The organism is Candidatus Dactylopiibacterium carminicum, from assembly GCF_014736495.1.
Classification (GTDB): domain Bacteria; phylum Pseudomonadota; class Gammaproteobacteria; order Burkholderiales; family Rhodocyclaceae; genus Uliginosibacterium; species Uliginosibacterium carminicum.
The window spans coordinates 1-55,985 of the sequence record NZ_MDUX01000017.1 but is presented as its reverse complement, the minus strand read 5'-3'; the positions used below and the strand labels follow the sequence as shown (position 1 = coordinate 55,985).

Here is a 55,985-nt window from a genome sequence, read left to right as displayed (position 1 = left end):
TGCACGCCGAGTGAGAGTGAAGGCTCCACCTCGGCCTGGGTGGCATTGTGCGGGATCGGGATGCGGGCCACGGTGTGGGCGCGGCCCGCGCAGCGCGTGCCGACGATGGGCAGCGGGCCGTCGAGGTAGGCCGTGGGCAGGCCCAGGAGATCCATGGCATCGCAGAGGACGGCGACGGGGATGTCTTGCAGCAGATCCAGCAGGGGATCTGCGGCAGCGGGGGTGTTCTGTTCGGACATGATGGGGTGTGTCTGCGTACTGAAGGGGGAAAGAGGAGTTATGACGCCGATCCAAGCCGGCCGCCAGGCGTGGTTCGCGCCAGGCTGCTTGCCAGCCAGGACAGCGCGCCGCACAGGCAGCCGTAGATCAGCATCATGACCAGGGAAACGGCGATGACGTTGTGGAAGGCGGTGGAGATGATCTGCCCGGTGCGCAGCAGCTCCTGATAGCCGATGGCATAGCCCAGTGCGGTGGCCTTGGCGATGCGTACCGCTTCGGCAAGCAATGCCGGGCGCATGTGGTGGAGCGCCTGCGGCAGCAATATCAGGCGCACGGCCTGGGAGCTCGTCATGCCCAGCGCGCGGGCCGCCTGCATCTGTCCGCGCGGGATCGCGTTGAGCCCGGCACGGATGATCTCGGCGCAGAGGGCGCCGTGATACAGCGTCAGCGCCACGATCAGCGGTCCCAGCGTCTGCAGCTGATCCAGTCCCAGCACCATTGCCGCTGTGTCGCCCAGGCCGTTCGCGAGCGTCACGCCTATCCGGTTGAAGGCCTCCGCGTAGGTGAAAAACACGAACAGCAGGATCAGCAGCGAGGGGATCGCGCGGAAGAGTTCCACCCACAGGCGCAGGGGCGTGCGCAGCCATCGCGGCCCGGCGCTACCCAGGGCGGCCAGCAGCAGGCCGGCGACGAAGGAGAGCAGAGTGCAGGCGATCAGGGCACGCAGGGTCGCGGCGAATCCGCGCCCGATCAGCCGCCAAAGCGCAGGTTCGAGAAACGGGGCCCAGAGCTCGCCACGCAGCTGGCCGGTCTGCGCCAGCGCGTGGATTCCCAGCCCCAGCAACAGCACGAGGCCGCAGCCGCAGACGATGTCCAGTCCGCGCAGGAATTTGCCGGTACGCGGCGTGGGCGCGTCAAAGAAAGGGCTGGCAGTCATCGCGTGAACGCCATGCGGGATTCCACGCAATGCATCAGGGCGGCGATGGCGAGGTTGAGGACGACGTAGCCCGAGGCGATACCGGCGAACAAGGTGAACACTTCGCCGGGGTTGTCGATCGTCAGGCGGTGCAGCTGGGCGGTGGCTTCCACCACGCCGAAGGAGCCTGCCAGCGCCGTGGCCTTGGCCAGTGAGATCAGGTTGTTGCCGATGGCCGGGATGGCGTTGGCGACCGCCTGGGGCAGCAACACGGTGCGCAGCATCGTGATCGCATCCATGCCCAGCGAGCGTGCGGCCTGCGACTGGCCGGGCGCGATGGTGTTGAAGCCCGAGCGCAGCGATTCACAGATGTAGCTTGCTTCGTACAGCGCGAGTGCCAGCGTGGCGTAGACGAAGAAGGACAGGCGCAGGCCCAGTTGCGGAAAGCCGAAGGTGATGAGAAAGAAGACCAGCACCACGGGCGTGTTGCACATCACCGCGACATAGCCGGCCGCCAGCCTGCGCAGGATGCCCACCGGGAGGAGGCTGGCGATGGCCAGCGCGGTGCCGGCCACCAGCGCCAGGCAGGCAGAGGCAAGAAACAGCAGCAGTGTGAGACGGAAGCCCGCCGCGATTTCCGCGAGGCTGGCAATCAGAAGCTGCATGGCGTCGTTTCCTGGGCCTGGCTGCTCAGCATTCGTCGCCCACGACCGGGGGTTTCTGCGGCGCCACGCCCAGCGGGGCGAAATGCTTGTCCCACAGGCGTTGCCATTCGCCGCTGCTGACGACTTCCTTCAGCGCGCCGGAAGTGAAGCGGCAGAAGGCGATGTCATCCTTCTTCAAGCCGATGCCCCAGCCTTCCGTGCGCATCGCCGGCACGTCGGCCGCCACCAGGTCCGGGTACTGCTTCACGAAGCCGAGGTTGTTGAGATCGTTGCCCATCTTGCCGTCGACGGTGCCGTTGACCACCTGCTGCGTGCAGGCGCTGACATCCTCGAAGGGGATGAAGATGCCTTCGTTCTGCTGGATGACCGGCACCGAGGTGCCCGTCGGCGTGGTGCAGATGCGCTTGCCCTTGATGTCCTCGGGGCGCTTGTACCTTTGCCGGTTCTCGCTGCGCACGTAGAGATAGGCGCGTGCATCCACGTAGGGGCCGGCCTGCCCCACCAGCGCGCGGCGCTTCGGGGTGATCACGTAGGCTCCGATCAGGATGTCCACCAGCCCCTGGTTGAGTGCGGTCTCGCGGCTGGCCGAGGGGACTTCCGTGAATCGCACCTTGGCCGCCGAAAGTCCGAGCCGGGCCGCCAGGGCGCGTGCGATATCGGCATCGAAACCTTCCACCGCGTTGGTCAGCGGGTTCAGCTGCACCACGCCGGGCAGATCCAGCCGGGCGCCGACGACAAGGCTGCCTCTTTTCTGGATCCGTTCCAGCGTGCCGCCGCCAGGTGCGGAGGGTTTGTCCTGTGCGTGGGTGGACAAGGGGCCGACCAGGCTGGCGGCCAGGATGACGCGTGCGATCGTGGACGCGCTTGTATTCATTTGGAATGACATTTCAGACTCTTCGGACGCTTCTGGTTGACGAGGGCAGGGCCTGGGCTCCGCACAAGGAAGCGTCATCGTAGAGCGAGTGTTGTATTCAAAAAACGATTTATGTTTGATAACAATATGTGGTTTCTGTATTTATCGATGAACTTGCCGAAGGCATACTCGCGCCTTTGCTCCGTGGCTTGCCGCGCCTGCTTTTCGCCTCTTCTGCCCTTCGCGAACGATGAAACGACCCTATCACTTCAAGATCGACGACATCGACGCCTTTGTCTGCACCGTGCGTCATGAGTCGGTGTCACGCGCGGCGACAGCCCTCGGTCTGCCCCAGCCGGCGGTGACCCGCCGCATCCAGGCGCTGGAAGAGAGCTTTGGCCTGCAGCTGCTCGATCGCAATACACGTCCGCCCCGGCTCACGCCGATGGGGCACCGCATCTACGAGCAATGCGTGCAGGTGCTGCGCGAGAGCGAGCAACTGATCTCGGTGGCCAATGCCGGCCTGCCCGCGGCGGATGTGTTCCGCCTGGGCTTGCCGCAGATGGTGGCCGAGGCTGTGGCGGTCGACCTGCTCGGTGCCCTGCGAGCGCGCTTTCCCGCCCTGTCGCCGCAGGTGCTCACAGGCTGGAGCCCCGGGCTGCTCGACATGGTCGAAGCCACGGACCTGGATGCCGCTGTGGTGGTGGCGCCGCCCACACAGCGTTTTGCCGAGGGGCTGCTGGCCGAGGCCTGCCATCGTTTCCGGCTGGTGGTCGTGGCCGCCCGCGATTTCCCGCTCGACGAGGCGCGGGGATGCCGGGTCGGGGATCTGGCGGATTGGCCCTGGGTGCTCAACCCCGACGGCTGCGGGCTGCGGCTGAGTCTGCAGCGGCTGTTCGAAGAGGCGGGCTTTCCGATCCGTGTGGTGTCGGACAGTTTCGGCACGGCCTTGCAACTGGCACTGGTGGCCAACGGCCTGGGGCTGGGATTCATGCCGCGCCCGCTGGTGGAGGCGAGCCCCTGCCGCGAGCGACTGCGTGTGATCGAGATCGCCGGCTTCGCCCCGGTGGCCGCGCTGTGGCTGGTGCGTGGCAAGGCTTCTCAGCGGCCGGCCGGATGGTTCGCGACCTGCAGGGAGTCTGTGCTGGCGGCATGGCCACGAGACGGGGCCGATGCGGTTTCGCCCTCACACGGATGAGGCGCTGGCGTGTTCTGTTCTGCAGGCTTGAGTACGAAGCCGCACGAGGCGTCGGTCCGGGCTCAGCGGATCCGGTGACGCTCGCCCAGCAGGGCCGCGCGGGTGACGGGGCGTTGCAGCTGCTCCAGCCACCATTGCAGGGCGCGCCCGGGTTCGGCCTGGCCGCGTTTGCGCCAGGCGTAGCTGGACTGGATCTGCTGTGTGGCACGCTCCAGCGGTTTGGCGACCAGGCGGCCGACGTCGATGTAATCCTGCGCCAGGCAGGTGGGCAGCAGACCCACACCCAGCCCGCGGATCTGGGCATCGAGCTTGGTCGGCATGTCGGCCACCGTCAGAACGTCCTGCCCGCTGAGCAGGCCGATGGTGAGCGGGCTGCCTTGCCGCACAGAGTCTGCGATCGCAACGGCGCGGTGCTGGCGGATGAGTTCGTCTGACAGCGGCTCCGCCGCCTGCGCCAGCGGATGGTGCGGCGCCACGGCAAAGACGAAATGCACCGTGCCCAATAGCTCGCGTTGCAGGCCGGTGGCGGTGTTGTTGTCCATCACCACGCCGATGGCGAGGTCCGCTTCTCCCGAGGTGAGCGTGGTCAGCGTGCCGGAGAGGGTTTCGGCGCGCAGCCGCAGGCGTGTCGGGGGGCTCAGGGCGAGGAAGCTGGCGCACAGCTCCATCACCGTGGCGCGATCGATGATGCTGTCGACGGTGATGGTGAGCTGGGGCTCCCAGCCCGTGGCCACGCGCTTGACGCGGTTGGCGATGGCGTCGACCTCTCCCAGCAGGCTGGCGCCGCCGCGCAGCAATTCGGTACCGGCCGGGGTCAGCCGGGCCTGGCGTGAGGAACGGTCGAAGAGCAGCACATCCAGCGCATCCTCGATCTGGCGCACGCGGTAGGTCAGCGCACTGGGCACCATGTCATTGGCGCGTGCGGCGGCGGCAAAGCTGCCGGTGTCGGCAATCGACTGCAGCAGTGCCAGCGAGGCCGGCGTGAGGACATCGCGGGGCGTGGGCATCAGCGGCTCCCGGGTTCAAGGATTTTGAATCCTGCCCTCGCCGCCCCTTTGCTGCAAGCCAGGGGCGCACAAGCACCCTCATGCTTGTCGCGACGTGACGGTGCAGCGCCCGAAAAGATACTTGTAACAAAAAGCCCCGCCGGCATGGCCGGCGGGGCTTGGCGAGGGGCGTTCAGGCTTGCTTGCGGGCGTCCACACTCCAGCCGCCGGCGCCGAAAGCCGCCAGGCCGAGCAGGCCGCCGATCACGGCGATGTTCTTGAAGAACAGCAGTTCGACCACCATCGCCTGTTGGGCCGGAGCAGCCCAATAGGCATGGAAGAAAATCGAGGCGGCCAGCGTGAACACCGCCAGCACCAGGGCGGCCAGGCGGGTCTGGAAGCCCACGATCAGGGCGATGCCGACGCCGATCTCGACGATGATCGCGAGCACTGCGCCGAGCTCGGGCAGCGGCAGACCGACCGAGGCGATGTAGCCGACGGTGCCGCCGAAGCCGGTGAGCTTGGCGAAGCCGGCGGGCACGAAGAGCACCGAGATGAGCAGGCGCGCGGCCAGCGAAAGGGCGTTCTGAAGCGATTGGGACATGATGTTTCCTCTGTACATGGGTGGGTGGGGTGATGCAGGGCCGTCGTCGGGCGTTTTGCCATCTCTTGGAACAACGCCGTCATTCCGGCTTGCGCCGGAATGACGCTGATCGAGCGCGATCGAGGTTCAAGAGCGCGGCATTGACCCTCAGGCGGCCAGGTCGAATACGAGTACTTCGGCGTCCTGGCCGTCAGTCAGTGCCAGGGCATTCTCTTCCGCCAGCAACAGGGCGTCGCCTGCCTGCAGGGGCTGCCCGTTGGCGGTGAGGGCGCCGCGGATCAGGAACACGTAGGCCTTGCGTGCAGGGTCCAGCGCGAGCTCCGCGCGTTCGCCTGCCGCGAACAATCCGGCATAGAGACTGGCATCCGCGTGGATGCGCACGGAATCCTGCGCGCCGTCCGGCGAGGCCACCAGGCGCAGGGCACCACGCTTCTGCTCGACAGGAATGGTCTTCTGCTCGTAGCCGGGGGCGATGCCGAACCGGTCGGGCTCGATCCAGATCTGCAGGAAATGCGTCTCTTGATTGTCGGCGTGGTTGAACTCGCTGTGCATCACGCCGCTGCCGGCGCTCATGCGCTGCACGTCACCGGGCGGGATGCTCTGCACGTTACCCATGCTGTCGCGGTGGGCCAGCTCGCCGCTGAGCACGTAGCTGACGATCTCCATGTCACGGTGGCCATGGCGGCCGAAGCCGGTGCCGGCGGCGATGCGGTCCTCGTTGATGACGCGCAGGTTGCCCCAGCCCATGTGCTCGGGGTCATGGTAGCCGGCGAAGGAGAATGAATGGTGGCTCTTCAGCCAGCCGTGATCGGCATAACCGCGGTCCTGGGATTTGCGCAAGGTGATCATGATGTTTCCTCCGTGTGGGGTGGAATTCATTCTCGGCCCCGACGCGGGCGGCAAGGTGCTGCCGGTTTGATGGCAGCGTTCAAGATTATTGAATGGAAGGCTGCCTGCCCTGGTTTCAGTGGGAAAACGCCACGGCCACGTCCACGCAACTGAGGAAATTGGCCAGCAGGGGTTTGGGCAGGCCGTCGCGGGTGACCAGATACATACTGTGGAAGGCGCCGGCATCCGCCAGCGGTACGTAGCGCACGCGATCCATGGCGATGCAGGCCATCGGGCTGGGCATCACGGTCACACCCAGGCCGGCCGCCACCAGGCCGATCTGCGTCACGGCCTCGGCGGCTTCCTGTTCCACCTTGGGCGAGAAGCCGGCCCAGTTGCAGAGCCTGCGCACCAGTACGCCGAGGTCCGCGCCGGCGTTCGCGGGATAGGAGATGAAGCGTTCGTCGGCGAACTGCGCCAGCGTGACCTGTTCGGCGTTGGCCAGGGGATGCCTGACCGGCATCGCCATCATCAGCGGGTCGTTGCTGAGGAGTGTCAGACGCAGGCCGTCGATCTTCCGGTCCGGTTCGTTGTAGCGCACGAAGCCGATATCCAGCTCGTTGTTGCGCAGGGAGTCGAACTGTTCGGGCGTGACCATCTCGCGCAGCTGCACTGTGACGTCCGGGCACTTCTTGCGGAACTCTCCGAGGATGCTCGGCAGCAGGGGCTTGAGCGGCAGTGAGGTGGTGTAGCCCACGCGCAGGTGGCCCAGCTCTCCTTTGGCCATGCGCCGTGCTTCGGTGCTGGCCGCCGCCGCGTCTTCCAGAACCCGGCGTGCGCGTTGCAGGAATATCTCGCCCGCTTCGGTGAGGCTCACGCTGCGGCGGCTGCGGATCAGCAATTGGGCGCCGACCTCTTCTTCCAGCGCCTGGATCTGCTGGCTGAGCGGCGGTTGTGCGATATGCAGGCGCTCGGCTGCGCGGCGGAAATGCAACTCTTCGGCGACGGCGACGAAGTATCGGAGATGACGGAGTTCCATTGAGACTGAAAAAGTATCAAAAGTGCCTGAAAAATATATTGGACCTATCTTTTTTGCGTGTCCAGAATCCTTATCAGATTCATCCCCTGGTTGTTTTTCATGGCTCTCAGTCCCGCTGCCGACGCAGCGACTTCTTCCAGCAAGCCGTCGTCCGCCTATCTCCAGTTCGGCACCGCCGGCTATCGCAAGGCCGCGCTCGGTACCTTCTTCGGTGGCTTCGCCACGTTTGCGATGTTGTACTGCCTGCAGCCGCTGATGCCGGAGCTGGCGCGCGAGTTTGGCCTGACGCCGTCGCAGGCCAGCGGGGCGATGTCGATGGCCACGGGCGGGCTGGCCCTGTGTCTGGTGCCCGTGAGCCTGATCGCCGATCGCTACAGCCGCAAACTGGCGATGGTGACCGCACTGGCCCTGGGGGGCGCGCTGACGGTGCTGGCAGCCTTCGCGACGGATTTCAAGGCGTTGCTGGTGATGCGCACCCTCTTCGGTCTGGCTCTGGCCGGCCTGCCAGCCGTGGCGATGGCTTATCTGTCGGAAGAGATCGCGCCTGAATCGCTGGGCCGTGCGATGGGGTTGTACATCGCAGGGAACGCCTCGGGTGGCATGAGCGGGCGCCTGATCGCGCCGCTGCTGGCGGATGCCGGCTCCTGGCGGGTTGCCACGGCAGTGCTGGGGCTGATGGGGATCGCTGCTGCACTGGCCGTGGCCCGCACCTTGCCCGCCTCGCGTCATTTCGTGCCGCGTCGCGCTTCGCTGGCGGCCATGAAGCAGCATGCCGCGCAGCATCTGCGCGATGCCGGCCTGCCTTGGCTGTTCGTTTGTGCCTTCCTGCTGATGGGCGCTTTCGTCAGCTATTACAACTACCTCGGCTTCCGCCTTTCCGCACCGCCGTTTTCCCTGCCGCTGTCGGTGCAGGGGCTGGTGTTCCTGCCCTACATCTTCGGCATGGTTGCATCGGCCTGGGCTGGGCGGCTGGCGGATCGCTTCGGCCGCCGTGAGGTGTTGTGGATGATGGTGTGCGTGATGACGGCAGGCCTGCTCGTCTCGCTTTCCGACAACGGCATGGTCCTGGGTCTGGGCACCATTCTCGTGACCTTCGGTTTCTTCGCCTCGCATTCGATCGCCAGCAGCTGGGTGGGGCGCCGGGCGCGGGAAAACCGCGCGCTCGCGTCGGCCCTGTATCTGTCGGCCTATTACCTGGGCTCCAGCGTGCTGGGCTGGACTACCGGCCTGGTCTGGCACATGGGCGCCTGGAGCAGCGTGGTCATCAATCTCGCGTTGGTGCTGGGCCTGTGCCTGCTGATCGCTTTTTACCTGCGCAGGCTTCCGCCGCTCAAATGATCGAGCTCCCTTCCAGAAATCTTCCAAGAAACCTCCGATGAAGCGTCCCCAATCCCCGAATACCCGATTGCTGCGTGCCGGCCGGCCGCACAAGGGCTGGGTCAATACTCCGGTCACCCGCGCCAGCAGCTACATCTTCGAAAACGTCGAGCACTGGCGCGATACGCGCAACCGCCGGGATGCCGAACGCATGCTGTCGTATGCAGCGCGTGGCACCGACAGCACCTATGCGCTCAAAGATGCGCTGGTGGAGCTTGAAGGTGGTTATCGCGCCAAGGTGTTCCCGACCGGTCAGGCTGCGATCGCCACGATCCTGCTGGGCTATCTGGGGCAGGGTGACCATGTGCTGATCACCGACGCGGTGTATGCGCCGGTGCGCCGTTTCTGTTCGCGCCAGCTCTCGCGCATGGGCGTCGAGCATGATTATTACCGTGCCGACGGCTGCGATCTTGCCGGACGCATCAAGCCGAATACCCGCCTGATCTATGTGGAGAGCCCTGGTTCGCTGGCCTACGAAATGGTGGATCTGCCGGCCATCGTCAGGCTCGCGCGTGCGCATGGCTGCCTCGTCGCCGTCGACAACACCTGGGGCTCGGGCCTGCTCTACCGGCCGCTGGCACTGGGGGCGGACATCTCCGTGATGGCGGCGACCAAGTATCTCGGCGGCCATTCCGACGTGATGCTGGGCACGGTGGTGACCAATCAGGCCGCCTGGCAGCCGATGGAGGAGGCCGCGGTCGATCTGGGGCAGACCGTCGGTGCCGACGATGCCTGGCTGACCTTGCGCGGCATGCGTTCGCTGGCGGTTCGCCTGGCAGCGCACGGGCAGAATGCGCTGACCGTCGCACGCTGGCTGCAATCCCGTCCGGAAGTGGCCTGCGTGCATTGTCCTGCCTTGCCGGACAGCCCTTCGCATGCACTGTGGCTGCGTGATTGCAGCGGTACCAATGGCCTGCTGACGGTCGAGTTCGCGCCGATGTTCGACGCGGCGGCGGCCATCCGTTTCATCAACGCCTTGCAGCTCTTCGGCGTGGGCGCCTCCTGGGGCGGCTACGAGAGCCTGGCGCTGCCGGTCGACATGCCGGGCGCGCGTACCGAAACCGACTGGAGCGGGCGTGGCGGCATGGCGCGTCTGCATATCGGGCTGGAGTCGCCCGAAGATCTGATTGCCGATATCGAGGCCGCGCTGCAGGCGCTGCGTGGCTGACCCTTTTTTCCGGACCCTCCCTCAACCCCTACGAAGTCAAGGAGCATCAAGATGGCTAAGCGTGGTATCTCGATTCTTTCCGCGGGCAAGTTGCTCGGCCTGTTGCTGGCCGGTAGCACCCTGTCCTCCCTGGCACATGCCGAAGCGCTCGATGACATCAAGGCGCGCGGCACACTGATCTGTGGCACGCAGAACGCCAGCGCGCCGTATGCCTTCCAGGATCCGGCCAGCCGGACCTTTGTGGGGTATGACGTGGATATGTGCAAGGCACTGGCTAAGTCCCTGGGCGTGAAGCTGGAGCATCGCCCGCTGTCCACCGAAGCGCGCATTCCCGAGCTGAAGATGGGGCGCGTCGATCTGGTGGCCGGCTCCATGGCGTATCTGCCGGAGCGTGCCGAGCAGGTGGATTTCAGCCTGCAATACCTGCAGGGCGCCATCAAAGTGATGGTCAAGAAGGATTCCGGCATCAAGACCCTGGCGGATCTGGCCGGCAGGAAGGTCTGTGCATCCAAGGGCTCCAGCTCCGCCGCGATCGCCGCGCGCGTGCTGCCCAAGGCCCAGGTGCTGACCTTCCAGGATGTGGCGTCCTGCTATCTCGGTCTGCAGAGCGACAAGGTGGAAGGCTTCACAGCCGGTGAACTCGCGCTCAAATGTTTCGAAATCGACTCCCAGGGCAAGGGCAATCCGGTAATGATGGTGCCCGAACCGACCTATGTGGAGCACATGGGTATCGTTACCAACAAGAACAACCCCAAGCTGATCGCTGCGATCAACGAGGCCATCCTGCAGATGGACAAGAGCGGCGAATTGAGCGCGACGTTCGAGAAGTGGCTGGGCGAGCAGTCCATCTACAAGCTCAAGCGCACGTTCAAGGTCGAGCCGGTGGACAAGGCTTCCTGATCCGCGCTGTCTGAAAGGGATCGCCCGCGATGGATTTCCAGCTTTCCTTCCTGTTGTCTGCCGACGTGCTGCCCTTGCTGTTCAAGGGCATGGCGACCACGGTGAGGCTGTTTGCATGCGCCTGGGTGCTGGGCATGCTGGTGGCCTTGCTGCTGGTCGGTCTGCGGGCTGTTCCGTGGCGCTGGCTGGACTGGCTCGTGGCCGTCTTCGTCGAGTACCACCGCAACGTGCCCACGGTCGTGCAGATCATGGTGTGGTACTTCGGCATGCCCGAGATACTGCCGCGCGACATCAAGCTGTGGATCAACCGGGGCGATACCGAATTCCTCTTCGCCATGATCGCGCTGGCGCTCAACGCCAGTGCCTTTTTCGCCGAGGACATCCGTTCCGGCATGCGCACAGTGCCGCATACCCAGCTGGAGGCCGCGCGCTCCATCGGCTTGTCGGCATTCGGCGCGCTGTGGCACGTGATTCTGCCGCAAGCCCTGCGCATCTCGGTGCCGCCGCTGATCAACCGCGCCCTGATCCTGTTCAAGGACACCAGCCTCGCGATGGCCATCGGCGTCGTCGAGATGACCTATCAGACCAAGGCCATCGAGAACCTGACCTTCCGCTCGATGGAAGTCTTCGTCGCCGCCACGCTGTTCTACCTCGTCGCCTCGCTGGTGCTGATGGCGCTCGGGGCGTGGTTCAACCAGCGGTTTCCGCCCGCGCACAAGGGGTGAGCGATGCTGGATATCCTGCATGAATATGGCCTGATGTTCCTCGTCGGCACCTGGCCGGTCGGGCCGCTCGGCGGCTTTGCCAATACCCTGGTGCTGGCCGGGCTCGGGCTCGGGCTCGGGCTTTCCTTTCCGCTGGCGATGCTGCTGGCACTGGCGCGTACCGGCAGCATCCGCTGGCTGAAGATGCTGGCCACCGTCTGGGTCTATACCTTTCGCGGCATCCCGCTGGTGATGGTCGTGTTCTGGGCCTACTTCCTGCTGCCGGTGATGATCGACACCACCGTACCCGCCTTCGCCACCGCACTGGCAGCCATCGTGGTGTATGAATCGGCCTTTCTCGCCGAGATCGTGCGTGCCGGCCTCGACGGCCTGCCCAAGGGGCAGATGGAGGCAGCGCGTTCCATCGGCCTGTCGTATGCCCAGGCGATGAAGTCCGTGATCCTGCCGCAGGCGCTGCTGAACATAATCCCCTCGCTGGTGAGCCAGTTCGTCTCCACGATCAAGGCCACCTCCATCGTCTACATCATCGGCGTGCAGGAGATCACCTTCTCCGCGCAGCAGATCAACAGCATCGAGATGACGCGGGCCTTGTCCGTCTTCCTCGTCCTGGCGGCCTTCTACTTCGTGGCCTGCCTGGAATTGTCGCAATTCGCCAGGTGGCTGGAGGCGCGCATCCGCGCCCGTCAGCTGCGCCCCGCATGAGCCTTTGAGCGGAGATTCCAAACATGCCCGACATGATCGATCTGCAACACGTGAACAAGTGGTACGGCCAGTACCACGCCCTCAACGACGTGACCAACCAGGTGAAGAAGGGCGAGGTCGTCGTGGTCTGCGGGCCTTCGGGCTCGGGCAAATCCACCATGATCCGTACGCTCAACCGCCTGGAGCCGATCCAGGGTGGGCGCATCTTCGTCAATGGCGAAGACATCCACGCCGTCGGCCGTGACATCAATGTCCTGCGCGCCGGCATCGGCTTCGTGTTCCAGCAGTTCAACCTGTTTCCGCACCTGTCCGCGCGCGAAAACGTGATGCTCTCGCCGCTCAAGGTGGCCGGCATGACCAAGGCAGAGGCGTCGGAGCTTGCCGCCGGCCTGCTCGAGAAGGTCGGCCTGGGGCATCGCATCGATTCCATGCCGGCGCAGCTTTCCGGCGGCCAGCAACAGCGCGTGGCGATCGCCCGCGCCCTGGCGCAGAAATCGCCGCTGATCCTCTTCGACGAGCCCACCAGCGCACTGGATCCGGAGATGGTCGGCGAGGTGCTGTCGGTGATGAAGCAACTGGCCGCCGAGGGCATGACCATGGTGGTGGTGACCCACGAGATGGGCTTCGCCCAGGAAGTGGCTGACCGCATCTGGTTCATGGATGCGGGCCAGATCCTGGAAGACAGCCTGCCCGCCGAGTTCTTCTCCAACCCGCAGCATCCGCGTGCGCGCAAGTTCCTGTCCGACGTGCTCGAGCCACGCGGCGCGGCCACGCTGCCGTACTGAGAGCCCGTTCCCCGGAGCGGCGCGGGGCTTTCGTCCAGCGGTGCGTTTGAGTGTCGGTCTTGAGTTTTAGACCGATCGGTCTATTATCTGCCGCATGGAAGTGGACGCCCCTGTTCCCCGCCGCCGTGGCCGGCCGCCGAAATCCCGCGAGCAATCCGTCGATGCGCGGGAGCTGTTGCTGCGTGCCGGGCTGGAGGTGCTGACGGAGAAGGGCTTCTCGATCAGCGGGATCGATGAAATTCTGAAGCGCGCGGGCGTGCCCAAGGGCTCCTTCTATCACTACTTCGCGAGCAAGGAAGCCTTCGGCCATGCGCTCATCGAGCGCTACGCCGGCTATTTCGCGCGCAAGCTGGAGAAGCATTTTGGTGACGAATCCCGTACGCCGCTCGTGCGCATCCAGGATGTGATTGCCGATCTGCAGGCCGGCATGGCCCGGCATCAGTTCCGGCGCGGCTGCCTGGTCGGCAACCTGGGACAGGAGATGGGCGGGCTGCCGGAGAGCTTCCGGGCCCAGCTCGATGAAGTCTTTCTCGACTGGCAGCAGCGTCTGGCGCGCTGCCTGCGTGCCGCACAGCAGGCCGGCGAGATTCCTGCCGGGCGCGATTGCGATGCGCTCGCTGCATTCTTCTGGATCGGCTGGGAGGGCGCCGTGCTGCGCGCCAAGCTCACACGAAACCCTGAGCCGCTGCGGCTGTTTTCCCGTTTCTTTCTCGCAGGGCTCGCGACGCCCTGATTTTTCGATTTCAACTAGACGACCGGTCTAATTTCATCTGGAGCGAATGATGTTCAAAGGCATTGTGATCAGGAAGGACGACGCGGGTTATCGCGCCGGCGTGGAAGACATCGATGAAGGCACGCTGCCCGAAGGCGACGTGAGCGTGCGGGTGAGCCATTCCACGCTGAACTACAAGGATGGCCTGGCGATCACCGGCAAGGGGCCGGTGGTGCGCCGCTTCCCGATGGTGCCGGGGATCGATCTGGCCGGCGTCGTCGAAGCGTCTTCGCATCCCGACTACAAGGCGGGCGACGCGGTCGTGCTCAACGGCTGGGGCGTGGGCGAAGTGCACTGGGGCGGGCTGGCGCAGAAGGCACGTCTGAAGGGCGACTGGCTGGTACCGCTGCCCGGATGCCTCACGCCGCAGCAGGCAATGGCCATCGGCACTGCTGGCTACACCGCGATGTTGTGCGTGATGGCGCTGGAGCGCCACGGAGTGAAGCCGGCGGATGGCGAGATCCTGGTGACTGGCGCTGCCGGCGGTGTCGGCAGCGTGGCCGTTGCGTTGCTGGCGAAGCTGGGCCATACCGTGGTCGCCGTCAGCGGCCGGCCGCAGGAGGCGGAGTACCTCAAAGCGCTGGGCGCGCACGAAGTGCTTGCCCGCGCCGAGTTCGCCACGCCGGGCAAGCCACTGGGCAAGGAGCGCTGGGCCGGTGCCGTCGATGTCGTCGGCGGGCATACGCTCGCCAACGTCTGCGCCACGACCCGCTATCGCGGCGTGGTGGCGGCCTGCGGTCTGGCGGGCGGCATGGACTTTCCCTCCACGGTGGCGCCCTTCATCCTGCGTGGTGTGACGCTTGCCGGCGTCGACAGCGTGATGTGCCCGCGCGCGGAGCGCCTGGAAGCCTGGCGCCGCCTGGGCGCCGATCTGGAGCCGGCACGCCTGGCCCTGATCGCCACCGAGGCGGTGGGCCTGGCCGCAGCCATTCCGCTGGCGGCGGACCTGCTCGAAGGCAAGGTGCGTGGCCGGGTGATCGTGGACGTGAATCGCTGAACCCGTGATTGAGCGCCGGGCGGCCGGGAAGTGCGGCGCCCGTTCAGCCGCTGCTGGCGATGGCATCCACCGGGTGTTCGCGTGTAACCTGCCTCCGAGGCGTGCCTGGCGCGCCGCTCCGGACGACCAACAGCAAGGAGAACGACATGAGCATCTCAATCGATTGGCAGGCGGCAAGTGGTGCAAGTGCCTGCCGTATCCAGACGGGCGACGCCGAATGGTTCGCGGATGTCGGCCGGAATTTCGGCGGTTCAGGGGCGCATCCCGATCCGCATGATCTGCTGGATTCCGCGCTGGGTGCCTGCACGGTGCTGACGCTGGAGCTGTACGCCAAGCGCCGGGGCTACGCCTTGCAGGGTGTGAGGGTGGAGATCACGCACACCGAGGCCGATGGCGTGTATCGCCTGCACAAGCACATCCAGCTCGAAGGCGATCTGGACGAGGCCGCGCGCGAAGACCTGCTGCGCGTGGCTGCCAAGTGCCCGATCCACAAGGCCTTGCTGGGGCAGTTCGCCATCGAGAGCGAGCCCGTGGCATCTTGAAAAGTGATCCGCCGGCATGCTGCCGGCCCTGCGGGAAGGAAAGTTCATGAGCATCCGCCAGTATCTTGGCAACCAGATCCTGGGCGTACTGGCGCATTACGCGCCCAGGGGCGTATCGGTCCAGATCTGCGGCGTCTATCCCGAATGGGACAACAGCCTGCAGGTCTTCTTTCCCAAGGGGCATGCACTGCGTGTCGGCGATTTCGCCACGCTGCACCTGGACAACCGCTCGGGCGTGGACGAATACGACGACGAGCTGAAGGTCTACCGGGGTTCCTACAAGGGCGTGGTAACTGGCGTGCGGGGCGACTGGGCGGTGCTCCAGCCCCGGGAGTGCACGCTCTACCATGGCCTGCGTGCGGTGCTGACGCTGCGCACGCCGGGCTACGACTTCCCGGCGGACGCACGGCCCTCGCAGTCGCTGGCGCAGACCACGCTGCGCCACCTGCCGTCCGCCAACGGCGACGACCATGAAAACAAGGTCGGCGTGCTGGTGACGATGGCGCCCGAGCAGCCTCACACCACCGTGCTGGCCTTCCTTTCCTCGACACAGGACGACGTCTTCCTCATCACCTTCCCGGACACCTTCAAATCCCGCCTGCTCAAACGCGATCCGCGCTGCTTTTTCGTGATCGACGAGCGTGCGTCCTTCACCTTCGAGCGCCGCATCGAGTGGAACTACACCATCCTCGCGGGCGTGGCCGCCAGCATTCCGCGCGGCGCGCTGTACGAGGAGGTGCGCGAGAGCTTCATCCGCAAGAATCCCTGGGAGATCGGCTTCTTCGTGCGCGAGGACCTGGAGATGTATCACATCAGCCGGCAGCGCATCCTGGCGCCGGGTGAGGCCTATGTGCCGACGCTGGGCTGAGGGGCTGGCGCTTGCTGCCCTGATGCTGGTCGCGGGTGTGGCGTCGGCGCAGGCTCCGGCAGATTGCGGCCAGCGCGCGGCACCGGCCTGTTATCAGGCCTTCGCCTTGCCGCAGGGCGCGGGCCGGCTGCATTACTACGCCTCCCGCCAGCCGGAGGCGCCGGGCGCTGCCGCGATCACTTCCGCGCTCGTCGTCATCCACGGCCATCCGCGCGATGCCGACCGCAGTTTCGAGGCCGGCCTGGAGGCTGCGCGGCGGGCCGGGCGGCTGGCCGATACGCTCGTCATCGCGCCGCTGTATCAGGTGGCTGCGGCGCGCAGCAAGGGCTGTCGCACGGAGGGGGCTCCGGTGGCGGAAGACGGGGACGCTTTGTGGACCTGCGCCGGCTGGCTGGCCGGCGAGCCCTCCGAAACCCGGCCCGCGATCGGTGCCTTCGCTGCGCTCGACGCGCTGGTGGCGGAGCTGGCGCGGCAATGGCCAGCGCTGCGCACGGTGACGCTGGCGGGCTTTTCCGCCGGGGCGCAGATGCTGCAACACAGTATCGGTTTCGCAGCCGATGCGCCGTCCGGGCTGCGCCTGCGTCATGTCGTTGCGGATCCCGGCAGCTGGTTGTATTTCGATCCGGTCCGGCCGCTGCCCGTGCTGGGTGATCAGCCGGCCGACTGGAGCGCCTGCGGCGAAGGCGCAACCTTCCCCGGTGCATGCGGCTTCCGCTTCGCGATGCCTGCCGGGGATTGCCAGGGCTACGACGACTGGAAATATGGCGTGGGGCGCATGCCGGCGACGCCCCGCCAGCGCTATGTCGCCGCCGAGATCCAGTATCTGGAAGGCAGCCTGGACAGCGGCAAGGGGCGGGGTGCGTTCTACGGCATCCTCGACAAATCCTGCGCGGCCATGCTGCAAGGGCCATTCCGGCTGCAGCGCGGTGTGGCCTTCGCGCGGTACGACCGCGAAGTGCTGCAATCCGTGCCGCCGCATCCGCTCATCGTGGTCGAGGGCTGTGGCCACGATGTGCGTTGCGTGCTGCCTTCGGACGCGGCGTGGCCGGTCGTCTTTCCCCCCGAGGGGCGCTGACCCGCGACGGTACGGTCGGAGGCGTCAGTCGAGCGCGGACAGCATCGGAGCGGGTGCCGCCTGCCAGCCACCCCCCAGTGCACGGATCAGGTCCACCGTCAGCCGCGCGCGTTCGGCCTCCAGCTGGATGGCTGCGCGCTGCTGCTGCAGCACGCTGCGGTCGGCATCCATCACGCCGAGATAACTGACGAAGCCTTCCCGGTACTGAGCCTGCGACAGCACGGCACTACGGCGGACGGAGTCCACGGCTTGGTTCTGGGCTTGCAGCTGGCCTTCCAGCAGGCGCAGGTTGGCCAGGTTGTCCTCCACCTCCTTGAAGGCCTTCAGTACCGTCTGCCGGTAGCTGGCGACCTGCTCCGCGTAGGCAGCTTGTGCCAGCTCGACACCCGCCCGGCGGGCGCCGCCGTCGAACAGCGGCATGGACAGCAGCGTGCCGGCCAGCGGCCCGGCGATGAAGGTGCGGCTGCTCCATTTGAACAGATCGCCCAGGTCCGATGCCTCGAAGCCGAATGAGCCGGTGAGGCTCAGGCGCGGGAAGAACGCGGCACGGGCCGCGCCGATGCGGGCGTTGGCGGCCGCCATGGCGCGTTCGGCGGCGGCGATGTCCGGCCGGCGTTCGAGCAGCTCCGAGGGCAGCCCGGCGGGCACCTGCAGGCGGATGGCGTCGAGCGGATGCGGTGGCAGGGTGAAGTCCGCCGGCGTCTTGCCCAGCAGCAGCGCGAGGCTGTGCTCGGCCACCGCGCGCCGACGGGCCACGCCCAGTGCATCGGCCCGTGCGGAGGCGAGCTCGGTGCGGGCGGAGGCCAGTTCGAGTTCACTGATGTCACCGGCATCGAAGCGCCGCTGGAACAGCTGCGTACTCTGTTCGCGCAGCCTGACGGTGTCTGCGTACAGTCCGGCCATGGCATCGAGTTCGCGCAGCGAGAAATAGGTCTGCGCCACGTCCGCCTGGATCGCGAGCCGCAGGGCGTGGAACAGCGCTTCGCGCTGGGTCTGCTCGGCCGTTGCCGCATCGACGTTGCTGCCGATGCGGCCGAACAGGTCAGGCTCGTAGGAGGCGGTGCCCTGCGCGCGCCACAGCGTGAAGGCCGTGGTCTGCGCGTCGGCGGCAAGCCCCTGGGAGGCAGGCGAGGGGCGTTGGCGCGTGGGGCCGGTGCCGACGCCCAGTTGCGGGAAGTATTCGGCGCGCGCGCCCTGCAGCTGGGCCCGCGCCTGCTGCAGGCGGGCCAGCCCGGCCTGCAGATCCTGGTTGGCCGTTGCGGCCTGGGTCTGCAGCGAATCCAGCACGGGGTCACCGAAGACGGCCCACCATTCGCCGCGCGCGGCGTGATCCGCGGGTGTGGCGGTCTTCCAGCCCGGTCCGGCCGGCACTTCCTTGAACGCCTCGGGCAACGCGACATCCGGGCGCTCATAGGTTGGCGTCAGCGAGCAGGCGGCCAGCAGCAGGGCGAAGATTGGCGGCAGTGTTCTGGCCACCGGCTTGCTGCCGGTGCCGATTCCCGTCCGGGAGTGGGGGTGTTTCATGTGTGCTTGCTCCTTGGGATCAGGCTGCGCCATGGAATGGGGCGATGGGGGCTTCATGCCGTGCGGCCGAATGCAGCGCGTGGCGCTTGTCCAGCGTGCGCAGCACCACGTAGAAGGCCGGCGTCAGGAACAGGCCGAAGAAGGTCACGCCGAGCATGCCGAAGAACACCGCCACGCCCATGGCATGGCGCATCTCGGCGCCGGCGCCGGTGGATGCCACGAGTGGGATCACGCCCATGATGAAGGCCGCTGAGGTCATCAGGATCGGGCGCAGCCGCAGGCGGCTGGCGTCGATCGCCGCCTGTATCGGCGTGGCGCCCTGCAACTCCAGCTCGCGTGCGAACTCGACGATCAGGATGGCGTTCTTGCAGGCCAGCCCGACCAGTACGATGAGCCCGATCTGCGTGAAGATGTTGTTGTCGCCGCCGGTGAGGTACACCCCGCCGAGCGCGGCGAGGATGCTCATCGGTACGATCAGGATCACTGCCAGCGGCAGCGTGAGGCTTTCGTACTGCGCGGCCAGCACCAGGAAGACCAGCAACAGGCTGATCGGGAACACCCAGATGCCGGCATTGCCCGCGAGGATCTTCTGGTAAGTGAGGTCCGTCCATTCGAAGCGCACGCCGCGTGGCAGGGTTTCCCGGGCGATGCGTTCGGCGGCGGCTTCGGCCTGTGAAGAGGAATAGCCGGGCGCCGGTCCGCCGTTGATGTCGGCGGCGGTGTAGCCGTTGTAGCGCACCACCATCTCCGGGCCGAAACCGGCCTGAACGTTCATCAGCGAGGACAGGGGCACCATGTCGCCCCGGTCGTTGCGCGTCTTCAGTTGCAGGATGTCCTCGGGTTGCGCGCGGAATGGTGCGTCGGCCTGGGCGCGCACCTGGTAGGTCCGGCCGAAGCGGTTGAAGTCGTTCACGTACAGTGAGCCCAGGTAGATCTGCAGGGTGTCGAACACGTCGGTGACGGAGACGCCCTGTTGCTTGGCCTTGACGCGATCGAGCTCGACGTCGAGCTGCGGCACGTTGATCTGATAGCTGGAGAACATCGGGCCCAGCTCGGGCGCTTTTGCGGCGGCAGCCATGAAGGCATTGGCCGCTTCATTGAGCTGTGCGAAGCCGACCGAGCCATGATCCTCCAGCTGCATCTTGAAGCCGCCCACCGTGCCCAGCCCCAGTACGGGCGGCGGCGGGAATACCGCGATGAAGGCTTCCTGCACGCCCGCGAACTTCTGGTTCAGCGCCGTGGCGATGGCGCCTGCCGAGAGGGCCGGGTCACGGCGCTCGGCGAAAGGCTTCAGCGTGGCGAAGACGATGCTGGCGCTGGAACTGTTGGTGAAGCCGTTGATCGACAGCCCCGGGAAGGCAATCGCGCTTTCCACCCCGGGCTGGGCGAGGGCGATCTCGCTCATCTTGCGGATCACGGCCTCGGAGCGGTCGAGCGAGGCACCGCTGGGCAACTGCGCGAAGCCGATCAGGTATTGCTTGTCCTGCGCCGGCACGAAGCCGCCGGGCACCAGCCAGGAGATGCCGGCAGTGGCTGCCAGCAGCACGAGGTAGACGCCCATGGCGGAGGCCTTGCGCGCCACCACTCCCGATACGCCGCGGCCATAGCGCTCGGAGGAGCGTGCGAAGAAGCGGTTGAAGGCGGCGAAGAAACGGCCGAAGAAACGGTTCATCTGGCGCGTCAGCCAGTCCGGCTCGGCGCCGTGCGCCTTCAGCAGCATGGCGGCGAGCGCCGGGGAAAGCGTGAGCGAGTTGAAGGCCGAGATCACCGTGGAGATGGCGATGGTCATCGCGAACTGCTTGTAGAACTGGCCGGTGAGTCCGGTCATGAAGGCCAGCGGCACGAATACCGCCACCAGGGTCAGCGCGATGGCGATGATCGGGCCGCTCACCTCGCGCATCGCGCGGTAGGTGGCCTCGCGCGGCGACAGGCCGGCCTCGATGTTGCGCTCCACGTTTTCGACCACGACGATGGCGTCATCGACCACGATGCCGATGGCCAGCACCATGCCGAACAGCGACAGTGCGTTGATCGAATAGCCGAAACCCAGCATCAGCGAGAAAGTGCCGACGATGGAGACAGGTACTGCTAGCAGTGGAATGATGGAGGCACGCCAGGTCTGCAGGAACACGATCACCACCAGCACCACCAGGGCGATGGCTTCGAGCAGGGTGTGGATCACCGCGCCGATGCTGGCGCGTACGAACTGCGTCGGGTCATAGACGATGCGGTATTCCACCGAGGCGGGGAAATCCTTGGCCAGCTCCGCCATGGCGGCGCGCACCTGGGTGGAGACGTCGAGAGCATTGGCATCGGGCGCCTGGAAGATCGGGATCGCGACTGCCGGCTTGTTGTCCAGCAGTGAGCGCAGGCCATATTCGGCGGCGGCGAGTTCGATGCGGGCGACGTCCCCCAGGCGCGTCACCGCGCCTTCGCGCGAGCTGCGCAGGATGATGTCGGCGAATTCCGCCTCGGTCTGCAAGCGGCCCTGGGCGTTGACGGAAAGCTGCAGCGGCACGTCCGGGGCGCTGGGCGAGGCGCCGATCACGCCGGCCGCCACCTGCACGTTCTGCTCGCGGATCGCCTGTACCACTTCCGCGGCGGTCAGCCCGCGCTGGGCAACCTTCTGCGGATCCAGCCAGACGCGCATGGCATAGTTTCCGGCGCCGAACAGGCCGACTTCGCCGACCCCCTTGATGCGGGCGGGGCGATCCTTGACGTTGAGCACCGCGTAGTTGCGCAGATAGGTTACGTCGTAGCGGTCGTCCGGCGAGATCAGGTGCACCAGCATGGTCAGCGTGGGCGAGCTCTTGATGGTGGTCACGCCCAGGCGCTGCACGTCCGCGGGCAGTCGCGGCAGGGCCTGGGATACCTGGTTCTGCACGAGCTGCTGCGCCTTGTCCGGGTCGGTGCCGAGCTGGAAGTTGACGGTGAGTGTCAGGTTGCCGTCGCTGTTGGCCTGCGACTGCATGTAGAGCATGTTTTCGATGCCGTTGATGGATTCCTCCAGCGGCGAGGCGACGGTCTCTGCGATCACCTTCGGATTGGCACCGGGAAACTGGGCGCGGACCACCACCGAGGGCGGCACCACTTCCGGATACTCGGCGATGGGCAACTGGAACAGCGACAGTACGCCGGCCAGCACAAGCAGAACCGAAAGCACGCCGGCGAAGATCGGCCGGTCGATGAAGAAACGGGAGATGTTCACGTCGTCGCTCCTCAGCCCCGGCCCGAGATGGTCGGGCTCATGGGCACCGGATTGGGCGTGACGGCATCACCCGGGCGCACTTTCTGCAGACCGTTGACGACGATGCGCTCGCCGGCGACCAGGCCGTTCTCGACGACGCGCAGACCGTCCTGCAGGCCGCCGAGGTGGACTTCGCGGTAGGCCGCCTTGCCTTCGGCATCGACCACCAGCACGAAACGCCTGGCCTGATCGGTGCCGACCGCACTCTCATCGATCAGCAGTGCGGCGCGCTGCGTGGGCGTGCCGAGCCGCACGCGTACATACAGCCCCGGCACCAGCCTGCCATCGGGATTGTCGAGCACGGCACGCAGGCGGATCGTGCCGGAGGTGTTGTCGAGGCGGTTGTCCACCGAGCTCAGGCGGGCTGCCAGCGGATAACCGTTGGCGTCGGCCAGGCCGAGGTGGATGGGCAGCGTCTTGTCGCGTGCGGTGCGCACGACCTGAAGGTAGCTCTGTTCATCGACATCGAATGCGGCATAGATGCGTTCGGCCACCACCACGGTGGTCAGCGGCTGGGCGTTGCCCGGGGTGACGAGGTTGCCCACCGTGATCTCGGCGCGCGAGACCCGCCCGGTGATGGGCGCATCGATCCGCGTGTATTCCAGATTGAGGCTGGCCGATTTCAATGCAGCCTGCGCGGCCTGCATGCTGGCCCGGGCTTCCCTGGCGGCATTGCGTTTCTCGTCCAGATCGCGGCGGGCGATGGCGTGTTCGGCGAACAGCCGCTCGCTGCGCGCCAGCTCGTCCGTGGAATAGGCCGCGCGGGCCTCGGCACCGGCGAGCTGGGCTTCGGCGCGCGCCACTTCGGCGGCGAATGGACGTGGATCGATGGTGAACAGCGGCTCGCCCTTGCGGACCAGACTGCCATCGCGGAAGTGCACGGCCGTGAGGATGCCGGAGACTTGCGGGCGGATCTCCACCTGCTCGACGGCTTCGAGATGGCCGGAATACTGCTTCCAGTCGGTCACGTCGCGCTGGGCCACTTCGGCTACGTCGACGGTTGGCGCGGCTGGCGCAGTGGCGGGCGCTTCGCTGCTGGCCTGGGCGCGATACACGGCCAGGCCGCCAAGGCTCAGCAGACCGGCCACTGCGGCGGCGATGAGGCGGCGGTTGGATTTGCGGGACATGATATTTCCTCGTGACTTTGCGGGGGGGGAGGGTTCTTGTTCAGGCGTCGCACCGGAACTGCCGGCGCAGGAAATGGGTGATCTCGTCGAGTGCGGGAGGATGTGAAGCCAGGGCCGCGTGCTTGACGTCGGCATAGCGTCGGACCTGGGTCGGTACACCGCTGCGGATCAGCAAACCGGCATATTTCTCTGCCTCGGCATGCAGCACGTCGCAGCCGGCGGTGAGGATCAGCGCTGGCGGCAGGCCGGCATGGCGGGTCGATGCCAGCGGCGAGGCATAGGGATGCATGCGCTGCAGCGGATGAGGCAGGTACTGGCGATAGCGGGCCGCGCAGGTCCGGGCGTCGAGATCCGAATCCAGCGTGCGGCTGTCGCCCAGGCGGGTCATGCCCGGGTCCAGCATCGGGCAGATCAGGGCCTGCGCGGCAAGGCGCGGGCCGCTGCGGTCGCGCGTGATCAGGGGCAGGGCGGCAGCCAGGTTGTCGCCGGCATCGTCGCCCGCCACCGCCATGCGGGTGGCGTCCGCACCGAAGCCGCTGGCGTGTCCCTCTGCCCAGCAGGCTGCGGCGTAGGCATCTTCGGGGGCCGCGGGGAAAGGGTGGGCCGGCGCCAGCGCGTAATCGGCCGATATCACCAGTGCGGGCGTATGCCGCGCGATGAAGCAGGCGGTGGCGCTGGCCTCCTCGAGGCTGCCGGCGACGAAGCCTCCGCCGTGGAAGTACAGCACCACCGGCAACGCGGGTGTGCTGACCCCGGGGTGATACAGGCGCAGGCGCAAGGCACCCAGCGGGCCGGGGATGCTCAGGTCTTGCGAATGAACGGAAGGAGGGGGCGCCATCTGCATGCTTTTCGCACCGGGGTGGATCGAGATGGCGCCATTCTCGGAATTAACTCTGACTGGATAAAGACTCTGATTTCTACAATACTATTCAGCTGAAACTAACAATCAGTATTGAAGAATGGCAATGGACCGCTTTCAGGCCATGCAGGTATTCATGCGCGTGGTGGACGCCAACGGCTTCTCCCGCGCGGCGGACAGTCTTGGCCTGCCCCGGCCGACAGTGACCACGATCATCCAGAATCTGGAGGCGCTGCTGCAGGTGCGCTTGCTCAACCGCACCACGCGGCGCATCAGCCTGACGCCGGATGGCGCGGCTTATTACGAGCATTGCGCGCGCATTCTCGGCGAGGTGGAAGACACCGAATCGGCCTTCCGCGATGCGGCGCGCGGGCCGCGCGGACGCCTGCGCATCGATGTGCCTTCGACGATCGGCCGTCAGATCCTGATTCCGAATCTCTGCGAATTCCACAGCCGCTATCCGGATGTCGAGCTGGTCATCGGCATGAGCGACCGGCAGGTCGATCTGGTGCGCGAGGCGGTCGACTGCGTGATCCGGGGCGGGGAATTGCAGGATTCCACGCTGGTGGCACGGCGCATCGGCACCTTCAAGACCATCACCTGCGCTGCGCCTGCCTACCTTGAGCGCTACGGCGTGCCAATGTCGGTCGAGGATTTGGATGGCCACATCGCCATGCATTACTTCTCCAGCCGTACCGGGCGCGTCATCGACTGGGATTTCATCGTCGATGGTCAGGCGCGGCCAGTGAAGATGCGCGGCAGCGTGTCGGTGAATGACGGCGAGGCCTATGTGGCCTGCGCGATCCAGGGCTTCGGCCTGATCCAGGCGCCGCGCTTCATGATCCTGCCGCAACTGGAATCGGGCCAGCTGGTGGAAGTGCTGCCCCAGCTGTCGCCCTCGCCGATCCCGATCTCGGTGGCCTATCTGCAGAACCGGCATTTGTCACCGAAGGTGCGTGCCTTCGTCGACTGGGTGGCTGATCTCTTCGGTGCCTGCCCGCTGCTCAGCGGCGTGGATGCCGACACCGGCCCCTGTGTGGCGGCATCGGTGCCGGGGGAATACAACACCCTGCGCAAGGAGATCGAGCTGATGAATCTCGCGGAAGGTACCGTGACGCCCTGAGCTGTGTGTGCTTCAGCGGCGCAGGCATCGCTCCAGGATTGGCGTCATGGCCGCGACGCCCGCCCGTAGCTGCGCTTCCGTGAAGGCTGAAAAGCCCATCACCAGCCCGGGCGGTGCGGCTTCGGTCAGGCGGTAGAAGGAGACCGGACGTGTTTCGATTCCGGCTTCGAGCAAGGCTGAAGCGATGGCGTCGTCGTCGGCGAAGGCTGGCAGAATGGCCGTGGCATCCAGCCCGGTGGTGATCGGCATCACCGTCAGCAGGCCATCCAGCTCCGCGCGGCAGGTTTCCTGGAATATCGCTGCGCGTTCGCCATACAGCATGCGCATGTGGCGCAGATGGCGGGCGAAGTGGCCTTCGGCGATGAAGGCGGCCAGCACTGCCTGTTGCAGGACGGGGGTGTGGCGGCAGGTGAGCGACAGGGCTGAGGCAAAGGGGGAAACCAACCAGTCCGGCAACACCACGTAGGCCAGCCGCAGGGCAGGGAACAGCAGCTTGCTGAAGGTGCCCAGGTAGATCACGCGATCATTGCGATCCAGGCTTTTGAGCGCGGAAAGCGGGATGCCGTCGAAGCGGTATTCGCCGTCGTAGTCATCCTCGATGATCGTCGCATTGCAGGCTTCGGCCCAGGCCAGCAACGCCAGACGGCGTTCGATGGGGAGCGCACCACCCAGAGGAGATTGATGGGCCGCGGTGACATAGGCCAGACGTGTCCTGGGTGATGCCGGCAGTGCGGGGGCGGTACACAGGCCGAGCGGGTCGACGGGCACGCTGCGCACAATGGCGCCGGTGAGCGAGAAGAGGTGCGCTGCGCCGGGATAGCCGGGGTCTTCAACCAGTGCTTCGTCACCTTCGTCCAGCAGCAGGCGGGCGCACAGATCCAGGGCCTGCTGGGCGCTGGAGAGGATCATCACCTGCCGCGGATCGCAGGTTATCCGCTGCGAATAACGCAGATGCTCCGCGATGGCCTGGCGCAGCGGCAGATGACCGGCGGCATCGCCATAGCCCAGGGCCTCCACCGGCGTTGTGCGGCTGTGGCGGTGCAGCAGGCGATTCCATGTCGAGAACGGGAAGGCCTTCAGATCTGGCTGGTTGGGGCGGAAGGGTCTGGACGGAGCAAGGAACTCGTCCGTTGGAAAGGGGCTGCGGGCCAGGCGCTCTCCCTCGCGTGAGAGCGGAGGCACATGCTGCGGGGCGGCGCCTCCTTTCGGTGCCGTTTTCGTCGCGGCGGTGGCGGTAGGCAGGCTGGCGTGTACGACCGTGCCACTGCCGGACAGGCTTGCCAGATAACCCTCCGCGATCAGCTGATCGTAGGCCGCCAGCACCGTGCTGCGCGACAGCCCCTGCTGACGCGCCAGATCCCGCGTGGAAGGCAGGCGCTTGCCCGGTGCGATGCGGCCGGAAAGGATGGCGGCCCGCAATTCGCCGTAGAGCCAGCGTTGCAGGGTGAGGCCGGGCGGTCGCTCGCCCAGGGAAAGCTCTAGATCTTCGGCCCGTTTCATGGCGGGGAGTGGACTGGTCCAGGGGGGAATAAATGGTCGTATGAATGATGCCACTGGCTCGTTAGCATCGATCTTGGCCCTGCTCGATCGCAGGCTTCCATCCCTCCATGAACGGACAAGAACATGAAACAACGATTCGACGTGAGCAAGCTGATTCCCGAAGGTTACAAGGCCATGTACGGCGTGCATACCTATCTGCAGGGGAGCGGCATCGATCTCGGGCTGCTGGAACTCGTGCGTCTGCGCGTCTCGCAGATCAACGGTTGCGCCTTCTGTGTGGCCATGCACATTCCGCTGGGACGCAAGCATGGTCTCGGCGATCACCAGATCAACCTCGTGGCCACCTGGAAGGAGGCGCCGGTGTTCAGCGAGCGCGAGCGTGCGGCGCTGGCCTGGGCCGAGGCGCTGACCGTGATCGTGGCTCAGGAGGTGCCGGCCCCCCTCTATGCCAGGTTGCAGGAGCATTTCAGCGCCGATGAGATCGCCAAGCTGACCCTGTGCATCGGAGAGATCAACACCTGGAACCGGCTGATGCTGGCTTCGAGCACGCCGCCGGCTCTGGATTGACGAGAAAAAGCCCGGCACGCAGGCGTGGCCGGGCTTTTTCTGCCTTTGACGGAGCGGGATTACTTCTTCACTACGCCATCCTTCTGCAGGATGAGGGCTTCGCCCTGTCTGGCCTTGATCTGGAGCTTCTTGCCCGTGATGGTGGCATTGCGGACCAGCAGTCCCTTCTGGGCCTCGATCTTCACGTCGTCGAACACCACGTTGCTCATCAGTGCTTCAGGCACGCCGACGATGTAGCCGGCGGCTTTGCTGCTGCCGGTGGACACCAACTTGCTGACGGTGATGTTGCTGAAGTGCGGCGTCTTGTATTCATCGAAGGGCAGGGCGGGGTCGGTGTCGGGCGGATAGATCTGATCGCCGACGACGAAGCTGCCGTCCGACAGCGCCTTGGCCAGTGCTTCGGGCTCTTCCGGCGCGCCCTTGTAGTAGCCGGTGAATACGATGGGAACGCCGACATTGACCATCTTCGTGTCGCGATAGACGACATCGGTGACCTTGCCGGCCTTGCCGCGTGGGCTCTTGATGCGCAGGCCGTACATGGAGCCTTCGAAGCTGTTGTGTTCGACCACCACCTTGCTGATGCCGCCGGAGGATTCGCTGCCGATGGAGATGCCGCGACCGCCCTTGATGGTGTTGTAGGCGATGTAGATATCGTGCGTCACGCCTTCAGGAAAGCGGGGGTCGGCCTTCTCGGCCTTGATGGCGACGTGGTCGTCGTTGTTGTCGATGAAGTTGTGGGTGATGCGTACGCGGCGGCTGTCCATCGGATCGATGGCATCGGTGTGTGGTGCGAAGGCCGGGCTGATGATGCGTGTGCGGGTGATGTCCACATCCTCCGAATTGCGCAGCACGACGTGGAAACTCGGCGAGTTGGTGATGGTGACGCCTTCGATCAGCACGTTCTGGCTGTTCGTGATGTAGATGAGGCGCGGTCGGTCGGTGGAACGGCGCTTGGCGGGGTTGTCGCGCACGTTCTGGCGCCAGCGCTCCCACCACACGGCGCCCTGGCCATCGATGGTGCCTTCGCCGCTGATGGCCACGTTCTTGGCGTTGGTCACGCTGATGAAGGGCAACCAGCCGTTACCGCCTTCCGATGATTTGTTCTCGGCCGAAGGGCGATAGCTCGACTCGGTGGACGAGGCGATCAGGATGGCGCCCTTGTCGAGTTGCAGGCGGATGTTGCTCTTCACGAAGAGCGGGTCGGTCAGGTAGTGGCCAGCCGGAAACAGCACCGTGCCGCCGCCGGCCGCCGCGCAATCGTCGATGGCCTGCTGGATCGGTGCGGTGTTGAGCTGGATCTGCTGGCGCTCGCCGTCAGCGCCGTAAGCGGTGACGTCACAGACCTTGGCGGGGATGTTGATCCGGGCCTCGGCGTGGACGGCGGTGGACGCGAGGGAGCCGATCAGCGCGCAGGCGCCGAGCAGCATCGAAGGAGAAATGCGATGCATGAGGTGCTTCCTTTGTTGCGGTTACGAAAGAAAACGTGAGGCATCCGGGCTGGCGGGCAGAGCCTGTCAGCCGGTGCGGTGAGGGGCTTGTGAATCCGCTGCGTGGGGGAAAGGGCTCAGGCCCCCATCTGGGCCAGGCTGCGTTGCAGGCGCGCCTTGCTTTCGGAGAGATGCATGCGCAGCGCAGCGCGGGCGGCTTCCGGATCCTGGCGCTCAATGGCGTAGCAGATCTGTTCGTGTTCGCGCTGCACGCGGGCGAGGTAGTCTGGCATCGGGGTGTTGTCCAGCCGTACGGCCTGCAGCCGGGCACGCGGGATCAGCAGTTCGCCCACGTAGTTGAAAAGCTTCAGGAAGTGCGGATTACCGGCGGCTTCGGCGATCTGCTGGTGGAAGCGCATGTCGGCCTGAACGGCATCTTCGCCACGTGCGATGGCTTCGTTCATCTCCTGCAGCACGGCTTTCATGGCAGCCAGTTGCGCAGGGGTACGCCGTTGCGCGGCCAGCACGGCTGCTTCCGACTCCAGCGCGATGCGCAGCTCCAGCACCGACACCATTTCCTGCACGGCGGAGAGGCTACCCGAATCGATTTCGAAGCCTTTGGTGATCTCTTGTTGCACCACGAATGCGCCAACCCCCTGCATGGTGGCCACGGTACCGCGTGCGCGCAGTTTGGCGATGGCTTCGCGCACCACGGTGCGGCTAACGCCGAACTCGCCAATCATTTCCTGCTCGCTGGGCAGCTTGGCGCCCACCATGTATCGCCCGGCGGCAATGCGCTCGGTCAGGGTGCGTGTGAGCTGATCCGTCAGGGTCTCGCGTCGTCGCATTGACTGCATGTTCTCCTCCACTGTCCTGATGTACTTCTACTTGTATGATGGGTTCGGCAATTCATTCTAGCCGCAGGCTCGTTACTTGTTACGCATAGTAGCAAGGTTTTGGGCGGGCGAATATCTGAAGCTAATTGGGTGTTTCAAATAAATGCATAAATATCAATAATTTAAATATTGTGTCGGGGTTTACCTTTAAGGGTTTTATTGTTTGACAGAGGCACTTCCAGATTTCTAGTATTTGCTCAACCTGTATGATGACTGACAGGGTTGGACGAATAACTTCTTCTTTGCTTCGAGGATTGCCCATGAAAATTGAAAGCCTGCGCGGCACCGTGTTTACCTATCCCAGCAAGCGTTCCGTTGACGCCGCAGGGCATTCACATCCGGGGCCGGAGAAGGAAGCCAAGATGGCGATGCTGACCATCACCTGTGATGACGGTACCGAGGGCCATGCCTTCGGTCCGGTCGAGGTGGTGCGCAAGCATGTGGTCGACTCGTTCTTCCGCAAGGTGCTGATCGGTGCCGATCCCTTCATGCGCGAGCAGCTCTGGCAGGATCTGGCGCACTGGCAGCGTGGAAGTGCCGGCCAGCTTACCGATCGCGCCATGGCGGTGGCCGATCAGGCGTTGTGGGATCTGGCCGGGCGCAAGCTAGGTACTCCGGTCTACAAGCTGATCGGGGGGTTCCGCGACAAGGTGCCGGCCTACGGCAGCACCATGTGTGGCGATGAGCTCAAGGGAGGCCTTTCCACGCCGGAGGAATACGCGGCCTTTGCCGAGAAGCTGGTGGCGCGCGGTTACAAAGCCATCAAGCTGCACACATGGATGCCGCCGGTGTCCTTCGCGCCGAGTGTGGACATGGATATCAAATGCTGTGCCGCCGCGCGCGAAGCCGTGGGGCCGGACATCGCCCTGATGCTGGACGGTTATCACTGGTACAGCCGCACCGAGGCACTGAAGATTGGTCGCGCGCTGGAGAAGCTGAACTTCGCCTGGTTCGAAGAGATGATGGATGAGCAAAGCATGTCGTCCTACGTCTGGCTGTCGCAACAGCTCGACATCCCCATCCTCGGGCCGGAGTACATGGGCGGCAAGCATCACACCCGCGCCGAATGGATCAAGGCCGGCGCCGCGGCGATCACCCGTGCGGGTGTGCCGGGTGTGGGTGGCATCACTCCGACGCTCAAGGTGGCCTATATGGCGGATGCCTTCGGCATGAACTGCGAGGTGCACGGCAACGGTGCCGCCAACCTCGCGGTCTGCGCGGCAATCAAGAACTGCGCCTGGTACGAGCGCGGCCTGCTGCACCCCTTCCTCGAATACGACGAAGTGGCCCCCTACCTCAACAGCCTGCCCGACCCCATGGACGCCGAAGGCTTCGTGCATCTCTCGCAGCTGCCCGGCCTCGGTGAGGACATCAACTTCGATTACATCGCAGCCCACACCGTCAGTACCTACTGAAACCAAGCCCCGTAGCACAAATAGCTATACGAGGAGACAACCATGAAGAAACTACCCTTCTTGCTTGCTGCCTGTGCCTTGTCGGTCTCGCTGATCGGCACGATCCAGGCCAAGACGCCGGCTGATCAGTTGATCGTCGGCATGAGCATGAACAACCTGCTGTCGCTGGATCCTGCTGGCGCCACTGGCAATGACGTGCTCGAGATCAACGCCAACCTGTACGACTCGCTGGTCGAGCTCGACCCCAACGACACCCACACGGTGCTGCCGGGGCTGGCCGAGAGCTGGACGATCACGCCGGACAACAAGAGCATCACCTTCAAGATCCGCAAGGGCGTGAAGTTCCACTCCGGCAACGTGCTCACGGCCGAGGATGCCGCCTGGTCGCTGCAGCGCGTGCTGAAGCTGAACCTGGCGCTGGCCTCCGGCTGGAAGAGCTATGGTTTCACGGCGCAGAACGTCGACAAGCAGATCCGCGCCGTGGATCCGCAGACACTGGTGATCGACCTGCCCGAGCCCGCTGACCCCAAGCTGATCATCTACACGCTGGGGACTTCGGTGAGCAGCGTAATCCTCGACAGCAAGAAGGTCATGCAGCATCAGAAGGACGGTGACATGGGCCGTGCCTGGCTCACCACCAACGAAGCCGGTTCCGGTCCCTTCGCGCTCAATGACTGGCGGCAGAAGGATGTGCTGCTGATGAGCCGTTTCGATGGCTACTGGCGCGGGGCTCCCAAGCTGCGTCGCGTGGTGCTGCGCCACATGACCGAATCGCAGACCTTGCGCCTGATGCTCGAGCGCGGGGACATCGATGTGGCCAACGGCATGTCGGTGCCGGATGTCGAAGCGATGAAGAAGAACCAGAACGTGCGCGTCGAGTCGGTCAAGCGCGGCACGGTGTACTACGTCGCCGTCAGCGTGAAGGATCCGAAGTTCGCCGACAAGCGCGTGCGCCTGGCGATCCGCAACCTGATCGATTATGACGGCATCAACAAAACGGTGATGCCCAACTACGGCGTGCTGCATCAGCGCCCGATCCAGAGCGGCCTGCCGGCCACGCTGCCCAATCCGGGCTACAAGCTGGATGTGCCAGCCGCCCGCAAGTTGTTGGCCGAGGCCGGTTTCCCCAACGGTTTCAAGACCACCATCCGTGTGCTGTCCGATCCGCCCTTCATCAACATCGCCACCAACCTGCAGGCCACGCTGGCCTTGGGCGGCATCGATGCCAGCGTGATCCCCGGCACCGGTAACCAGGTGTATGGCGCGATGCGTGATCGTCAGTTCGAGATCATCGTCGGCCGTGGTGGTGGCGGTGCCGAGCCGCATCCGCACAGCAGCCTGCGCGCACTTGTCTACAACCCGGATAACAGCAATGAAGCCAAGCTGACCAACTTCCAGGGCTGGCGCACCTCCTTCATCAGTCCGGAGATCAACTCGCTGATCGAGAAGGCCGTGCTGGAACAGGATGCGAAGAAGCAGATCGCGATGTACCAGGACATCCAGAAGCTGTATGACGAGCAGGTTGGCGCCATTCAGCCCATCTCGCAGATGGTGGATACCGTGGTGCTGCAGAAGGACCTGCGCAACTTCAAGAGCCACCCGGCTTCTACCACCCGCTGGCGCGACGTCTTCAAGCAACGCTGAGCCCTTGAATGGTCGCCCTCCCTCGGGCGGGCGACCCCGTAGCCCTGGAGCATCCCATGTCGATCTTCACTTCCTCCGGTCTGTCCGCACGCCGGCTGACCAGTCTCGGCCATCGTCTGGGCATCGTCGCTATCACCCTGCTGGGCTTGCTGACGCTGACCTTCCTCATCGGTCGGGTAATGCCGCTCGATCCGGTCCTGTCCATCGTCGGTGCCGACGCGGACCAGTCCACGTATGACCAGGTGTATCACCAGCTCGGCCTGGATCGCCCGATGTACGTGCAGTATTTCTACTATCTGCGCGATCTGATGCATGGTGACCTGGGCCGTGCGCTGCTCTCCGGCAATTCGGTGGCGGCCGACATCGCCCGCGTCTTCCCTGCCACGATCGAGCTGGCCACCATCGCCATCCTGTTCGGCACCTGTGTCGGTGTACCGCTGGGCGTGTTCGCCGCCACCCATCGTGGCCGCTGGGGTGATCAGGTCGTGCGCGTGATCAGCCTCTGTGGCTACTCGGTGCCGGTGTTCTGGTTCGGCATGATGGGTCTGATCATCTTCTATGCCTGGCTGAACTGGGCTGGCGGCGCAGGGCGCATCGACCTGGCCTATGACGGGCTGGTGGAAAGCCGCACCGGCATGCTGCTGATCGACTCGGCGCTCGCCGGTGAATGGGATGTGTTCTGGAGTGCCGTCAAGCACATCACCCTGCCTGCCTGCATCCTCGGCCTGCACTCGATGGCCTACATCGCCCGCATGACGCGTTCATTCATGCTGGCGCAGCTGTCACAGGAATACATCATCACTGCCCGCGTGAAGGGTCTTTCCGAGCGCGAAGTGATCTGGCGCCACGCCTTCCTCAACATCCTCGTGCAGTTGCTGACCATCGTCGCACTGGCCTATGGCGGCCTGCTCGAAGGCGCCGTGCTGATCGAGACGGTGTTCGCCTGGCCCGGCTTCGGCAGCTACCTCGTCTCCAGCCTGCTGCTGGGCGACATGAACGCCGTGATGGGCTGTGTGCTGCTCATCGGCATTATCTTCGTGAGCCTGAACCTGATCGCCGACGCGCTCTACCAGGTCTTCGATCCCCGTACCCGTTGAGAGCAATCATGACCATGACCATGACCATGACTACGACGACCAATCTCGCCGCACCTTCCGACGGCACGCCGCAATCCTCGTCACAGGCCCTGCGCCAGAACCTGGCGCGCGGTGCCCGCAAGCTGCTGCGCAACCCGCTATCCGTTGTCGGCCTCACGGTGATCGCCTTCCTGCTGCTGGTGGCGCTCGCCCCGCTGATCGCCACCCACGATCCGCTGGTGCAGGACATGGCCAGCGTGCTGCAGCCGCCGAGTGCCGCGCACTGGTTCGGCACCGATGAATATGGCCGGGATCATCCTGACAGCTGCCGGCCTTGGCTTCCTAGGCCTCGGCGCGCAGCCGCCGGTGCCGGAATGGGGCGCGATGATCTCCACCGGGCGCCGCTACATGCTCGAGTGCTGGTGGCTGGTGGCCACCCCCGGCCTGGCGATCATGATGGTCAGCCTGGCATTCAATCTCTTCGGTGACGGCATGCGTGACGTGCTTGATCCTCGCAGCGAGTGAGGGAGTACAGATGATGACGCAGGAAACCATGAATACAGCGCCCCTGCTGGAAGTCCAGGATCTCCACGTCCGCTTCCAGAGCGGTGGCAGCCTGGTGGATGCCGTGCGCGGTGTCTCCTTCGATCTGGGCCGCGAAAAGCTCGCCATCGTGGGCGAATCCGGCTCGGGCAAGACCACCGTACTGCGCTGCCTGGCCGGCCAGTACAACCACTGGCACGGGCGGCTGGCCATCAATGGCGAGAAGCTTGGCCGCAAGCTGGACAAGGCCCGCTGCCGCAAGGTGCAGATGGTGTTCCAGGACCCCTACGGCTCGCTGCATTCGCGCCATACGGTGGAGACGGCACTGGCCGAGCCCTTGCGCATCCATGGCATCGGCAACATCAGCCAGCGCATCGACTCCATCCTTACCAAGGTGGGGCTGCCGACGAGCTTCCGCTACCGTTATCCGCACCAGCTCTCCGGCGGTCAGCGCCAGCGCGTGGCGATCGCCCGTGCGCTGATCCTCGAGCCGCGCATCCTGCTGCTCGACGAGCCGACCTCGGCGCTGGATGTGTCGGTGCAGGCCGAGATCCTCAACCTGCTGGCCGATCTGCGCCAGAAGGAAGGCCTCACCTATCTGCTGGTGACGCACGACCTGGGCGTGGTAGCGCATCTGTGCGACCGCGTCGCGGTGATGCAGCAAGGCCGCATCGTAGATCTGCTCGATTGCTCCAGCATCGTCGGTGCCGTGCCCGAGCATCCCTATACCCGGATGCTGGTCGAGGCCAGCCGCCATTACAGCCGCGAGATGGTCGATGCGGCCCAGGCCGCCTGAGCGAAAGAGAGCCAATCATGGAGATGATCCTGAACCAGTTCAAACGCGGTCTGCGGGCCGGCCAGTTGCAGATCGGCCTGTGGTCGCACCTGTCCAATCACGTCAGTACCGAAGTGATCGGCGGCGCCGGATTCGACTGGATCGTGCTCGACGGCGAGCATTCGCCCAACGAGACTTTCCTGCTGCACCAGCAGTTGCAGGCACTGATCGAAGGCGGCAGCAGCCCGGTGGTGCGCGTGGCCTGGAATGACAAGGTGCTGATCAAGCGCGTGCTCGACATCGGCGCGCAGACTCTGCTGATCCCGCAGGTGCAGAACGCCGAGGAGGCCGCCATCGCCGTGGCCGCCACGCGCTATCCCGCCGAGGGCGGTGTGCGTGGCTTCACCGGTCTGTCACGTGCTTCCCGCTTCGGCCGTATCAAGGAGTATCACCAGCGTGCCAGCGAGGAACTGTGCGTGCTGATGCAGGTGGAGACGGCCGAAGCGCTGACGCAGATCGAGGCCATCGCCCAGGTCGACGGCATCGACGGCATCTTCATCGGCCCCGGGGATCTTTCCGCCGCCATGGGCCACATCGGTCAGCCCGGGCATCCCGAGGTGCAGGCCGCGATCAAGGATGCGATTGCGCGCATCCGTGCCGCCGGCAAACCGGCCGGCATCCTCACCGGCGACGAGGCGCAGGCGCGCCAGTACATCGAATGGGGCTGCTGCTTCACTGCCGTGGGGGCGGACATCGCACTGCTGGCGCGGGCGGCCGAACAGCTCGCGGCGCGCTTCCAGCCGCTCAAGATCGCGCGCACCTGCGCCGCCTGAGCCCTCATCAATCACGAATACCAGCAACAGGAGTCAATCAATGGAAAAGATCGGTTTCATCGGCCTTGGCATCATGGGCACCGCCGATGGCGGGCCACCTGATCGCGGCGGGTTACACCACCTATCTGCACAGTGTTGGCGGTTTGCCGGATACGCTGCTGCAGGCCGGCGGCATCGCCTGCAAGACTTCGGCCGAAGTTGCGGCTCAGGCCGACATCGTGATCCTCATGGTGCCGGACACGCCTCACGTCGAAGCAGTGCTCTTCGGTGAGAACGGCGTGGCTGACACCCTGGCTTCCGGCAAGGTGGTGGTGGACATGAGCTCCATCTCGCCGGTGGCGACCAAGGAGTTCGCGAAAAAGATCGAAGCGCTGGGGGCGGACTATGTCGATGCGCCGGTCTCCGGTGGCGATGTCGGCGCCAAGGCTGCCAGCCTCACCATCATGTGCGGCGGCAAGGAAAGCGTGTTCGAGCGCGTGCGCCCGCTGTTCGAGAAAATGGGCAAGAACATCACCCTGGTGGGCGATGTGGGGGCCGGCCAGATCACCAAGGTCGCCAACCAGATCATCGTGGCACTGACCATTGAGGCCGTGGGCGAGGCGTTGCTGCTCGCCTCCAAAGCCGGGGCCGATCCGGCCCGTGTGCGTCAGGCCCTGATGGGTGGCTTCGCCAACTCGCGCATTCTCGAAGTACATGGCGAACGCATGATCAAGCGTAACTTCGCGCCCGGCTTCCGCATCGCACTGCACCAGAAGGATCTCAATCTGGCGCTGTCCACCGCACGTGCGCTGGGTTTGTCGCTGACCAACACTGCCACCGCGCAGGAACTCTTCAACGCCTGCGCTTCGCATGGCGGCGAAGCCTGGGATCACTCCGGCATGGTGCGTGCGCTGGAGTTGATGGCGAACTTCGAGATCGGCCAGTCGGCCTGACGGAAAGGAGGAGCTGCGTGTCGCGCGATCCTCAGCAACTCCTGCGCCGGATGTTCGCGGCGGCGGTGGCTGCCGCCCAGCCGGCGCTGTGCCTGCCGCCGCTGCTGCCGGAGCGCCCGCGCGGGCGCCTGGTGGTGATCGGCGCGGGCAAGGCTTCGGCCGAGATGGCACGCGTGGTCGAAACGCACTGGCAGGGCCCGCTTTCCGGGCTGGTGGTGACGCGCTATGGCTACGAAGTGCTCTGCAGCCGTATCGAGATCGCCACTGCTGCCCATCCGGTGCCGGACGAAAACGGGCTGGCCGCCTCGCGTCGCATGCTCGATCTGGTGGGTGGGCTGACCGAAGACGACACCGTGCTGTGCCTGATCTCGGGCGGCGGCTCGGCCTTGCTGCCCTTGCCTTTGCCGGGCATCAGCCTCGAAGACAAGCAGGACATCAATCGCGCACTATTGAAGTCCGGCGCCTCGATCAGCGAAATGAACTGCGTGCGGCGTCACCTCTCGGCGATCAAGGGCGGACGGCTGGGCGCTGCCTGCCATCCGGCGCGCGTGGTGACGCTACTGATCTCCGACGTGCCTGGCGATCATCCGGTGGACATTGCCTCCGGTCCGACGGTGGCGGACCCCACCACCTGTGCCGACGCAATGGTCATCGTGGATCGTTACGGGGTAGAACTTCCTCTCGCCGCGCGCCGCCTGCTGGAAAGCGGCGAGGGTGAATCCGTGAAGCCCGGCGATGCGCGCCTTGCCGGCAGCAGCCATCACTTCATCGCCACGCCGGCGATGGCGCTTGAGGCGGCTGCGAAGCTTGCGCGCGAAGCCGGCTACCCGGTCTACAACCTGGGCGACAGCCTGGAGGGTGAAGCGCGCGACATGGGCAAGGTGATGGCCGGCATCGTGCGCAACGTCGCCGCCACGGGCCAGCCCTTCAAGCCGCCCTGCGTGCTGCTCTCGGGCGGTGAGGCCACCGTCACCGTGCGTGGCAAGGGGCGTGGCGGGCGCAACGTCGAGTTCCTGCTCTCGCTGGGTGTGGCGCTTGAGGGCGTGCCCGACGTCTGGGCCCTGGCTGGCGACACCGACGGCGTCGATGGCCTGGAAGAGATCGCCGGTGCCGTGCTCACGCCGGATTCACTGGCTCGCGCCTGGGCCAAGGGCGTCCGGCCGCGCCAGTCGCTGGACAACAACGACGGCCATGGTTTTTTCGGCGCGCTGGGGGACGCCGTGATCACCGGGCCGACGCTGACCAACGTAAACGACTTCCGCGCCATCCTGATCGACGCGGAACCGTAAGCGGCCTGCATTCCTTTCTGCAATTTCCGTGTTTCCTGCCTGCCTTGCACCCGGTGCAGGGCGGCGCTTTCCTGACGAAAGGGATTCATCATGCAAAGACGCAGTTTTCTCAAGGCCGCTGCAGCCTCGGCCATGGCCATGCCGCTCGGAGTGCCTGTGCTGGCGGCGACAGAGCTCCCGCCGCTGCTGATCGACTCCCACGTTCATGTCTGGAAGCGCGACCCGGCCTTTCCGTTCTCGCCGGACCGCAAACCGCCCGAGACCGATGCTTCGGCAGAGATGGTGCTGGATCTGATGCGCGCCAATGGTGTGGCGCGCACGGTACTGATCCAGATGATCACCTACAAGTGGGACAACAGCTACATCGCGGACGTCCTCAAACGCTATCCGCAGCAATTCCAGGGCGTCTGCCGGGTGAATCCGGAAGACCCGGCCGCGCCGGACAGTCTGAGCCGGCTGGTGGAGGAGCAGGGCTTCCGCGGTGTGCGTATCAGTCCTTACGAAAGCGCGGCGGACGACTGGATCAAGGGGCCGCTGATGCCACCACTGTGGCGTCGCTGCAATGCGTTGAAGGTGCCGATGACGGTGCTGACCGTGCCTTCTCGTCTGCCGGAACTGATACCGCTGATCGAGCGGAATCGGGAGCTGACCGTGGTTATCGACCACATGGCGGACATTCCCGCAAATCGTCCGGATCAACTGGCCCTGCTGCTGGCGCTGGCGCGTTATCCCAATGTGTTCCTGAAGATCTTGCACATGTGGAAGGTCTCGGCCCAGCCTTATCCGTATGCTGACGCCAAGGATCAGGTAAAGCGCCTCTACGATGCTTTCGGCGCCAAACGCCTGATGTGGGGCACGGACTGGCCGGTATCGCTTCCCCCCTGAGCTACGCCCAGGCCGTGGCGCTGTTCCGTGACCATCTGGATTTCCTGCCGGCGGCGGAGCGGGCCGAAATTCTGTCCGGTACGGTACAGCGGGTCTGGAATTTCGGACTCTGAACCGCATGGGCACGCAGCGCTGCTGCGCCGTGCCCATGTAACCTGCCTGCAACCAGAGAGTAACCATCGCGCAACAGCGTCTGCCTACAGTGGCGGCACGCGGGTCTGGTGCCCGCCGCCCAAAGGAGGCATTGCATGCTGCGCGTCGAATCACAAGCTGTAGAACAAAAGTCTCGCGATCTCTGGGTCGGCCTCGCGGCCACCGAGTCCGAAATCCTGGAAGCGCAGAAGCTGCGTTACCGCGTGTTCGCCGAGGAAATGGGCGCACGCCTGAACACCCGCACCCCCGGCGTGGATCGCGACCACTTCGATGCGCACTGCCAGCATCTGATCGTGCGCGACGAGGCGCAGGGTCGCATCGTCGGCACCTACCGCATCCTCACGCCGGAAGCCGCACGCCGTATCGGCGGTTACTACTCCGAAACCGAATTCGACCTCACCCGCCTGCAGCATCTTCGCCCGGGGCTGGTGGAGATCGGCCGTTCCTGCATCGATGCCGATTACCGCACGGGGGCCGTGATCACGCTGCTGTGGAACGGGCTGTCGCGTTTCATGCTGGCCAACGGCTACGATCACCTGATGGGCTGCGCCAGCGTCGGCATGGCCGATGGCGGCCACAACGCAGCCAACCTCTACCGCGCGTTGCAGGACAAGCTGGCGCCTGTGGAGTACCACGTGTTCCCGCGCAATCCGCTGCCGGTCGAGGCACTGGCCAGCGATATCCGCGCCGAGCTGCCGCCGCTACTCAAGGGCTATCTGCGCGCAGGTGCCCAGGTGTGTGGCGCGCCGGCCTGGGATCCCGACTTCAATACCGCGGATCTGTTCATCCTGCTGTCGATGAAGCGCGTGGATTCGCGCTACGCCAAGCACTTCGTCGAACGTCAGGGCGCGTGAAAGCCCTGTCGGAGCAATCGGCGCCCGGCGCTAGAATCCCGCAGGATTCTTCGTTCCGAGCCCCGATGACGTTTCTTTGCGCCACGCTGCGTGAAATCCGCGCCTTCTGCCGCCTGATCGGTGTCTTCACCCTGATCGGGGGAGGGCTGCTGACGGCACGCCTGCTGTTTCCATGCTGGACGCCCGCAAGATGCTGGCGCGTGAAGCAGGGCTGGGCGCGGCTTCTGCTGCATGTGCTGGGTGTGCGCCTGCGGGCGCCAGCGACCCCCTTGCCCGCGGCTGCGCTGATCGTCAGCAACCATACTTCCTGGCTGGATGTGTTCGTGATCAATGCCGTCACGCCGACGCATTTCGTCTGCAAGTACGATGTGCGTGACTGGCCTCTGATCGGCGCATTGGTGAGCCTGACCGGAACGCTTTACATCGCACGCGGCAGCCGGGCTGCTGCGGCGCGCTCCGCCGGGGCCATCGCGGCGCGGCTGGGCGGTGGCGATCGGGTGGCCGTGTTTCCGGAAGGCACCACGACGCACGGTGAGCGCCTGCTGCCGTTCCGCCCAGCCCTGTTCCAGGCTGCCGTGGATGCCGGCGTGCCGGTGCAGCCGATGGCCCTGCGTTACGAGGATGCACAAGGCCGGCCCAGTCTGGCGCCAGCTTACGATGGCGAGATCAGTTTCTGGCAATGTCTGTGTGCGATAGCCCGCGCCTCGGGGTTGCAGGCGCGGCTGACATTCCTGGAGCCTCTGGCACCGAATGCGGACCGGCGGATTCTGGCGCAACAGGCCGAAACGCAGATCGCGGCAGAACTCGGCCTGGTGCGGCCTCTTGAAGAATACGTGGACCGCGAGCTTCAGGACGCGCCGGAAATATCTGTTCTGGGATCGCGTCGTACGGAATTCTGAGAGCATTAGGGGCCATCAGAAATGGTGCGCTATGCGCACCGGCGCACCGTGGCGCTGCCTCACCATTCCGCGTATTTGCCCGCTCAGCCGATCTGACAGGCCAGCCCTTTGAGGTATTCGCCTTCGGGCACGGCCAGACCGATGGGGTGATCAGCACCGGCGGCAAGCCGGTGCAGGATGCGTGCATCCACCCCTGCGTCGACGGCGGCGCCAGCGACGATCTGCTGGAAAAGTTCCTGCCCGATGCCGCCGGAGCAGGAATAGGTCATCAGGATGCCGCCCGGGTTGAGCAGGCGGAAACCGAGAATGTTGATGTCCTTGTAGGCGCGTGCGGCACGCTGGGCGTGAGCCGCCGAGGGGGCGAACTTCGGTGGATCGAGCACGATGAGATCGAAACTGCGGCCTTCCGCGCGCAACTTGCGCAGCGCTTCGAAGACATCGGCTTCCCACCATTCGGCGCGGCTGGCGTCCAGTTGCGGGTTCAGTGTCAGATTGCGTTGCGCGGTGGCCAATGCCGGGCCGGAAGAGTCGATGGACAACACCGAACTGGCGCCGCCCGCCAGTGCCTGCAGCGAGAAGCCGCCCGTATAGCAGAAGCAATTGAGCACCGCGCGGCCCGCGCTGAGTTGCCCGGTGAGCAGGCGGTTGTCGCGCTGGTCGAGATAGAAACCGGTCTTGTGGCCGGCCACCACGTCGACTTCCATCTTCACACCGTTCTCGGTGATGGTGACGCTTGCAGGCAGCTCGCCGTGAAGGATTCCACTGCGGGGCTCCAGGCCTTCGAGTCGTCGTACGTCGGAGTCCGAGCGCTCATACACGCAGAGGCAGCCGGTGGCCTGGACCAGCCCGGCGACGATGGCATCGCGCCATTTCTCTCCGCCTGCACTGGTGAGCTGCAGCACCACGACCGCGCCGAAACGGTCGGCAATGATGCCGGGCAACCCGTCGGATTCGCCATGGATCAGGCGCAGACCATCCTGCCTGGCTAGATGCGGATGTGCCGTGCGGCGGGCGACGCAGGCGGCGATGCGGCGTTTGAAGAATCCGTGATCGATGGATTCCTCGGCGTCGAAACTCCACATCCGGGCGCGGATCTGTGAATCCGGCGAATAGGCTGCACGGCCCATGAACTGGCCACGGTCGTTGTAGACCTCGACGGTGTCACCCGGCCTGGAGCGGCCGGCCACCTTGGCCACGGAGCCAGCGAAGATCCAGGGGTGGCGGCGCATTACCGAGCGTTCCTTGCCCGGTGCGAGAGTCAGTTCAGCCATGGCGGGCCTGTCTGCGGAAATCTGGGAAGGGGCGGATTGTAGCGGAGGCGCGTGATCTGGGACTGCACGCAGGGAGTCGTGGCGGCGGCGTGTCCATACGAAAGAGGCGGAAATGGCCTCGCATTGGCACACGCCCCGCCTGCACCACCGTCGACGCCTGACCCTCACCCCTGTTTTTTTCTCGCCCTCGGATGCGCCGCGTCATACACCTTGGCCAGGTGCTGGAAATCGAGGTGGGTGTAGACCTGCGTGCTGCGGATGCTGGCATGACCTAGCAGTTCCTGCACCGCGCGCAGGTCGCCCGAGGACTGCAGCAGGTGCGAGGCGAAACAGTGGCGCAGCATGTGTGGGTGCACATGTTGCGCAGCGCCTTTCTCGCGTGCCCAACGCGCCAGGCGGGCGCGGATCATGCGGCCGGAGAGCCGGTAGCCGCGCTGGCTGACGAAGAGCGCGGCTTCATCGGGCGAGGCCAGGGTGGCTCGTGCCGCGAGCCAGGCCTGCAGGGCCTCGCGAGCCATGCCGCCGACGGGCACGCGGCGTGTCTTGCGGCGTTTGCCGAGCACGGTCACTTCGTCACCTTGCACGCTGTAGTCGCCGGCGATGTCGAGCATGGCGAGTTCGTCCAGCCGCAGGCCGGCGGAGTAGAGCAGTTCGAACATGGCGCGGTCGCGGATTTCGAGCAGATCGTCCGGCGCGGCATCGAGCAGTGCGTTGGCGGCATCCACGGATAGCGTGCGGGGCAGCGGCTTGCCGGCTTTGGGCGGGCGGATGCCCAGTACCGGATTGGCGTCCGCTTCGCCGCGTGCCAGCAGCCAGCGGAACAGACCACGCCAGGCCGACAGCGTACGGCCGATGGCACGCGGGCCGAGGCCGTTGGCGTGCAGGCGGGCGGCAAAGCGGCGGATGTCGGCAGCGCCCAGACTCAGCAGATCACGGCCGGTGGCGAGTGTCTGCAACTTGAGCAGGTCGCGCCGGTAGTTGCTCAGGGTGTGCGGGCTGGCACGGCACTGGTGGGCGAGGTAGTCCAGCCAGGCTTCCGCTTCGTTCGGGAGCCGGGCATCGGGCGTCGGGAGCGGAACGGTGGTGGACTTTGTTTTCACTTCAGACGGGCCCTGTTTTTTGGGGGCAGTCAGCGCATGAACAATATTGCGTCAGCGCCCGGCTTCAGCCGACGTGCTTGAGCACCGCCGCGCCGACCAGATCGCCGATGCGTTCGACATAGAGCGTGCCCATGCCGGGGAAGAAGCGCTGCGGGTCCTCGGAGCCCAGGGCCAGCATGCCGAAGACCTGGGCGTCGCGGCGTAGCGGGATGAGCGCCATGGATGCTATCAGGCCGGAGGATTCGCCAAACCAGCCAAGGATTTCTTCATGCTGCGCCGGGCCGGTGTAGGGCTGATGCAGGTCGGCGGCGAGGAAACGCAGCTCTTCGGAGACATCGGCGAATTCTTCGCTGTCCCGCTTGAGGATGCTGTTCCACACGCGCAGCGCCACATGCGGCACGGCGAAATCTTCCTGCAGATGGGCATATACGATGGCGCTCACGGCTTCGAACTCATCGGCCAGGAGCAGGGCCATGCTGAGTCGATGGACCTTGCTGGCGATGACGTCGTTTTCCTCGCCGAAGCTCACCAGTTCAGCGAGCTTGCTTTGCACCTGCGCGAGCTTTTCACGCAGGGTCAGCACCTGGCGCTCGGTCAGCGAGATCGCGTGGCCGTGGGTCGGGTGCGGGACGGAGAGCTGGGCAAGCAGATCGGAGTGCTCGGAGAAGAACTCGGGGCGGGAAGAAAGGAATTCGACGATGTCTTGTGGCGTCATGGCGTGCAGGATGTCAGGAATACGGGGTCAGATCTCTATGCTGCCCTCGAACACGATCACGGCAGGGCCGGTCATCAATACGGGGCTGCCCGGGCCGGCCCAGGCGATGGATAGTTCGCCGCCGCGCGTATGTACGCGTACCGGGGAGTCGAGCAGGCCGCGACGGATGCCGGCGACCACCGCGGCGCAGGCTCCGGTGCCACAGGCGAGCGTTTCTCCTGCGCCACGCTCATAGACACGCAGGCGGATACTGCGCCGATCCTCGATCTGCATGAAGCCCGCATTGACGCGGGCCGGGAAGCGCGGATGCTGCTCGATCAGCGGGCCGATCACGCCAACCGGAGCCGCATCCACATCATTGACGACCTGTACCGCGTGCGGATTGCCCATCGATACGGCCGTGATGACTACGCTTGCACCGGCGACCTCGAGCGTCTGTTCGACGGCATCGGAGTCTGACTGGAAGGGGATGCGCGCGGGGTCGAATACCGGCACGCCCATGTCTACGGTGACCAGGCCACCATCGGCCAGGCGCGGCTCGATGATGCCGGACTGTGTTTCGACGCGGATCGCGGTCTTGTCGGTGAGGCCGTGATCGACCACGAAGCGCGCGAAGCAGCGCGCGCCGTTGCCGCATTGCTCGACCTCGGAGCCGTCGGCGTTGAAGATACGGTAGCGGAAATCCACGCCGGCCCGCGCCGGGCGCTCGACCACCAGTAACTGGTCGCAGCCGATGCCGAAACGGCGGTCGGAGAGTTGCCTGGCCAGCGCGGACGTCATCGTCACGGAGTGGCTGATCGCGTCGACCACGACGAAGTCGTTGCCCAGGCCATGCATCTTGGTGAAGTGCAGTCTCATGGCGTCATTATCCTGCGAGTGCTTGGGTTCGCGCGTGAAGAGGTTCCGGTTTCAGTAAAACCTGGCCTCGCCGGCGGGGCGGGTCTTGAAGCGTTTGTGCACCCAATAGTACTGCTCGGGCGTCTTGCGTACTTCGCTTTCGATCCAGGCGTTCATGCGCGCCGTGTCCGTCTCGACATCCGTGCCGGGGAAATCGTTCCACGGCTCCTGGAACTCGCCGACATAGCCCTGACCCCAGGGTTTCATGCGCACCACCAGTGGCACTACGGCGGCGTCGGCCAGACGCGCGATGCGGGGCAGGCCCGGAACGGTGGCGGTCTGGATGCCGAAGAAGGGCACGAAGATGGATTCCTTGGGGCCGAAATCCAGATCCGGAAGATAGTAGAAGGGCCGGCCAAGCTTCATGGCCTTCACCGCGCCGCGGATGCCGTCCTGGCGTGAGAGCAGTTCTTGCGAGCCGAAACGGGTGCGGCCGTGCAGCAGCATCTTTTCGATGAGCTTGTCGTTCTGTGCGGAATACATGCTCACGCAGTCCATCTCCATCGCCATGCGTGAGCCGGCCATGTCCAGTCCCACGAAATGCGGCACCAGCATCACGACTGCGCGGCCTTCGGCGTGCAGCTGGCGGATGCGATCGACGCCATTCAGCTCGACCAGCCGGCGGATCCGCGCTTCGGATGCCCACCACAACACGCCGCGCTCCAGCATCGAACGCGTGACGGCGACGCAGACGCGCCGCGCCATGTGGCGCCGCTCCGCCGCGGACTTTTCCGGAAAGCACAGGCGCAGGTTGGTTGCCAGCACGCGGCAGCGCGGCAGCACGAGCAGGTACAGCAGATGGCCGAACAGCCAGCCGCAGGCCGCCTGGACGGGGAGTGGGAGCCAGTGGAAACACCACAGGCCGGCAAGGAAGATGCGGGTCATTGCGTGTGGGGTGAATGGTGAAGGGTGAAATTGTGGATGTGGGCTCCGGTGTGAATGGGGTGACCATTCACCCAGCGCGAAGCGCGCGTCACGATTCACCATTCACGGTTGGTTGCGGCGCGCCGGCCGGCGTCTTGTAGCGGTTGTATGCCCACAGATATTGCGCCGGGCAACGCAGTATCAGCGTTTCGAGTTCGTGATTGATGGCGTGTACGCGCTCTTCCAGCGAACCTTCGATCGGTCGCCGAGGGGGTACGATGTGCAGCCGCCAGCCACGTCCGGGCAGGCGTTCGCCCCAGAACAGCAGTACCCGGGTGTTTTTCACCTCGGACAGGCGGGCCGCCAGCGTCATGGTGTAGGCCGGGCGGCCGAAGAACGGCGACCAGATGCCTTCGCCCTTGCCGGGCGCCTGATCCGGCAACAGACCGGTGGCTATGCCCTGGCGCAGTCCCTTGATGATCTGGCGGACGCCAGAGAGATCGGCCGTGACAAGGGTCAGTTGACCGCGCTCGCGTCCCGCGCGCAGCAGGGGTTCGATGGCTTTCTGCTTGGGAGGCCGATAGAGGATGCTGAAGGGCATGAAGCGGCCCATGTACAGCGAGGTGATCTCGAAGCAGCCCATGTGCGGCGTCAGCGCCAGCAGCGTGCTGCCCTCGGCCCGCAAGGCGTCCATATGCTCCATGCCCCGCACCTCGACCACGTGCGCCATCACTTCATCCAGTGGCCGTTGCCACACGAAGGGGAGCTCCAGCATCATGCGCCCGGTTTCGCGGGCATTCTCAAGCCGTTCGGACAGCGTGGGCTGGCGGCCCAGCGCACGCGCGTAGTTCTCGCGCAGATGCCGGCGCAGTCGAGGCGACAGGGCATGGGCCAGCATGCCGCCCAGGCCTCCCAGATGATGCAGGCAGGGTAGTGAGCAGCGCCCGAGCAGGCGGAACAGGAAAGGCAGGAGTTGCAGGCGGGGCACGACTGGACGGCTGGTTTTCGGGGCTTGCATTATAGGGGGCGCTCGCCAATAATCCGGGAACCGCCGAGTTAAAGACAACTTGCAGGGCGGTGGTGCGGCGGCAGCCGACATCGAAATTCTGCTAAAGCGTCGTCCGCTCGAACCCCGAAGTCGGCCGCGCCGACAATCATCCGGGGTTTTGTTGTTTGCGGAGCCAATAATGTCGAACGACTATCTGTTTACGTCCGAATCTGTATCCGAAGGCCATCCGGACAAGGTGGCTGACCAGATCTCCGATGCCATCCTCGACGCGATCCTGACCCAGGATCCGCGCTCCCGCGTGGCCGCCGAAACGTTGTGCAACACCGGCCTGGTGGTGCTGGCCGGCGAAATCACCACCAATGCCCACGTGGATTACATCCAGGTTGCGCGCGAGACCCTGCGCCGTATCGGCTACGACAACACCGAGTACGGCATCGATTACAAGGGCTGCGCGGTGATGGTCTGCTACGACAAGCAATCCAACGATATCGCCCAGGGCGTGGATCGTGCATCCGACGACTACCTGAACCAGGGGGCTGGCGACCAGGGCCTGATGTTCGGTTATGCCTGCGACGAGACGCCCGACCTGATGCCCGCGCCGATCTGGTACTCGCACCGTCTGGTGCAGCGCCAGAGCGAACTGCGCAAGGATGGCCGCCTCGCCTGGCTGCGCCCGGATGCGAAGAGCCAGGTCACCTTCCGTTACGTCGATGGCAAGCCGGTGGAAGTGGATACCGTCGTGATCTCCACCCAGCACGCACCGGAAGTTTCGCAGGAAACCATCCGTGAAGCGGTCATCGAAGACATCATCAAGGCTGTGATTCCGGCCGAGCTTTTGAAGAACCCGAAGTATCTGGTCAATCCGACTGGCCGTTTCGTGATTGGTGGCCCGCAGGGCGACTGCGGCCTGACTGGCCGCAAGATCATCGTGGATACTTATGGCGGCGCTTGTCCGCACGGGGGCGGTGCTTTCTCCGGCAAGGATCCATCCAAGGTCGACCGTTCCGCAGCCTACGCTGCGCGGTATGTGGCGAAGAACGTCGTGGCCGCCGGCCTGGCTCGGCAATGTCAGGTTCAGGTCGCCTACGCCATCGGTGTTGCGCAACCGATGAACGTGACGGTGTTCACCGAGGGTACCGGTGTGATTGCGGATGAGAAGATCGCCGCACTGGTGGCGGAACATTTCGATCTGCGGCCCAAGGGCATCATCCAGATGCTTGACTTGCTGCGTCCGATTTACGCCAAGACGGCTGCTTATGGCCACTTCGGTCGTAGCGAGCCCGAGTTCAGCTGGGAGCATGCGGACAAGGCTGCGGCACTGCGCGCGGCGGCCGGGTTGTGAGCGGCGCGTGTTGACCGCATTCTTTCCCGGGTGCCATCGTTGCCGAGATCGGCACGGTGCGTATCTGGCGTGAGCAAAACATGAAGGGCTGCCCGATGGGTGGCCCTTCTTGTTTCCGGGAAAACCGGACGTCATTGATTGGGGGCGATAGGCTATTTGGTGTGCCATATGCCTTTCGAAGTAGTTTTCGCTTGCTGAGCGCCTGCTCGGCCTTCAGAATTAACTGCACGATCCGTACAAAATGTCTTCCTTGGGGATGACGCGCTTACAAAGAAAGGGGTACGTGGCGGTGCGGGAAAATCCGGACGCGCAACACGAAGCACCGATGTCGTTTGCCATGGAGCAGCCCGAACCCGAGCCGGAGGCTTCCGGTCGGGCATAACGCTGCCTGATTGTTGATGACGACGAGAAAGTGCATCGTTCCCTGGCCTTTGCCATGAGCAAGCTGCCCGTGCTCGATGGGCGCATCGAGTGGTTGCATGCCTATTCTGCGCGGGAAGGGCTGGAGATCCTGGCGCGCGAGGCGGATATCGCGGTCGTCATGCTCGATGTGGTGATGGAGCATGAGCACGCCGGTCTGCAGATGGTGCGTGCCATCCGCGAGGATCTCGGCCTGCACGACACACGTATCGTGCTGCATACAGGGCAGCCGGGATTCGCGCCGGAAATTGCCGCTGTTCGCGATTACGACATCAACGACTACCGCAGCAAGGCCCAGCTCACTCGGGGCCAGGTTTACACCTGCCTTTCCTCGGCCATTCGTGCCTATCGCCAGATCCGTACGCTTGAAGCCAACCGCCGCACCTTGCGCGAGATCCTGCACGCGGGTGTGAATCTGATGGGGCAGGCTGACGACGAGTCGTTTGCCCGAACGGTGCTGGAGCAACTGGCACAGCTGCTGCACGCGCCGGTCAACGGATTTGCCATGCGGCGCGATGCCCGTTCAGGCGATGTGAAGATCATCTGTGCTGTCAAGGACTTCAAGTCCTTGCTCGGGCATGGGCTGGCGGCGCTGCCGGATACGCAGATCGTGCTGTGTTGTCAGGAGAGCTCGGACGCTGGCGGCGCCAGTTGGTGCGAGCGTGGGCTGGCGATTTCGCTGTCGGCGCGTGATGGCAGCCTGATGACCTGTTATCTAGAATTGCCGGCAAGCCTGCCACGTTTCGTCGATGAGGGCGTGCTGGACATCTTTATCGGGCATTTCGCCTCTTGCCTCGACAATCATGCGTTGCTCGAGCATCTGCATCACGAAGCCTTGTACGACAGTCTGCTCGGACTGCCCAATCGCCGCTGGCTCAGCGAGGCGCTGGACGGACTGCAACGTTCCGGCGCGGAGGCTGCGCAGATATTGGCGCTGATCGACGTCGATCGTTTCGGTGAGATCAACGAAGCGCTCGGGCAGAGTTTCGGCGATGAGTTGCTGCGCGCCGTAGGGCAGCGCCTGCGCACACGGCTGGCGGACTCGCTGACGGTGTCGCGCATTGCTGCGGATACTTTTGCCGTGCTCGGCGATGCCGGGCTGCTGACAGAAGAAGAGCTGAAATCCCTGTTCGTGCAGCCATTGCCGGTGCAGGGGCAGGAGGCGATGGTGTCGGTGACCATCAGCCTGACCCGCCTGGGGGATGTGGCCAGTGCCAATGGTGCTGCGGTGCTGGAGGCCGGATTCCAGACCCTGCGTATGGCACGCCAGCACCAGCGCGGATCGATCGCCTGGTATCGGCCGGAGTATTCACGGCAGACGCAGGAGCGCGTCGGCTTGCTCACGGGATTGCGCCAGAGTCTGCGCAGCGGGGGCTTCTTTGTCGTCTATCAGCCGCAGTTGATCATCGCCACCCAGGCGCTGGTAGGTCTGGAAGCGTTGGTGCGCTGGCGAACCGACAGCGGTGAGCTGGTCGGTCCGGATCAGTTCATCCCGGTGGCGGAACAATCCGGCCTGATTCGTGAAATCGGCCTGTTGGTGCTGCGCGATGCCTGTACCGAACTCGCACACCTGCATGCGCACGGCCAGCCGGGCCTGCGCATGGCCGTGAATGTGTCGGCGATCCAGTTCCGGCACCCGGATTTTTTGGTCGATCTGCGCGCAATCATCGCGGAAACCGGTATCGATGCGCGTTGTCTGGAGCTGGAAATCACGGAATCCATCGCCATGGAAGACGCCGCCTATGTGCGCCAGACGCTGGACGCGCTGCACACGATGGGCGTACAGCTGGCCGTGGATGACTTCGGCACGGGTTACTCCTCGCTGGCGCAACTCAAGCGCCTTGCCGTGGATCGCCTGAAGATCGACCGGGCATTCGTGCTGGAGCTCAGCGAAACTTCCCTGGATGCCAGCATTGCCGGTGTGGTGATCCAGCTCGGACATCGCCTGGGCAAAGCGGTGATCGCCGAGGGGGTCGAGACGCCGGAGCAGGCGGTTTTGCTTGCGCGGCTGGGCTGCGTGGAAGCGCAGGGCTATCTATACGCCAGACCCATGTCGGCGGATGAGCTGCATGGCTGGATGGCTGCGCGCCGCGCCTGAGTCGCCTATAATCCAGCACCTCCGAGGAGCGCTGCGAGATCCTTTTGCGATCCCAGGCTCGGAACCCGCCGTATCGGCGGGATTCGTTCCAACTGCGCTCACCTGTTCAACCGTGCCGGGCACGGGTAGACGGTGAGCCATCTCTTGCTCCCCTCCCGATCCGGCCACCTGTTCAAAGAGAACATCGTGGCTCAATCCAATGATTATGTGATCACAGACCTTGCCCTGGCCGATTGGGGGCGCAAGGAAATCAGGATCGCCGAAGGCGAGATGCCCGGCCTGATGGCCATTCGCGAGGAATTTGCGAAAAGCCAGCCGCTCAAGGGAGCGCGCATCACCGGTTCGTTGCACATGACGATTCAGACCGCCGTGCTGATCGAGACGCTGAAGGCGCTGGGCGCCGACGTGCGCTGGGCTTCATGCAACATCTTCTCGACGCAGGATCATGCCGCCGCCGCCATCGCCGCAGCGGGTATTCCCGTGTTCGCCAAGAAGGGCGAGTCGCTGACCGAATATTGGGATTACACGCACCGCATCTTTGAATGGACTGACGGTGGCTACTCCAACATGATCCTCGACGACGGTGGTGATGCCACGCTGCTGCTGCACCTGGGAGCTCGTGCCGAGAAGGACCTCTCGTTGCTGGCCAAACCGGGGTCAGAAGAAGAGACCATCCTGTTTGCTGCCATCAAGGCCAAGCTTGCGATTGATCCGACCTGGTACTCGGTACGTCTGGCGGAAATCAAGGGCGTGACCGAAGAAACCACCACCGGCGTGCATCGTCTGTACCAGATGCACCAGCGCGGTGAACTGAAGTTCCCTGCGATCAACGTGAATGACTCGGTCACCAAGAGCAAGTTTGACAACCTCTATGGCTGCCGTGAATCGCTGGTGGACGGTATCAAGCGCGCGACCGACGTGATGGTCGCCGGCAAGATCGCCGTGGTGGCTGGCTATGGCGACGTGGGCAAGGGGTCTGCTCAGGCGCTGCGCGCGCTCTCTGCCCAGGTCTGGGTCACCGAGATCGACCCGATCTGCGCGCTGCAGGCAGCCATGGAAGGCTACCGTGTGGTCACGATGGAATACGCAGCCGACAAGGCTGACATCTTCGTGACGACTACCGGCAACTTCCATGTCATCCGTCACGAGCACCTGGCGGCGATGAAGAACAATGCCATCGTCTGCAACATCGGCCACTTCGACAATGAGATCGATGTCGCTTCGCTCGAGAAGTATCAGTGGGAAGAGATCAAGCCGCAGGTGGATCACGTGATTTTCCCTTCTGGCCGCCGGATCATCCTGCTGGCCAAGGGGCGCCTGGTGAACCTGGGTTGTGCCACTGGCCACCCGAGCTACGTGATGTCGTCCTCGTTCGCGAATCAGACCATCGCGCAGATCGAACTGTTCACGAAGACCGCCGACTATCCGGTAGGTGTCTATACGCTACCGAAACATCTGGATGAAAAGGTCGCACGTCTGCAACTGAAGACGCTAAACGTGCAGCTCACCACGCTCACCGAAGAGCAGGCCAGATACATCGGTGTGCCGGTGGAAGGTCCGTACAAGGCCGACCATTACCGCTACTGAGCTCGATCGGGCCCGCCGCCCCGTGTACTCCTTCCATTCCCGCCAGCCCAAGCCGCGCGCAATGACCCGGGCGGCTCCAGTCGAAGGGCGCGGACAGCCGCGTGCCGACCAGTTGCTGGTCGAACGTGGGCTGGCCGAGTCGCGTACGGCTGCGCAGCGGATGATCGCTGCCGGGCGGGTCGGTTGGTGGGATCTGGGCGTCGTCAAGCCAGTGCGCAAGGCATCGGACGGCATTCCGGCCTCTGCCGAGCTGCTGGTAACGCCGGACGATACCGATCGGTTCGTCTCTCGTGGCGGCCTCAAGCTGGCGGGAGCATTGCAGGAGACCGGGCTCGATGTGCAGGGGTGGCATTGCTTGGATGTCGGACAAAGCACCGGCGGCTTCACCGATTGCTTGTTGCAGGCCGGGGCTGCGAGCGTGCTGGGTGTGGAAGTCGGGCATGGGCAACTGCATCCCCGGCTGGTGAGCGAGCCGCGCTGCAAGACCATCGAAGGTCTGAATGCCCGTGAATTGAGTCGGGACCAGCTTGGTTCGGGCGCTCCGGTTCAAGGGTTCGATCTGATCGTCTGTGACGCCAGCTTCATCTCGCTGACGCTGCTCCTGCCACGCTGGCCGGCATTGCTGGCCTCGGACGGGCGGATTCTGGCTCTGGCCAAGCCGCAGTTCGAGCTGGGGCCGCAGGCGCTGGGCAAGGGCGGCATCGTGCGCGACGCCGCACGCTATGCCGACGTGGAGGCACGGATACGCCAGGCTTGTGCCGAAGCGGAGCTGGAGGTGCTCGCCTGGTGCAATAGTCCGATCACCGGTGGTGATGGCAATCACGAGTTTTTCGTTTGCGCCCGCAAGGTGCAACGTTGAGGAATCGAAATGAGTAAGAAACTGGAGTTCAGTCTTGAATTCTTCCCCCCGGCGACTGCCGCCGGCGTCGAGAAACTGCGCGGAGTCAGGGATGAACTGGCTGAAGAGACCGCACCCTGGAAGTCGTGCGCGAGATCCGTCAGGCTGGGATTGGTGCCGCGCCTCATCTGTCCTGCATCGGCGCCACACAGGAGAGCATCCGCGAGCATCTGGCCGACTTTCGGGAGATCGGGGTGAAGCGTATCGTGGCGCTGCGTGGTGACCTACCGTCCGGCATGGCTGATCCGGGGGCGTTCCGGTACGCCAACGAGCTGGTCGAGTTCATCCGCAAGGAAAGCAGCGATGAATTCTTCCTGGAGGTTGCAGCCTATCCCGAAATCTATTCTCAGGCGCGCAGCTACGAAGCCGACCTGAAAGCCTTCGTCAACAAAGTCCGTGCGGGTGCCAATTCGGCGATCACCCAGTACTTCTACAATGCGGACGCCTATTTCACTTTCGTCGACGCCGTACGCCGTGCCGGCGTGACGGTGCCTGTGGTACCGGGCATCATGCCGATTGCCAGTTACAGCAAGCTTGCGCGTTTCTCCGAGAGTTGCGGAGCGGAAATCCCTCAGTGGATGAGGCGCAGGTTCGAGGGGTTTGGCGACGACGCGGAAAGTGTGCGCGCCTTTGGCCTGGACGTAGTGACCACGCTTTGCGAGCGACTGATTGAAGGTGGCGCCCCCAGCCTGCATTTCTACACGCTCAATCAGGCGGGGCTGGTGCGAGAGTTGTGTCAGCGCTTGTCTCTCGCTTGAGTTTCCGTGTTCGATCCGTTATATTCGCGCATTTTCTTGCGAGCTTGTCTCCATACACCGAGGAATTCCTGACATGGTTGTGATCCGTCTTGCCCGTGGTGGCGCCAAGAAGCGCCCCTTCTTCAACATCGTTGCCGCTGATTCGCGCAACCGTCGTGACGGTCGTTTCATCGAGCGCGTGGGCTATTACAACCCCGTCGCCTCTGGTGCCGAGACCGGTCTGCAGCTCAACGTCGAGCGCCTGACCTACTGGCAGCAGAATGGCGCCCAGCTGTCGCCGACGGTGGCCCGTCTGGTCAAGCAGCACGCCAAGGCTGCTGTCTGATTCAAGCAGCTGGCAAATGATCGTGATGGGGCGCGTTGTCGCCCCTTTTGGCATTCAGGGCTGGCTCAAGGTCCAGCCGTTGGGGGATGATCCTCTCTCGTGGCGGCGGATGCCGCAGTGGTGGGTCGGACGAAATCCCGAGTCCACGCGAAGCGAGGATTGGCAGGTGTTTTTGCCGCGAGGCCTGCGCTTTCATGGCAAAGGTCTTGTGGCTGCATTGGCAGAGGTGTGTGACCGTACGTCTGCCGAGTCGTTGGATGGTTGTTTCATCGCGGCCCCCAGGGAGGCTTTGCCGCCAACTGCCAAGGATGAGTATTACTGGGCAGATTTGGTTGGTCTGAGTGTTCTTGGCCGCGAAGGGGCCGAACTTGGCAAGGTTTGCGGGTTGCTGGATACCGGAGCCCATTCGGTATTGGAAGTTGAGCAAGGCGAAGCCATTCGTTTGATCCCGTTTGTTGGTGCGTATGTACTGGATGTGGATCTTGTATCCCAGGTCATCAAGGTGGATTGGGAAGTGGATTGGTGATGGAGTCCGGCGTGAAGCGCTTTGATGCGATCACCATCTTCCCCGAGATGTTCGAGGCAATCAGCGGTTTTGGGATATCTCGCCGGGCGCAGGAACGAGGGCTTTGGTCTCTGCGGTGCTGGAATCCAAGAGACTTCACCTCCGACGCGCATCGGACCGTAGATGATCGTCCGTTTGGTGGCGGTCCTGGCGTGGTGATGCTGGTGGAGCCTCTGCGAAAAGCGATTGCTGCCGCACAGGCGGGGCAGGTTGAAGCGACGGGCAAGAAGGCAAGGGTTGTTTACCTGTCGCCGCAAGGTGCGCCGCTAGACCATCAAGCAGTCATGCGTTTGGGGCAGGAAGCCGGGTTGATTCTGCTGTGTGGCAGATACGAAGGTGTTGATCAGCGCCTGATCGATACCTGCGTGGATGAAGAAGTATCCATTGGCGACTTTGTGGTTTCCGGTGGCGAATTGCCGGCGATGCTGCTGATCGATTCACTGGTGAGGCTACTGCCCGGCGCTTTGAACGATCCAGAGTCTGCTGTAGAGGATTCGTTTTTCGCTGGGTTGCTGGATTGTCCTCATTACACGCGCCCAGATGTGTTTGACGGAGAGAGGGTCCCTGCGGCGCTGCTCTCTGGCAATCATGCAGAGATACGGCGCTGGCGTTTGAAGCAGGCGCTGGGGCGGACGGAGTTGAGGCGCCCTGATCTGCTGAGGAGGCGCCAGCTGAGCAAGGAAGAAAATTCACTGCTTGAGGAATTCAGGCAGGAAAACAGCCTCGCAGAACACCGCGAGGCATAACGACGGCGCGCATCAGGTGGCGACCTGCTCTGCGCGAACGACCTGCAACACAGGTCCTAATTTGTTTCTTTAGGAGATACGCATGAATCTAATCCAGCAACTTGAGCAAGAAGAGATTGCTCGTCTTGGCAAGACCATCCCTGATTTTGCTCCTGGCGACACCGTTGTCGTTCAGGTCAAGGTGAAGGAAGGTACCCGGGAGCGCCTGCAGGCGTACGAAGGCGTGGTCATCGCCAAGCGCAACCGCAGCCTGAACTCCTCTTTCATCGTCCGCAAGATTTCCTCTGGCGAAGGCGTGGAGCGTACGTTCCAAACCTACTCGCCGCTGGTGGCTAGCATCGAAGTGAAGCGTCGTGGTGATGTGCGCCGCGCCAAGCTCTACTACCTGCGTGATCGTTCCGGCAAGTCGGCACGCATCAAGGAAAAGCTCAGCTTCAAGAAAGACTAAACAGACCGTAAGTCTGTTCGAGCAAAAGCGCCCCGCGAAGCGGGGCGCTTTTGTGTTTGTAGCTCATCGCGACGGGCGCGGGGGTTAAAGATCTTTTTGTAGAAAGTGGTTGACGAGTGGTCGTTGGTTGCCCATAATCTCGTTTCTCTGCTGCA

At 64.6% G+C, this 55,985-nt stretch carries 53 protein-coding genes, 3 pseudogenes and 1 riboswitch (1 of these 57 running past the window's edge); of the genes and pseudogenes, 35 read left to right on the top strand and 21 right to left on the bottom strand.

The genetic code is table 11. From position 1 onward, the window contains the following. The 4 genes in view from BGI27_RS18965 to BGI27_RS07170 are tightly spaced (at most 38 nt apart) and all read right to left on the bottom strand, a layout consistent with a single transcriptional unit that may run on beyond the window. Positions 1-239: the start of an RraA family protein gene (locus tag BGI27_RS18965; protein ID WP_095524206.1), read on the bottom strand. Its footprint begins 460 nt before the window's first position; only the first 239 of its 699 coding nucleotides appear in the window; the start codon lies at positions 237-239; its stop codon lies off the left edge, out of view. A 38-nt stretch (positions 240-277) separates the two neighbouring features. Next, complete coding sequence (locus tag BGI27_RS07180) at positions 278-1,156, bottom strand: amino acid ABC transporter permease (protein WP_095524205.1); 879 nt, start codon at positions 1,154-1,156, stop codon at positions 278-280. Further along, positions 1,153-1,800 (bottom strand): amino acid ABC transporter permease, encoded by a 648-nt coding sequence (locus BGI27_RS07175; RefSeq protein ID WP_095524204.1) that lies wholly within the window; start codon positions 1,798-1,800, stop codon positions 1,153-1,155. Before BGI27_RS07175 ends, BGI27_RS07180 begins: the two co-directional genes overlap by 4 nt. 25 nt (positions 1,801-1,825) lie before the next feature. Further along, positions 1,826-2,674: a transporter substrate-binding domain-containing protein gene (locus BGI27_RS07170; protein WP_170942934.1), complete on the bottom strand. Its 849-nt coding sequence runs from the start codon at positions 2,672-2,674 to the stop codon at positions 1,826-1,828. Positions 2,675-2,903: 229 nt separating this feature from the next. Between BGI27_RS07170 and BGI27_RS07165 the strand changes: the two genes are divergently transcribed. Then, on the top strand, positions 2,904-3,851 hold the full coding sequence (locus BGI27_RS07165; protein WP_095524202.1) for a LysR family transcriptional regulator: 948 nt from the start codon (positions 2,904-2,906) through the stop codon (positions 3,849-3,851). A gap of 62 nt (positions 3,852-3,913) precedes the next feature. On the opposite strand, the gene BGI27_RS07160 is transcribed toward BGI27_RS07165, so the two are convergent. The 4 genes from BGI27_RS07160 to BGI27_RS07145 form a co-directional block, all read right to left on the bottom strand. Then, entirely contained in the window at positions 3,914-4,858 is a 945-nt protein-coding gene (locus BGI27_RS07160) for a LysR family transcriptional regulator (RefSeq protein ID WP_095524201.1), read from the bottom strand. Positions 4,859-5,030: 172 nt separating this feature from the next. Beyond that, entirely contained in the window at positions 5,031-5,441 is a 411-nt protein-coding gene (locus BGI27_RS07155) for a DoxX family protein (protein ID WP_095524200.1), read from the bottom strand. Positions 5,442-5,588: 147 nt separating this feature from the next. Then, the gene (locus BGI27_RS07150) at positions 5,589-6,290 is read right to left on the bottom strand and encodes a pirin family protein (protein WP_095524199.1); all 702 of its coding nucleotides are present in this window, start codon (positions 6,288-6,290) and stop codon (positions 5,589-5,591) included. 115 nt (positions 6,291-6,405) lie between these two features. Beyond that, positions 6,406-7,308 (bottom strand): LysR substrate-binding domain-containing protein, encoded by a 903-nt coding sequence (locus BGI27_RS07145; protein WP_095524198.1) that lies wholly within the window; start codon positions 7,306-7,308, stop codon positions 6,406-6,408. Between the two features lie 99 nt (positions 7,309-7,407). On the opposite strand from BGI27_RS07145, the gene BGI27_RS07140 reads away from it, so the two are divergent. The 11 genes from BGI27_RS07140 to BGI27_RS07090 all read left to right on the top strand — a co-directional run bounded on the left by BGI27_RS07140 (position 7,408) and on the right by BGI27_RS07090 (position 17,219). Beyond that, a complete protein-coding gene (locus tag BGI27_RS07140; RefSeq protein WP_095524197.1) occupies positions 7,408-8,646 on the top strand; it encodes an MFS transporter in 1,239 nt (412 codons plus the stop codon). Between the two features lie 37 nt (positions 8,647-8,683). Further along, positions 8,684-9,853 (top strand): cystathionine beta-lyase, encoded by a 1,170-nt coding sequence (gene metC, locus BGI27_RS07135; protein WP_095524196.1) that lies wholly within the window; start codon positions 8,684-8,686, stop codon positions 9,851-9,853. Between the two features lie 51 nt (positions 9,854-9,904). After that, positions 9,905-10,753, top strand: coding sequence for an ABC transporter substrate-binding protein (locus BGI27_RS07130; RefSeq protein ID WP_095524195.1), 849 nt, complete (start codon positions 9,905-9,907; stop codon positions 10,751-10,753). A gap of 29 nt (positions 10,754-10,782) precedes the next feature. Then, entirely contained in the window at positions 10,783-11,478 is a 696-nt protein-coding gene (locus BGI27_RS07125) for an amino acid ABC transporter permease (RefSeq protein ID WP_095524194.1), read from the top strand. A 3-nt stretch (positions 11,479-11,481) separates the two neighbouring features. After that, complete coding sequence (locus BGI27_RS07120; RefSeq protein WP_095524193.1) at positions 11,482-12,180, top strand: amino acid ABC transporter permease; 699 nt, start codon at positions 11,482-11,484, stop codon at positions 12,178-12,180. Positions 12,181-12,212: 32 nt separating this feature from the next. After that, positions 12,213-12,965 (top strand): amino acid ABC transporter ATP-binding protein, encoded by a 753-nt coding sequence (locus BGI27_RS07115; RefSeq protein WP_095524215.1) that lies wholly within the window; start codon positions 12,213-12,215, stop codon positions 12,963-12,965. Between the two features lie 94 nt (positions 12,966-13,059). Then, positions 13,060-13,698 (top strand): acrylate utilization transcriptional regulator AcuR, encoded by a 639-nt coding sequence (gene acuR / locus BGI27_RS07110; RefSeq protein WP_095524192.1) that lies wholly within the window; start codon positions 13,060-13,062, stop codon positions 13,696-13,698. A 49-nt stretch (positions 13,699-13,747) separates the two neighbouring features. Next, positions 13,748-14,734 (top strand): acrylyl-CoA reductase (NADPH), encoded by a 987-nt coding sequence (gene acuI / locus BGI27_RS07105; protein WP_095524191.1) that lies wholly within the window; start codon positions 13,748-13,750, stop codon positions 14,732-14,734. A 146-nt stretch (positions 14,735-14,880) separates the two neighbouring features. Next, a complete protein-coding gene (locus BGI27_RS07100) occupies positions 14,881-15,276 on the top strand; it encodes an OsmC family protein (protein ID WP_095524190.1) in 396 nt (131 codons plus the stop codon). Positions 15,277-15,322: 46 nt separating this feature from the next. Next, positions 15,323-16,144 (top strand): hypothetical protein, encoded by an 822-nt coding sequence (locus BGI27_RS07095; protein ID WP_095524214.1) that lies wholly within the window; start codon positions 15,323-15,325, stop codon positions 16,142-16,144. Then, positions 16,125-17,219 carry a hypothetical protein gene (locus BGI27_RS07090; protein ID WP_095524189.1) on the top strand — a complete coding sequence of 365 codons (1,095 nt, stop codon included), beginning with the start codon at positions 16,125-16,127 and terminating at the stop codon, positions 17,217-17,219. The genes BGI27_RS07095 and BGI27_RS07090 overlap by 20 nt, the downstream gene beginning before the upstream one ends. 24 nt (positions 17,220-17,243) lie before the next feature. On the opposite strand, the gene BGI27_RS07085 is transcribed toward BGI27_RS07090, so the two are convergent. The 4 genes from BGI27_RS07085 to BGI27_RS07070 are packed head-to-tail and all read right to left on the bottom strand — an operon-like array spanning position 17,244 to position 23,955. Further along, positions 17,244-18,743, bottom strand: coding sequence for an efflux transporter outer membrane subunit (locus BGI27_RS07085; protein ID WP_095524213.1), 1,500 nt, complete (start codon positions 18,741-18,743; stop codon positions 17,244-17,246). A gap of 19 nt (positions 18,744-18,762) precedes the next feature. Beyond that, complete coding sequence (locus BGI27_RS07080; protein ID WP_095524188.1) at positions 18,763-21,951, bottom strand: efflux RND transporter permease subunit; 3,189 nt, start codon at positions 21,949-21,951, stop codon at positions 18,763-18,765. An 11-nt stretch (positions 21,952-21,962) separates the two neighbouring features. Further along, positions 21,963-23,117: an efflux RND transporter periplasmic adaptor subunit gene (locus BGI27_RS07075; protein ID WP_095524187.1), complete on the bottom strand. Its 1,155-nt coding sequence runs from the start codon at positions 23,115-23,117 to the stop codon at positions 21,963-21,965. Between the two features lie 40 nt (positions 23,118-23,157). Next, positions 23,158-23,955, bottom strand: a complete 798-nt coding sequence (locus BGI27_RS07070) for an alpha/beta hydrolase fold domain-containing protein (protein WP_223871656.1) — start codon at positions 23,953-23,955, stop codon at positions 23,158-23,160. 127 nt (positions 23,956-24,082) lie between these two features. On the opposite strand from BGI27_RS07070, the gene BGI27_RS07065 reads away from it, so the two are divergent. Beyond that, positions 24,083-25,099, top strand: coding sequence for a LysR family transcriptional regulator (locus BGI27_RS07065; protein ID WP_095524185.1), 1,017 nt, complete (start codon positions 24,083-24,085; stop codon positions 25,097-25,099). A gap of 12 nt (positions 25,100-25,111) precedes the next feature. Here the strand turns inward: BGI27_RS07065 and pdxR are convergent, their stop codons facing one another. Further along, positions 25,112-26,599 carry a MocR-like pyridoxine biosynthesis transcription factor PdxR gene (gene pdxR, locus BGI27_RS07060; RefSeq protein ID WP_095524184.1) on the bottom strand — a complete coding sequence of 496 codons (1,488 nt, stop codon included), beginning with the start codon at positions 26,597-26,599 and terminating at the stop codon, positions 25,112-25,114. Positions 26,600-26,722: 123 nt separating this feature from the next. Here pdxR and BGI27_RS07055 point away from each other — a divergent pair, with 123 nt between their 5' ends. Next, positions 26,723-27,166: a carboxymuconolactone decarboxylase family protein gene (locus BGI27_RS07055; protein WP_095524183.1), complete on the top strand. Its 444-nt coding sequence runs from the start codon at positions 26,723-26,725 to the stop codon at positions 27,164-27,166. Positions 27,167-27,225: 59 nt separating this feature from the next. On the opposite strand, the gene BGI27_RS07050 is transcribed toward BGI27_RS07055, so the two are convergent. Both BGI27_RS07050 and BGI27_RS07045 read right to left on the bottom strand, forming a co-directional pair. Further along, positions 27,226-28,614 carry a glycoside hydrolase family 28 protein gene (locus BGI27_RS07050; RefSeq protein WP_223871655.1) on the bottom strand — a complete coding sequence of 463 codons (1,389 nt, stop codon included), beginning with the start codon at positions 28,612-28,614 and terminating at the stop codon, positions 27,226-27,228. Positions 28,615-28,730: 116 nt separating this feature from the next. Continuing rightward, the gene (locus BGI27_RS07045) at positions 28,731-29,450 is read right to left on the bottom strand and encodes a FadR/GntR family transcriptional regulator (RefSeq protein ID WP_095524182.1); all 720 of its coding nucleotides are present in this window, start codon (positions 29,448-29,450) and stop codon (positions 28,731-28,733) included. A gap of 299 nt (positions 29,451-29,749) precedes the next feature. On the opposite strand from BGI27_RS07045, the gene BGI27_RS07040 reads away from it, so the two are divergent. From BGI27_RS07040 to BGI27_RS06990, 12 genes and pseudogenes are all read left to right on the top strand, one after another. Continuing rightward, complete coding sequence (locus BGI27_RS07040; RefSeq protein WP_095524181.1) at positions 29,750-30,904, top strand: mandelate racemase family protein; 1,155 nt, start codon at positions 29,750-29,752, stop codon at positions 30,902-30,904. A gap of 42 nt (positions 30,905-30,946) precedes the next feature. Continuing rightward, complete coding sequence (locus tag BGI27_RS07035; RefSeq protein ID WP_095524180.1) at positions 30,947-32,548, top strand: ABC transporter substrate-binding protein; 1,602 nt, start codon at positions 30,947-30,949, stop codon at positions 32,546-32,548. 56 nt (positions 32,549-32,604) lie between these two features. Continuing rightward, the gene (locus tag BGI27_RS07030; protein WP_095524179.1) at positions 32,605-33,645 is read left to right on the top strand and encodes an ABC transporter permease; all 1,041 of its coding nucleotides are present in this window, start codon (positions 32,605-32,607) and stop codon (positions 33,643-33,645) included. 8 nt (positions 33,646-33,653) lie between these two features. Then, positions 33,654-33,884 (top strand): annotated as a pseudogene (locus BGI27_RS18775) (hypothetical protein); the annotation flags it as partial. A gap of 37 nt (positions 33,885-33,921) precedes the next feature. Next, the gene (locus tag BGI27_RS18770) at positions 33,922-34,149 is read left to right on the top strand and encodes an ABC transporter permease subunit (protein WP_338140496.1); all 228 of its coding nucleotides are present in this window, start codon (positions 33,922-33,924) and stop codon (positions 34,147-34,149) included. Between the two features lie 28 nt (positions 34,150-34,177). Then, positions 34,178-34,963, top strand: coding sequence for an ABC transporter ATP-binding protein (locus BGI27_RS07020; RefSeq protein ID WP_095524211.1), 786 nt, complete (start codon positions 34,178-34,180; stop codon positions 34,961-34,963). A gap of 17 nt (positions 34,964-34,980) precedes the next feature. After that, positions 34,981-35,775 carry an aldolase/citrate lyase family protein gene (locus tag BGI27_RS07015; protein WP_095524178.1) on the top strand — a complete coding sequence of 265 codons (795 nt, stop codon included), beginning with the start codon at positions 34,981-34,983 and terminating at the stop codon, positions 35,773-35,775. 40 nt (positions 35,776-35,815) lie between these two features. Beyond that, positions 35,816-36,707: pseudogene (locus tag BGI27_RS07010) on the top strand (2-hydroxy-3-oxopropionate reductase). 50 nt (positions 36,708-36,757) lie between these two features. After that, a complete protein-coding gene (locus tag BGI27_RS07005) occupies positions 36,758-37,996 on the top strand; it encodes a glycerate kinase type-2 family protein (RefSeq protein WP_095524210.1) in 1,239 nt (412 codons plus the stop codon). 90 nt (positions 37,997-38,086) lie between these two features. Next, positions 38,087-38,881: an amidohydrolase family protein gene (locus tag BGI27_RS07000; protein ID WP_223871651.1), complete on the top strand. Its 795-nt coding sequence runs from the start codon at positions 38,087-38,089 to the stop codon at positions 38,879-38,881. Between the two features lie 248 nt (positions 38,882-39,129). Then, positions 39,130-39,888 carry a GNAT family N-acetyltransferase gene (locus BGI27_RS06995; RefSeq protein ID WP_095524177.1) on the top strand — a complete coding sequence of 253 codons (759 nt, stop codon included), beginning with the start codon at positions 39,130-39,132 and terminating at the stop codon, positions 39,886-39,888. 65 nt (positions 39,889-39,953) lie between these two features. Continuing rightward, the gene (locus tag BGI27_RS06990) at positions 39,954-40,787 is read left to right on the top strand and encodes a lysophospholipid acyltransferase family protein (RefSeq protein ID WP_095524176.1); all 834 of its coding nucleotides are present in this window, start codon (positions 39,954-39,956) and stop codon (positions 40,785-40,787) included. 83 nt (positions 40,788-40,870) lie between these two features. Here BGI27_RS06990 and BGI27_RS06985 read toward each other — a convergent pair whose 3' ends face one another. The 6 genes from BGI27_RS06985 to BGI27_RS06960 all read right to left on the bottom strand — a co-directional run bounded on the left by BGI27_RS06985 (position 40,871) and on the right by BGI27_RS06960 (position 46,622). Beyond that, on the bottom strand, positions 40,871-42,058 hold the full coding sequence (locus BGI27_RS06985) for a class I SAM-dependent rRNA methyltransferase (protein WP_095524175.1): 1,188 nt from the start codon (positions 42,056-42,058) through the stop codon (positions 40,871-40,873). A gap of 164 nt (positions 42,059-42,222) precedes the next feature. Continuing rightward, the gene (locus tag BGI27_RS06980) at positions 42,223-43,158 is read right to left on the bottom strand and encodes a tyrosine recombinase XerC (RefSeq protein ID WP_095524174.1); all 936 of its coding nucleotides are present in this window, start codon (positions 43,156-43,158) and stop codon (positions 42,223-42,225) included. 64 nt (positions 43,159-43,222) lie between these two features. Further along, positions 43,223-43,873, bottom strand: a complete 651-nt coding sequence (locus tag BGI27_RS06975) for a DUF484 family protein (protein ID WP_095524173.1) — start codon at positions 43,871-43,873, stop codon at positions 43,223-43,225. Positions 43,874-43,900: 27 nt separating this feature from the next. After that, positions 43,901-44,731 (bottom strand): diaminopimelate epimerase, encoded by an 831-nt coding sequence (gene dapF / locus BGI27_RS06970; protein ID WP_095524172.1) that lies wholly within the window; start codon positions 44,729-44,731, stop codon positions 43,901-43,903. Positions 44,732-44,782: 51 nt separating this feature from the next. Beyond that, positions 44,783-45,655 (bottom strand): lysophospholipid acyltransferase family protein, encoded by an 873-nt coding sequence (locus tag BGI27_RS06965; protein ID WP_095524171.1) that lies wholly within the window; start codon positions 45,653-45,655, stop codon positions 44,783-44,785. Positions 45,656-45,743: 88 nt separating this feature from the next. Next, positions 45,744-46,622, bottom strand: coding sequence for a lysophospholipid acyltransferase family protein (locus BGI27_RS06960; RefSeq protein WP_223871650.1), 879 nt, complete (start codon positions 46,620-46,622; stop codon positions 45,744-45,746). A gap of 199 nt (positions 46,623-46,821) precedes the next feature. On the opposite strand from BGI27_RS06960, the gene metK reads away from it, so the two are divergent. The 9 genes and pseudogenes from metK to rplS all read left to right on the top strand — a co-directional run bounded on the left by metK (position 46,822) and on the right by rplS (position 55,830). Continuing rightward, a complete protein-coding gene (gene metK, locus BGI27_RS06955) occupies positions 46,822-47,985 on the top strand; it encodes a methionine adenosyltransferase (protein WP_095524169.1) in 1,164 nt (387 codons plus the stop codon). A gap of 436 nt (positions 47,986-48,421) precedes the next feature. Continuing rightward, a complete protein-coding gene (locus BGI27_RS06950; RefSeq protein ID WP_141239707.1) occupies positions 48,422-50,503 on the top strand; it encodes a putative bifunctional diguanylate cyclase/phosphodiesterase in 2,082 nt (693 codons plus the stop codon). Between the two features lie 17 nt (positions 50,504-50,520). Beyond that, positions 50,521-50,610: riboswitch (S-adenosyl-L-homocysteine riboswitch) on the top strand. A 79-nt stretch (positions 50,611-50,689) separates the two neighbouring features. Beyond that, complete coding sequence (gene ahcY, locus BGI27_RS06945; RefSeq protein WP_170942932.1) at positions 50,690-52,090, top strand: adenosylhomocysteinase; 1,401 nt, start codon at positions 50,690-50,692, stop codon at positions 52,088-52,090. Between the two features lie 61 nt (positions 52,091-52,151). Continuing rightward, positions 52,152-52,949, top strand: coding sequence for a TlyA family RNA methyltransferase (locus BGI27_RS06940; RefSeq protein WP_095524167.1), 798 nt, complete (start codon positions 52,152-52,154; stop codon positions 52,947-52,949). 9 nt (positions 52,950-52,958) lie between these two features. Next, positions 52,959-53,746 (top strand): annotated as a pseudogene (locus tag BGI27_RS06935) (methylenetetrahydrofolate reductase). A gap of 73 nt (positions 53,747-53,819) precedes the next feature. After that, complete coding sequence (gene rpsP, locus BGI27_RS06930; protein WP_095524166.1) at positions 53,820-54,071, top strand: 30S ribosomal protein S16; 252 nt, start codon at positions 53,820-53,822, stop codon at positions 54,069-54,071. 16 nt (positions 54,072-54,087) lie between these two features. Further along, the gene (gene rimM / locus BGI27_RS06925; RefSeq protein ID WP_095524165.1) at positions 54,088-54,597 is read left to right on the top strand and encodes a ribosome maturation factor RimM; all 510 of its coding nucleotides are present in this window, start codon (positions 54,088-54,090) and stop codon (positions 54,595-54,597) included. After that, positions 54,597-55,382 (top strand): tRNA (guanosine(37)-N1)-methyltransferase TrmD, encoded by a 786-nt coding sequence (trmD, locus tag BGI27_RS06920; protein WP_095524164.1) that lies wholly within the window; start codon positions 54,597-54,599, stop codon positions 55,380-55,382. The genes rimM and trmD overlap by 1 nt, the downstream gene beginning before the upstream one ends. Before the next feature lie 82 nt (positions 55,383-55,464). Further along, complete coding sequence (gene rplS / locus BGI27_RS06915) at positions 55,465-55,830, top strand: 50S ribosomal protein L19 (protein WP_095524163.1); 366 nt, start codon at positions 55,465-55,467, stop codon at positions 55,828-55,830. The last annotated feature ends 155 nt before the right edge of the window (positions 55,831-55,985 follow it).

Excerpts from the sequence above, each read along its gene's own strand:
- BGI27_RS07180 (WP_095524205.1), bottom strand. The coding sequence starts at position 1,156 with ATGACTGCCAGCCCTTTCTTTGACGCGCCCACGCCGCGTACCGGCAAA.
- BGI27_RS07175 (WP_095524204.1), bottom strand. The coding sequence starts at position 1,800 with ATGCAGCTTCTGATTGCCAGCCTCGCGGAAATCGCGGCGGGCTTCCGT.
- BGI27_RS07170 (WP_170942934.1), bottom strand. The coding sequence starts at position 2,674 with ATGAATACAAGCGCGTCCACGATCGCACGCGTCATCCTGGCCGCCAGC.
- BGI27_RS07165 (WP_095524202.1), top strand. The coding sequence starts at position 2,904 with ATGAAACGACCCTATCACTTCAAGATCGACGACATCGACGCCTTTGTC.
- BGI27_RS07160 (WP_095524201.1), bottom strand. The coding sequence starts at position 4,858 with ATGCCCACGCCCCGCGATGTCCTCACGCCGGCCTCGCTGGCACTGCTG.
- BGI27_RS07155 (WP_095524200.1), bottom strand. The coding sequence starts at position 5,441 with ATGTCCCAATCGCTTCAGAACGCCCTTTCGCTGGCCGCGCGCCTGCTC.
- BGI27_RS07150 (WP_095524199.1), bottom strand. The coding sequence starts at position 6,290 with ATGATCACCTTGCGCAAATCCCAGGACCGCGGTTATGCCGATCACGGC.
- BGI27_RS07145 (WP_095524198.1), bottom strand. The coding sequence starts at position 7,308 with ATGGAACTCCGTCATCTCCGATACTTCGTCGCCGTCGCCGAAGAGTTG.
- BGI27_RS07140 (WP_095524197.1), top strand. The coding sequence starts at position 7,408 with ATGGCTCTCAGTCCCGCTGCCGACGCAGCGACTTCTTCCAGCAAGCCG.
- metC (WP_095524196.1), top strand. The coding sequence starts at position 8,684 with ATGAAGCGTCCCCAATCCCCGAATACCCGATTGCTGCGTGCCGGCCGG.
- BGI27_RS07130 (WP_095524195.1), top strand. The coding sequence starts at position 9,905 with ATGGCTAAGCGTGGTATCTCGATTCTTTCCGCGGGCAAGTTGCTCGGC.
- BGI27_RS07125 (WP_095524194.1), top strand. The coding sequence starts at position 10,783 with ATGGATTTCCAGCTTTCCTTCCTGTTGTCTGCCGACGTGCTGCCCTTG.
- BGI27_RS07120 (WP_095524193.1), top strand. The coding sequence starts at position 11,482 with ATGCTGGATATCCTGCATGAATATGGCCTGATGTTCCTCGTCGGCACC.
- BGI27_RS07115 (WP_095524215.1), top strand. The coding sequence starts at position 12,213 with ATGATCGATCTGCAACACGTGAACAAGTGGTACGGCCAGTACCACGCC.
- acuR (WP_095524192.1), top strand. The coding sequence starts at position 13,060 with ATGGAAGTGGACGCCCCTGTTCCCCGCCGCCGTGGCCGGCCGCCGAAA.
- acuI (WP_095524191.1), top strand. The coding sequence starts at position 13,748 with ATGTTCAAAGGCATTGTGATCAGGAAGGACGACGCGGGTTATCGCGCC.
- BGI27_RS07100 (WP_095524190.1), top strand. The coding sequence starts at position 14,881 with ATGAGCATCTCAATCGATTGGCAGGCGGCAAGTGGTGCAAGTGCCTGC.
- BGI27_RS07095 (WP_095524214.1), top strand. The coding sequence starts at position 15,323 with ATGAGCATCCGCCAGTATCTTGGCAACCAGATCCTGGGCGTACTGGCG.
- BGI27_RS07090 (WP_095524189.1), top strand. The coding sequence starts at position 16,125 with ATGTGCCGACGCTGGGCTGAGGGGCTGGCGCTTGCTGCCCTGATGCTG.
- BGI27_RS07085 (WP_095524213.1), bottom strand. The coding sequence starts at position 18,743 with ATGAAACACCCCCACTCCCGGACGGGAATCGGCACCGGCAGCAAGCCG.
- BGI27_RS07075 (WP_095524187.1), bottom strand. The coding sequence starts at position 23,117 with ATGTCCCGCAAATCCAACCGCCGCCTCATCGCCGCCGCAGTGGCCGGT.
- BGI27_RS07070 (WP_223871656.1), bottom strand. The coding sequence starts at position 23,955 with ATGGCGCCCCCTCCTTCCGTTCATTCGCAAGACCTGAGCATCCCCGGC.
- BGI27_RS07065 (WP_095524185.1), top strand. The coding sequence starts at position 24,083 with ATGGACCGCTTTCAGGCCATGCAGGTATTCATGCGCGTGGTGGACGCC.
- pdxR (WP_095524184.1), bottom strand. The coding sequence starts at position 26,599 with ATGAAACGGGCCGAAGATCTAGAGCTTTCCCTGGGCGAGCGACCGCCC.
- BGI27_RS07055 (WP_095524183.1), top strand. The coding sequence starts at position 26,723 with ATGAAACAACGATTCGACGTGAGCAAGCTGATTCCCGAAGGTTACAAG.
- BGI27_RS07050 (WP_223871655.1), bottom strand. The coding sequence starts at position 28,614 with ATGCATCGCATTTCTCCTTCGATGCTGCTCGGCGCCTGCGCGCTGATC.
- BGI27_RS07045 (WP_095524182.1), bottom strand. The coding sequence starts at position 29,450 with ATGCAGTCAATGCGACGACGCGAGACCCTGACGGATCAGCTCACACGC.
- BGI27_RS07040 (WP_095524181.1), top strand. The coding sequence starts at position 29,750 with ATGAAAATTGAAAGCCTGCGCGGCACCGTGTTTACCTATCCCAGCAAG.
- BGI27_RS07035 (WP_095524180.1), top strand. The coding sequence starts at position 30,947 with ATGAAGAAACTACCCTTCTTGCTTGCTGCCTGTGCCTTGTCGGTCTCG.
- BGI27_RS07030 (WP_095524179.1), top strand. The coding sequence starts at position 32,605 with ATGTCGATCTTCACTTCCTCCGGTCTGTCCGCACGCCGGCTGACCAGT.
- BGI27_RS18770 (WP_338140496.1), top strand. The coding sequence starts at position 33,922 with ATGAATATGGCCGGGATCATCCTGACAGCTGCCGGCCTTGGCTTCCTA.
- BGI27_RS07020 (WP_095524211.1), top strand. The coding sequence starts at position 34,178 with ATGAATACAGCGCCCCTGCTGGAAGTCCAGGATCTCCACGTCCGCTTC.
- BGI27_RS07015 (WP_095524178.1), top strand. The coding sequence starts at position 34,981 with ATGGAGATGATCCTGAACCAGTTCAAACGCGGTCTGCGGGCCGGCCAG.
- BGI27_RS07005 (WP_095524210.1), top strand. The coding sequence starts at position 36,758 with ATGTTCGCGGCGGCGGTGGCTGCCGCCCAGCCGGCGCTGTGCCTGCCG.
- BGI27_RS07000 (WP_223871651.1), top strand. The coding sequence starts at position 38,087 with ATGCAAAGACGCAGTTTTCTCAAGGCCGCTGCAGCCTCGGCCATGGCC.
- BGI27_RS06995 (WP_095524177.1), top strand. The coding sequence starts at position 39,130 with ATGCTGCGCGTCGAATCACAAGCTGTAGAACAAAAGTCTCGCGATCTC.
- BGI27_RS06990 (WP_095524176.1), top strand. The coding sequence starts at position 39,954 with ATGACGTTTCTTTGCGCCACGCTGCGTGAAATCCGCGCCTTCTGCCGC.
- BGI27_RS06985 (WP_095524175.1), bottom strand. The coding sequence starts at position 42,058 with ATGGCTGAACTGACTCTCGCACCGGGCAAGGAACGCTCGGTAATGCGC.
- BGI27_RS06975 (WP_095524173.1), bottom strand. The coding sequence starts at position 43,873 with ATGACGCCACAAGACATCGTCGAATTCCTTTCTTCCCGCCCCGAGTTC.
- dapF (WP_095524172.1), bottom strand. The coding sequence starts at position 44,731 with ATGAGACTGCACTTCACCAAGATGCATGGCCTGGGCAACGACTTCGTC.
- BGI27_RS06965 (WP_095524171.1), bottom strand. The coding sequence starts at position 45,655 with ATGACCCGCATCTTCCTTGCCGGCCTGTGGTGTTTCCACTGGCTCCCA.
- metK (WP_095524169.1), top strand. The coding sequence starts at position 46,822 with ATGTCGAACGACTATCTGTTTACGTCCGAATCTGTATCCGAAGGCCAT.
- BGI27_RS06950 (WP_141239707.1), top strand. The coding sequence starts at position 48,422 with ATGAGCAAGCTGCCCGTGCTCGATGGGCGCATCGAGTGGTTGCATGCC.
- BGI27_RS06940 (WP_095524167.1), top strand. The coding sequence starts at position 52,152 with ATGACCCGGGCGGCTCCAGTCGAAGGGCGCGGACAGCCGCGTGCCGAC.
- rpsP (WP_095524166.1), top strand. The coding sequence starts at position 53,820 with ATGGTTGTGATCCGTCTTGCCCGTGGTGGCGCCAAGAAGCGCCCCTTC.
- rimM (WP_095524165.1), top strand. The coding sequence starts at position 54,088 with ATGATCGTGATGGGGCGCGTTGTCGCCCCTTTTGGCATTCAGGGCTGG.
- trmD (WP_095524164.1), top strand. The coding sequence starts at position 54,597 with ATGGAGTCCGGCGTGAAGCGCTTTGATGCGATCACCATCTTCCCCGAG.
- rplS (WP_095524163.1), top strand. The coding sequence starts at position 55,465 with ATGAATCTAATCCAGCAACTTGAGCAAGAAGAGATTGCTCGTCTTGGC.